The organism is Flavobacterium hiemivividum, from assembly GCF_004349145.1.
GTDB classification, from domain to species: domain Bacteria; phylum Bacteroidota; class Bacteroidia; order Flavobacteriales; family Flavobacteriaceae; genus Flavobacterium; species Flavobacterium hiemivividum.
In genome coordinates, this window is record NZ_SMFO01000017.1 from 1 (window position 1) to 57,671 (window position 57,671).

The 57,671-nt window shown below is 33.5% G+C and carries 39 protein-coding genes and 2 pseudogenes (1 of these 41 running past the window's edge); 25 read left to right on the top strand and 16 right to left on the bottom strand.

The features are described 5' to 3' along the window. Window positions 1-234, top strand: a pseudogene (locus E0F98_RS15050) (group II intron reverse transcriptase/maturase); the annotation flags it as partial. Window positions 235-313: 79 nt separating this feature from the next. Here E0F98_RS15050 and E0F98_RS15055 read toward each other — a convergent pair. From E0F98_RS15055 to E0F98_RS15065, 3 genes are all read right to left on the bottom strand, one after another. Beyond that, complete coding sequence (locus E0F98_RS15055) at window positions 314-883, bottom strand: super-infection exclusion protein B (RefSeq protein ID WP_132112936.1); 570 nt, start codon at window positions 881-883, stop codon at window positions 314-316. A gap of 571 nt (window positions 884-1,454) precedes the next feature. Beyond that, on the bottom strand, window positions 1,455-2,843 hold the full coding sequence (lpdA, locus tag E0F98_RS15060) for a dihydrolipoyl dehydrogenase (RefSeq protein WP_132112938.1): 1,389 nt from the start codon (window positions 2,841-2,843) through the stop codon (window positions 1,455-1,457). A 311-nt stretch (window positions 2,844-3,154) separates the two neighbouring features. After that, the gene (locus E0F98_RS15065; RefSeq protein WP_132112940.1) at window positions 3,155-3,724 is read right to left on the bottom strand and encodes a pentapeptide repeat-containing protein; all 570 of its coding nucleotides are present in this window, start codon (window positions 3,722-3,724) and stop codon (window positions 3,155-3,157) included. A 366-nt stretch (window positions 3,725-4,090) separates the two neighbouring features. Here E0F98_RS15065 and E0F98_RS15070 point away from each other — a divergent pair, with 366 nt between their 5' ends. Together E0F98_RS15070 and E0F98_RS15075 are read left to right on the top strand one after the other, a co-directional pair. Further along, entirely contained in the window at window positions 4,091-5,314 is a 1,224-nt protein-coding gene (locus E0F98_RS15070; protein WP_132112942.1) for a metallophosphoesterase family protein, read from the top strand. An 11-nt stretch (window positions 5,315-5,325) separates the two neighbouring features. Beyond that, the gene (locus tag E0F98_RS15075) at window positions 5,326-8,370 is read left to right on the top strand and encodes an AAA family ATPase (RefSeq protein WP_132112944.1); all 3,045 of its coding nucleotides are present in this window, start codon (window positions 5,326-5,328) and stop codon (window positions 8,368-8,370) included. A 15-nt stretch (window positions 8,371-8,385) separates the two neighbouring features. On the opposite strand, the gene E0F98_RS15080 is transcribed toward E0F98_RS15075, so the two are convergent. From E0F98_RS15080 to E0F98_RS15105, 5 genes are all read right to left on the bottom strand, one after another. Next, entirely contained in the window at window positions 8,386-8,709 is a 324-nt protein-coding gene (locus tag E0F98_RS15080) for a phospholipase D-like domain-containing protein (RefSeq protein WP_243699261.1), read from the bottom strand. Between the two features lie 276 nt (window positions 8,710-8,985). After that, a complete protein-coding gene (locus E0F98_RS15085; RefSeq protein ID WP_132112946.1) occupies window positions 8,986-9,432 on the bottom strand; it encodes an META domain-containing protein in 447 nt (148 codons plus the stop codon). A 228-nt stretch (window positions 9,433-9,660) separates the two neighbouring features. Continuing rightward, complete coding sequence (locus tag E0F98_RS15090; protein ID WP_132112948.1) at window positions 9,661-10,236, bottom strand: hypothetical protein; 576 nt, start codon at window positions 10,234-10,236, stop codon at window positions 9,661-9,663. A 354-nt stretch (window positions 10,237-10,590) separates the two neighbouring features. Further along, on the bottom strand, window positions 10,591-11,094 hold the full coding sequence (locus E0F98_RS15100) for a YqiA/YcfP family alpha/beta fold hydrolase (protein WP_132112950.1): 504 nt from the start codon (window positions 11,092-11,094) through the stop codon (window positions 10,591-10,593). Between the two features lie 19 nt (window positions 11,095-11,113). Then, window positions 11,114-11,398, bottom strand: a complete 285-nt coding sequence (locus E0F98_RS15105; RefSeq protein WP_132112952.1) for a hypothetical protein — start codon at window positions 11,396-11,398, stop codon at window positions 11,114-11,116. Window positions 11,399-12,145: 747 nt separating this feature from the next. Here E0F98_RS15105 and E0F98_RS16345 point away from each other — a divergent pair. The 6 genes and pseudogenes from E0F98_RS16345 to E0F98_RS15130 all read left to right on the top strand — a co-directional run. Next, window positions 12,146-12,856: pseudogene (locus tag E0F98_RS16345) on the top strand (PAS domain-containing protein); the annotation flags it as partial. 249 nt (window positions 12,857-13,105) lie between these two features. Further along, window positions 13,106-13,573, top strand: a complete 468-nt coding sequence (locus E0F98_RS16350) for an ATP-binding protein (protein ID WP_394345854.1) — start codon at window positions 13,106-13,108, stop codon at window positions 13,571-13,573. Next, window positions 13,560-13,952, top strand: a complete 393-nt coding sequence (locus E0F98_RS15115; protein ID WP_132112956.1) for a response regulator — start codon at window positions 13,560-13,562, stop codon at window positions 13,950-13,952. The genes E0F98_RS16350 and E0F98_RS15115 overlap by 14 nt, the downstream gene beginning before the upstream one ends. A 731-nt stretch (window positions 13,953-14,683) precedes the next feature. Next, on the top strand, window positions 14,684-21,028 hold the full coding sequence (locus E0F98_RS15120; protein WP_132112958.1) for a PAS domain S-box protein: 6,345 nt from the start codon (window positions 14,684-14,686) through the stop codon (window positions 21,026-21,028). A 2-nt stretch (window positions 21,029-21,030) separates the two neighbouring features. Continuing rightward, complete coding sequence (locus E0F98_RS15125) at window positions 21,031-21,471, top strand: response regulator (protein WP_132112959.1); 441 nt, start codon at window positions 21,031-21,033, stop codon at window positions 21,469-21,471. Between the two features lie 4 nt (window positions 21,472-21,475). Then, window positions 21,476-22,486: a response regulator gene (locus E0F98_RS15130; RefSeq protein WP_132112961.1), complete on the top strand. Its 1,011-nt coding sequence runs from the start codon at window positions 21,476-21,478 to the stop codon at window positions 22,484-22,486. Between the two features lie 284 nt (window positions 22,487-22,770). Here the strand turns inward: E0F98_RS15130 and E0F98_RS15135 are convergent, their stop codons facing one another. The 7 genes from E0F98_RS15135 to E0F98_RS15165 form a co-directional block, all read right to left on the bottom strand. Then, a complete protein-coding gene (locus tag E0F98_RS15135) occupies window positions 22,771-23,847 on the bottom strand; it encodes a calcium:proton antiporter (protein ID WP_132112963.1) in 1,077 nt (358 codons plus the stop codon). 195 nt (window positions 23,848-24,042) lie between these two features. Next, window positions 24,043-25,011 (bottom strand): FAD:protein FMN transferase, encoded by a 969-nt coding sequence (locus E0F98_RS15140; RefSeq protein ID WP_132112965.1) that lies wholly within the window; start codon window positions 25,009-25,011, stop codon window positions 24,043-24,045. 9 nt (window positions 25,012-25,020) lie between these two features. Beyond that, window positions 25,021-27,219, bottom strand: coding sequence for a PepSY domain-containing protein (locus tag E0F98_RS15145; protein ID WP_132112967.1), 2,199 nt, complete (start codon window positions 27,217-27,219; stop codon window positions 25,021-25,023). Window positions 27,220-27,231: 12 nt separating this feature from the next. Continuing rightward, window positions 27,232-27,714: a DUF2271 domain-containing protein gene (locus E0F98_RS15150; protein WP_165929333.1), complete on the bottom strand. Its 483-nt coding sequence runs from the start codon at window positions 27,712-27,714 to the stop codon at window positions 27,232-27,234. 6 nt (window positions 27,715-27,720) lie between these two features. Further along, the gene (locus E0F98_RS15155) at window positions 27,721-29,184 is read right to left on the bottom strand and encodes an ankyrin repeat domain-containing protein (protein ID WP_132112969.1); all 1,464 of its coding nucleotides are present in this window, start codon (window positions 29,182-29,184) and stop codon (window positions 27,721-27,723) included. A gap of 90 nt (window positions 29,185-29,274) precedes the next feature. Beyond that, on the bottom strand, window positions 29,275-30,633 hold the full coding sequence (locus E0F98_RS15160; RefSeq protein WP_132112970.1) for a hypothetical protein: 1,359 nt from the start codon (window positions 30,631-30,633) through the stop codon (window positions 29,275-29,277). A 13-nt stretch (window positions 30,634-30,646) separates the two neighbouring features. Then, window positions 30,647-33,055: a TonB-dependent receptor gene (locus E0F98_RS15165; protein WP_132112972.1), complete on the bottom strand. Its 2,409-nt coding sequence runs from the start codon at window positions 33,053-33,055 to the stop codon at window positions 30,647-30,649. Window positions 33,056-33,576: 521 nt separating this feature from the next. Between E0F98_RS15165 and E0F98_RS15170 the strand changes: the two genes are divergently transcribed. The 16 genes from E0F98_RS15170 to E0F98_RS15245 all read left to right on the top strand — a co-directional run bounded on the left by E0F98_RS15170 (window position 33,577) and on the right by E0F98_RS15245 (window position 57,072). Then, window positions 33,577-36,324: a helix-turn-helix and ligand-binding sensor domain-containing protein gene (locus tag E0F98_RS15170; RefSeq protein WP_132112974.1), complete on the top strand. Its 2,748-nt coding sequence runs from the start codon at window positions 33,577-33,579 to the stop codon at window positions 36,322-36,324. Window positions 36,325-36,565: 241 nt separating this feature from the next. Further along, entirely contained in the window at window positions 36,566-39,565 is a 3,000-nt protein-coding gene (locus E0F98_RS15175) for a SusC/RagA family TonB-linked outer membrane protein (protein ID WP_132112976.1), read from the top strand. Between the two features lie 4 nt (window positions 39,566-39,569). After that, complete coding sequence (locus tag E0F98_RS15180) at window positions 39,570-41,024, top strand: RagB/SusD family nutrient uptake outer membrane protein (RefSeq protein WP_132112978.1); 1,455 nt, start codon at window positions 39,570-39,572, stop codon at window positions 41,022-41,024. A gap of 17 nt (window positions 41,025-41,041) precedes the next feature. Continuing rightward, window positions 41,042-41,944 (top strand): LamG-like jellyroll fold domain-containing protein, encoded by a 903-nt coding sequence (locus E0F98_RS15185; RefSeq protein WP_132112980.1) that lies wholly within the window; start codon window positions 41,042-41,044, stop codon window positions 41,942-41,944. 56 nt (window positions 41,945-42,000) lie between these two features. Beyond that, window positions 42,001-43,395 (top strand): glucoamylase family protein, encoded by a 1,395-nt coding sequence (locus tag E0F98_RS15190; protein WP_243699262.1) that lies wholly within the window; start codon window positions 42,001-42,003, stop codon window positions 43,393-43,395. 3 nt (window positions 43,396-43,398) lie between these two features. After that, complete coding sequence (locus E0F98_RS15195; RefSeq protein ID WP_132112984.1) at window positions 43,399-44,100, top strand: carboxylesterase family protein; 702 nt, start codon at window positions 43,399-43,401, stop codon at window positions 44,098-44,100. Window positions 44,101-44,106: 6 nt separating this feature from the next. Further along, the gene (bglX, locus tag E0F98_RS15200) at window positions 44,107-46,407 is read left to right on the top strand and encodes a beta-glucosidase BglX (protein WP_132112986.1); all 2,301 of its coding nucleotides are present in this window, start codon (window positions 44,107-44,109) and stop codon (window positions 46,405-46,407) included. 612 nt (window positions 46,408-47,019) lie between these two features. Beyond that, complete coding sequence (locus E0F98_RS15205) at window positions 47,020-48,465, top strand: MFS transporter (RefSeq protein WP_132112988.1); 1,446 nt, start codon at window positions 47,020-47,022, stop codon at window positions 48,463-48,465. Between the two features lie 85 nt (window positions 48,466-48,550). Continuing rightward, the gene (kduI, locus tag E0F98_RS15210) at window positions 48,551-49,387 is read left to right on the top strand and encodes a 5-dehydro-4-deoxy-D-glucuronate isomerase (RefSeq protein WP_132112990.1); all 837 of its coding nucleotides are present in this window, start codon (window positions 48,551-48,553) and stop codon (window positions 49,385-49,387) included. A 5-nt stretch (window positions 49,388-49,392) separates the two neighbouring features. Continuing rightward, window positions 49,393-50,181, top strand: a complete 789-nt coding sequence (locus E0F98_RS15215; protein ID WP_132112992.1) for a gluconate 5-dehydrogenase — start codon at window positions 49,393-49,395, stop codon at window positions 50,179-50,181. Between the two features lie 21 nt (window positions 50,182-50,202). Beyond that, window positions 50,203-51,603: a glucuronate isomerase gene (gene uxaC, locus E0F98_RS15220; protein ID WP_132112994.1), complete on the top strand. Its 1,401-nt coding sequence runs from the start codon at window positions 50,203-50,205 to the stop codon at window positions 51,601-51,603. Between the two features lie 28 nt (window positions 51,604-51,631). Beyond that, on the top strand, window positions 51,632-51,976 hold the full coding sequence (locus E0F98_RS15225) for a cupin domain-containing protein (protein WP_132112996.1): 345 nt from the start codon (window positions 51,632-51,634) through the stop codon (window positions 51,974-51,976). Between the two features lie 21 nt (window positions 51,977-51,997). After that, window positions 51,998-53,020 carry a sugar kinase gene (locus tag E0F98_RS15230; protein ID WP_132112998.1) on the top strand — a complete coding sequence of 341 codons (1,023 nt, stop codon included), beginning with the start codon at window positions 51,998-52,000 and terminating at the stop codon, window positions 53,018-53,020. A gap of 97 nt (window positions 53,021-53,117) precedes the next feature. Then, on the top strand, window positions 53,118-53,789 hold the full coding sequence (locus E0F98_RS15235; protein ID WP_132113000.1) for a bifunctional 4-hydroxy-2-oxoglutarate aldolase/2-dehydro-3-deoxy-phosphogluconate aldolase: 672 nt from the start codon (window positions 53,118-53,120) through the stop codon (window positions 53,787-53,789). A 200-nt stretch (window positions 53,790-53,989) separates the two neighbouring features. Then, entirely contained in the window at window positions 53,990-55,438 is a 1,449-nt protein-coding gene (locus tag E0F98_RS15240) for a tagaturonate reductase (RefSeq protein ID WP_132113002.1), read from the top strand. 20 nt (window positions 55,439-55,458) lie between these two features. Then, window positions 55,459-57,072: a UxaA family hydrolase gene (locus E0F98_RS15245; protein WP_132113004.1), complete on the top strand. Its 1,614-nt coding sequence runs from the start codon at window positions 55,459-55,461 to the stop codon at window positions 57,070-57,072. 351 nt (window positions 57,073-57,423) lie between these two features. Here the strand turns inward: E0F98_RS15245 and E0F98_RS15250 are convergent, their stop codons facing one another. Then, a protein-coding gene (locus tag E0F98_RS15250) for a LacI family DNA-binding transcriptional regulator (RefSeq protein WP_132113006.1) crosses the window boundary here: on the bottom strand, window positions 57,424-57,671 show its end. It continues 775 nt past the right edge of the window; the window shows 248 of its 1,023 coding nt (coding positions 776-1,023); its start codon lies off the right edge, out of view — the gene reads right to left on this strand; it ends in the stop codon at window positions 57,424-57,426.

A 57,671-nucleotide genomic window follows, 5' to 3' on the forward strand; every position in this document is an offset into this window, starting at 1 on the left:
TGGCACGACTGGAAAAAACCTGAACGGAAAAGGAAAAACCTCATACGACTAGGAATTGACCAAGACCACGCCTATGCATGGAGTCGAACTCGAAAAGGGGGGTGGGCGATTGCTCAGAGTCCAATTTTGGGGACAACCATAACTTTGAAACGCTTAAAACAAAAAGGGTATCAATCATTGACTGATGTTTATATCGAACTTAACCCATCTCTTTGCGAACCGCCGAGTACGTGACCCGTACGCTCGGTGGTGTGAGAGGCGCACTCCGTTCCATTAGGAGCGGAGCCGTCTACTCGATTAGCTGCTGGGCGAATTAGTAATTCCAAATTCCATTTTTCAAGAAATGAGGTCGAGTTTGTTCAATTTCTTCTCTTGTTAGTTTTTCAAGCCCAAAATATTCATTTGGATTTATCACTGAACGCATATATTTATTCATTGTAAAAGTTGTATTTCCACCATTAACAACAAAGCTATTTGAGCCAAGTGAGGAAGTTATAAAAAGGACATCTTTACTAATTAATCCTGTAATTACAGAATGGTCATATGGAAAATCTAAAGCATGACGATTTTGAATAAAGAATTCTCTTATTACAGAAACTTCGTGCGCATCTAAATTTTGAAGAGTTTCTCTATATCCTTTTTTCAGTTTAATTGTGAAAAAGAACATTCTAATTTGTGTCATTATGTATTTAATAATATTAGTGATAAGCAAGCCACAACTCAACAACCAAATTATGTAGGCGTAAAATCCAATCGTTGTTTTTGGGTCAGCTTTAATCAAAACATACTTACCACCATAGAATATGAAAATTCCAACAACTGCTATTACTAGAAAAAACACCGAAGGAAGTTTCTTTATTTCAAAAATATCTTTTATACTCATAATTTCTCGTTTTTGCGATTTTTCGGCGCCTTGCAGCTAACTTGTACATACTCGCTACATAATAGCGACTATGCACCTAATTTGAGGTAGATGGTCGCTATTGAGTAACTTATCAATTAGCTAATATATAATATTTTATTTACAAATTATCAAAGAGATTTTTTATTTGTTTAGTCCTTTTGGTATGAACAGGAGAGTAGATTTCTGTTGTTTTGCAACTACGGTGTTCTGGTAATTCTTAGTAAAATTATAAATACGTTCCGCTTGGAAGTAAATGGGTGGTGCAATTGAATTCTTGTGGAGAATTCTTTAAGATATCAAAAGGTGTATTTTGTGGATTATTGTTTTCGCGGTCGAAGAATGGTCTCGCGTGAAGGATGGTAGTGGAAATCCTTTTATGTAGCGTAGCGAAATAAAAGATTGCAACGTACAGCCTGACGCTACTGCAACGGAGTGGAAGTAGGGGCACGCCCAAAAAAAACAGGATATAAAAAAATCCGATTGGCGTACACCAATCGGATTTCTATGTTTAAAACGGCTACTTCTTAACTCCGTAGCTGTTTAATTTAGTCTATAAATGGATTACTTCGCCGTAAGCGTCAGCAACTGCTTCCATGACAGCCTCACTCATTGTAGGGTGTGGGTGGATTGATTTTAGGATTTCGTGTCCTGTAGTTTCCAGTTTACGTGCTACAACTGCCTCAGCAATCATATCTGTAACTCCGGCACCTATCATGTGACATCCTAACCATTCGCCATATTTGGCATCAAAGATTACTTTTACAAACCCGTCTGGAGTTCCAGCCGCTTTTGCTTTTCCTGATGCTGAGAATGGGAATTTACCAATTTTTAATTCGTATCCTTTTTCTTTAGCTTGTTTTTCAGTCAATCCTACAGATGCAATTTCGGGAGTTGCATAAGTACAACCCGGTACGTTTCCATAATCGATAGCATCTACATGCAGTCCTGCAATTTTCTCCACACAATTAATTCCTTCAGCAGAAGCTACGTGAGCTAGTGCTTGACCTGGAGTAACATCACCAATGGCGTAGTATCCTGGAATATTAGTTGCATTGTAAGCGTTTACAAGGATTTTATCTCTGTCAGTAGCGATTCCTACTTCTTCTAGTCCGATGTTTTCAATGTTAGTTTTAATTCCAACAGCCGAAAGTAAAACGTCTGCTTCTAGGACTACTTCTCCTTTGGCTGTTTTTACAAATGCTTTTACACCTGCTCCAGTTGTATCAATTGTCTCAACAGAAGAGTTGGTCATGATTTTTACACCTGCTTTTTTCATGGAACGTTCCATTTGTTTCGAAATGTCTTCGTCTTCAACAGGAACAATATTTGGCATGAATTCTACAATAGTAACTTCCGTTCCCATTGAGTTGTAAAAATGTGCAAATTCTACTCCTATCGCTCCAGAACCTACGATGATAATCGATTTTGGTTGTGTAGGCAAAGTCATTGCTTGACGGTAGCCAATTACTTTTACACCATCTTGCGGCAAGTTTGGCAATTCGCGAGAGCGAGCTCCTGTAGCAACGATAATATGGTCTGCGCTATATTCTGTAACTTTATTGTCTTTGTCAGTAACATCAACTTTTTTACCTGGTTTCAGTTTTCCAAAACCATTAATAACGTCGATTTTATTTTTTTTCATCAAGAATTGTACTCCTTTGCTCATGTCTGATGCAACGGTTCTACTGCGTTGTACAACTGCAGGAAAATCTTTGTCAAATGATGAAACAGTCAATCCATAATCAGAAGCGTGTTTTAGATAATCGAAAACCTGAGCTGATTTTAATAATGCTTTGGTAGGGATACATCCCCAGTTTAAACATACACCACCTAAGTTTTCTTTTTCAATTACGGCAACTTTAAAGCCTAATTGTGATGCTCTAATGGCAGTAACATATCCGCCTGGTCCACTTCCTAAAACAATGATATCGTATTTCATTTTTACAAGATTTTCTAAATTAATTGATTTGGCGAATTTAAGGATTTATTCTGTTTTTGGAAAGATTAGAGGAAACAAAGTTTTAAAGATTGAAATACGATAGGGACGATCAAAAAGGGAATGGGATAAAATACACTAAACTAAGGCGGTATGATTCTGATAAATAACTAGTTATAAAACTGTTAGGTTCAGGAATATGGATCGTTTGTACTATGGGAATTCGATTTATTTTCGACTCTTTTTTTTTAGATGGGACGATTCCAAATTTCGAAATTAAACTAGATTTTTACAGCTTAGGAAGCTATTTCCGCTTATTGAACCACGATATCATATTTGCTTAGCAAGCCTTTTAATCCATCAAGTGAAAATTGTGCTTTTTTGAGTTTTGTCCTGCTGGGGTCTATGGAGTAATTATAACTTGATCGAAAATCGGCTTTATCAGCGATTGCCTTATCAAATTCAGAACGGTATAAATCACAGTTGTTAAAGGACGCCGCCGCTATATTAGTACTCATAAAGTCAACGGCTACAAGGCTGCTATTCGTGAATGTCGTTCCTTTCATTTTCAGGGTGTAAAATTTGGAGAAATCCAAAATACAATCTTTAAAATGCACTTCAAAAATAAGTTTGTCGCACATGGCAAAGTTCACATCGGTCATTTTACAATTAGTAAAAAAGACAGTTCTAAAGGCCACATGATTGATTTTTGCGCTATTAAAATTACAATTATTAAAATTGCAATCGATAAATGTTACAGCAATAAAATTACATTGGGTAAAATCACAATTGGTAAAGGTACAAGATTCAAATTCCTTGAAATTAACTTCCTCTTCACCATAAATGATGTCATTGTATTGTAAATCAAGGTAGTATTCTGGCATTTGTTTTTAAATATGATTGTGATAAAGAGCAAAAGTACAATTATTAAAATTATAGTTATTTGAGTTTTACTATTTCGAGTAGATTTATACGTAGAACTGTTTAGAATAAAATGTTTTTTTTACAAAGACCAAATAATGTTCTGAATATTAATATAAAAAATATTTTTCCAAAGTATTCTCAAAAGTGGTATTCAGCTTAATAATTAGACGGTTATATCCATTGTTTATTTTTAATACCAATTGTTGAAAAATAAGCAATCATATTTGGAGAATAAGGACTATTTACAGATTATTTTTAGGATATTGCTATTGGAAAAATTGTGATTTTACAAAGGGCAATACAAGTTAAAATAGATAAGGTAAATAATGAGAATACTACATACTGCCGACTGGCATTTAGGGAAAAAACTGGATCATTTTTCTCGTTTGGAAGAACAAAGATTCGTGATGAATGAAATTTGTACTATTGCAGATAGTCAGCATGCTGATGTAGTGATCGTAGCCGGTGATTTATTTGACACCTTCAATCCGCCAGTGGAAGCCATTGATTTACTTTATAAAACCTTGAAAAGGCTTACCAATAATGGGAAACGGCCTGTAATTACAATTGCGGGAAATCACGACAGTCCAGACCGAATTGACTCTCCAAACCCTTTGGCACGTGAATGCGGAATTCTATTTGTGGGAAATCCAGATGTTACGATTCCGAGGCTTACTATCGAAAATGGATTTGAAATTATAAATTCTGAAAATGGATTTATCGAAATAAAATTACCGCAGTATGAATTTCCTATTCGTGTAATTACCACGCCTTATGCTAATGAAATGCGATTGAAAACGTATTTAGGTGCCGAAAATAAAGAGGAACAATTAAACCAATTATTACAGAATTCTTGGGCCACAATCGCCGATAAATATTGCGATACAAATGGAGTTAATATTTTGACGACTCATTTATACATGCTAAAACGCGGCGGTGAAATCTTAGAAGAACCAGATGGTGAGAAACCATTACGCATAGGAAATGCCGATATCGTTTACACCGATTGCATTCCGCCTCAAATACAATATACTGCTTTGGGACATTTGCATCGTTTTCAAAACATTGGCGGTCATCCCAGTCCAGTTGTTTATTCCAGCAGTCCTTTATCCTATAGTTTTTCGGAGGCGGGACAAGAAAAAAAAGTAGTTCTAATTGAAGCTGAACCAAATGGAGCGGTTAAATACACCGCAATTCCAATAGAATCAGGACGGGTTTTACATAGAAAACGTTTTGAATCTATTGATAATGCAGTCGAATGGTTGCTTGCATACCCTTATTGTTTAGTCGAATTGACCTTAGTAAGTGATACTTTTTTTACTACTCAGGATTTAAAGCGAATCCATGAAAGTCATGACGGTATTATCTTTATTATTCCAATTGTTAACAAGGACGCAAATAGGAACCAGCAAACGGCCAAAGTTAATTTAGACCAGGACATTCAAGGATTATTTAAGGATTATTTTGTTTCCAAATACAAACAAGAACCTAACGAGGAACTGTTTGGATTGTTCAACGAAATTATTGGAAGCCAAGTTAAAAACGAATAAAGAAAGCCCTTATGTTACCATTAAAATTAAGTATTAGCGGTTTGTATTCCTATCAGAAAAAACAAACTATTGATTTTGAAGAATTAACGAATGCCGGTTTATTCGGGATTTTTGGAGCTGTGGGTTCTGGAAAATCTTCCGTTTTAGAAGCTATTGGTTTTGTTTTATATGGCGAAACGGAACGTTTGAACAATAGAGACAAACGTTCGTATAATATGCTAAATCTAAAATCAGATAAAGCCAATATCGAATTTGAATTCTTGAATTTTGAAGAACGAAAATTCAAATTTGTAGCTGATTGGAAAAGAAATAAAAAGCGTTTTGAAGAAACCACTTCTATAGAACGGTTGGCTTATGAATGGAAAGCGGAGGAATGGATTCCAATGACTTCAGCCGATGCGACCGACATTATTGGACTTACCTACGAAAACTTTAGACGTACTATTATTATTCCGCAAGGAAAGTTTAAGGAGTTTTTAGAGTTGAAAGGCAAGGACCGTTCAGACATGATGAAAGAAATTTTTCATTTGCAACGCTTTGATTTGGCTTCAAAAGTAGGAATCGCACAAAGTGCTACCAGAACACAATTAGACCAATTAAAAGGTGCTTTGTCTGGATTTGAAGCTATTTCTACAGACGCAATTGTAGCTTTAGAAAATGAAGTTGTAGCTGCTAATACGGAGTTGCAAAAGGATAAATTAGAATTGGAATTAGTGGAAAATGAATTCCAAAAAATGACAACTTTAAAGTCGAATTTTGAAGATTTAGAAAAAAAGAAAAATCATCTTTCTAAATTGAATGTTGAAAAAGTTGCGATTGATGCGTTACAGCTGGAAATTGATTTATTCGAAAAAACGGAACGGAATTTTAAATCCAATTTAGTCACATTAAAAACAGAGAAAACGGCTTTAGAAAAATCGAAAGGAAATCTGATTTCGACTGAGAATCAGAAGAAATTAATAGCCGAAAGCAATTTGAAAAGGCAAGCCGCTTTAGAAATCTTGCAGCCTGATTTTGACACTCTCGAGAATTCTAAAAACAAAGTTTCCGATTTAGAATCGATAGAAAAAATCATAACTGCAAAGGCGGAAGTAGCAATTATTGATGAAAAAATAAAGGTTGAAGAAGCCTTATTTTTGGAAAGTGAGAAAAAAGAAAAGGATTTAGTAGTTAAATTGGGCGCAATTCAGACTCAATTAGTCGATGCCAAAAAAAATCGATTGGATACTTCTTTCTTAATTGAGTTAGGAACTTGGTATCATCAACAACTAGTTTTAAAGAATAATTTACAAGAGAATAACAAAAAACAGGATGCTTCCCAAAAGCAATTAAAATCAAAAACCGATGCTTTTCTGCTTTTGGAATTGCCTTTTGAAAGTTGGAAAACCGTTTTAAAAACAAAGTCAGAAACACTTACTTTAGAAAAGGAAAAAGCAATTGAAAAAAGAACTAAACTTTTAGTTTCAAAACAGTTGGTACAGTATGCTGTGAATTTGCACGATGGTGAAAATTGTCCGCTTTGTGGTTCGCAAGAACATCCGAATGTGATGCAAGGCGAAGATGTTTCGAATCAATTAGAAATTATTTCTAATACAATTACTGATTTAGTTAATGAAGAAACAAAATTCAGTTTGAAAAAGGCCGAATGTGAAAAATTAGCATTCGAAATAAATCATTTTCAAGAGCAATTAAAAGTAATTAATGCGGAAAGAAAAAGTGTTGAAAATGAGCAAGAAATACACTTGTCAAAATTCATTTGGAAAGATTTCGATCCAAAAGATTCACAACTTTTTGAATCCAAAAAAACGAAACAACAACATTTAGAAAAGGCGATAATTACGTTAGAAGAAAACGAAAAAGAACTTCGCAAGGAGCAAGAAGCTATTGCTTGGTCACTAAAAAAACACAATACTACTAAAGGCGAATTAGAAACGAAGAAGGCTGCTAAAAGCGGTAGCATCGAAAATGAATTATCACAATTGAAAGTGCTTCCATTTATGGATTACGAATCAATTTCAGTAGCATCAATTCAAGCCGAAAAAATAGCTTTAGACACTAAAAATTTAAAAATAGCAGAAGATTATCAGATTATAAAAGAGATTATTGCTAAGGAAAATCAAGAATTAGCAACGCTAACCGGAAGTTTAGCAGCTATTGAATTGCAAGTTGTTGAGAATGAAAAGGCAGTAGCGCAGACAGCAAAAATTATTGCAGAATTGCTTCAGGAACATTATTTTTCATCTGTTGAAGAAGTGAGAACGATACTTATTAAAAATTGGGACTTAGAGGCTGAAAAAGAGAAAGTAAAACTTTTTTCCGTCAACTTTCTGAGTGCAATTAATTCGGTTTCAGAAGCAGAGAAATTGATACTAGGAAAAACTTTCGATAGTAAACTTCTAGAGGAAAAAACAGCACAGTTTGCTGCATTGCAATTAAAATATGAAACCCAGTTAGGTAAAGTCTCGACTTTGCAAGCGAACTTAAAAAGAATTCAGGCTGCTTTTGCTGAAAAAGCCGAATTATTAGCACAGAATGAAGTTTTAGAAAATCGAGCTACTAACCTGGGAACCCTAGCAAATATGTTCAGCGCGAGTGGTTTTGTGAACTATGTTTCGAGTATTTACTTGCAAAACTTATCTGATGTTGCCAATGTGCGTTTTCATCGAATGACTAAAAATCAGTTGAGTTTAACAATTAATAGTTCCAATGAATTTGAGGTGATTGATTATCTAAATGATGGCGCTTCTAGAAGTGTAAAAACGCTTTCTGGAGGTCAAGGTTTTCAGGCTTCTTTATGCTTGGCTTTGGCATTAGCCGAAAGTGTTCAATCCTTAAATAAGAATGATAAGAATTTCTTTTTTATCGATGAAGGTTTTGGAACTCAAGATCCAGAGAGTATCGCAATTGTCTTCGAAACCTTGCAATCGCTGTACAAAGAGAATCGAATTGTTGGAATTATTTCACATGTGGGCGAACTGCAAGAACGAATTCCGCGTTCTATAAATGTGGTAAAAGACGTAGATAATGGAAGTGTGGTAAGCGAAAGTTGGAATTAAAATGGTTCCTAAAAACTACAAAAAAGGCGACAACAAGCGAACCAATTTTTCCCATAAATGGATGTGTTTTGGACGGTTCAACCAAGCTTCTTTATCTATTTGTTGGGATTCTTTTAGACCCTTTTCAAAGGCTAGAGTCAATTGGTTAGCAATATTTTCGCTATAAACCATGGCGTTGAGATCAAAGCTGCGATAATCCATATTAGCCGATGCTATTATGGCCAAATCATTGTCGATTACTATGGTTTTTGCGTGTACAAATCCTTTGTTGTATTTGTAAATTTTGGCACCTATTTGAAGTAATTCCGTGTAATAAGCACTTGCGGCTGCATTCACCATTTTCGAATCGGAAATCAAAGGAAAAATAGAACAGTATTCCTGCTACGGGAACAAAAACGATGAAGAATGTACGCCAAAGCTTTAGTGCTACTTCGAGTATAATAAAGCACTCTAAGAATCACAAATAAGACTAAAAGTGAATAAGTAATTTGGACAATTAGTATCCAGTAGATATTTTATTTTATGTAGTTACTATTTTTTGATTTGTCTCGAATCAAATAAATACCAATCAATATTAAAATTCCGCCGAAAATTCCGCAAATTATAAATTCTAAATTAATTCATATACACTGCTTCAAAAACAGCTAAAGGCGCTCTTTTTCCCACATTCAAGGATAGAATATCGTCTTTTACAGTGTAATTGTCTGCTAAATTAAAAACCGCCAGAAACTCACTATCATTAATGGAAAGATCTGGACAAACTTTCATCGTTACAGCCATATTTTTAAAACGGATTCTGTTAACTTCTTCTAGAATAAATTCGCCGGATAAGGCATTACAACCTGCAAATCCAGTGACTCTATTATCATTTGTTCTTAAGATAAAATAGATTTCACGTTCTTGGCTTTCTTTCATTTTAATATCTTTCCCTTGCAGTGTTTTAAGTTTCCAATATTTTTCGGTAATTGTTTCGCCGTTCGATTCTGGATTTGTTTTTTTAGTAGGATTACAGCTCATCACGATCAGCGCTAATAATGCAATAAGTGGACTTTTTACGTTCATATTTATGAGTTTTATATAAAGATATTAATAGTTGGTAAAATGTCGAGTGAAAATGAAATGATATTCAAAAGTTAAAGATTTTTTTCGGGCTTTTTCGGGCTAATTTAATTACGATCAGGTGCAAGATTTAAAGTAATTGGTTGGTACAAAAAAGTGCTAAAAGACTGTTCAAAAAGACTGTGAATTTATTAGCGTTTAAACTGAGTTAGGCATTTCGACAATAACAGCTTATTCTATCTCAAAACCTGTTTGGTAAGTAGTAAGTGCATCGCTTTTTACAAAGTTCAAATTTTGGTTTTGATATTTAATATTGGTTAGAAATTGCTCGTTTTCGAATTGGGATGTTGTAAAAGTAAAATCATCAATGTTTAGGCTATCTTTAGCAATTTTTAATTCCATCGAAGCTATTAATCCAATCTCCTTTTTGATTATATAGATACCACTTTCTAATTGATTTGAATCGAAAATAGGGTTTTTCTCGATTTGGTATAAGGGAAATAAAACCATTTCATTGAATAGCTCGTTTGGTTTTACTTTTAAGACTTTGCGGCGTTTGAACCAAAATTCGATGTGGCTCTTTGGTTTATCTAAAACTCCTGATGTTACAGCGGCCTCTAAGTCTAAAATAGAAGCAAGCTTGCTGTCTCTTAATTGATGATAGAAAAACGGATCCAAGAGTAAGTCGGTTAATGAGCAGTTCTTTCTCTTCGCGATTTCATTCCATTGTTGATATCTATCAGCGTCCAAATGTATTTGCCTGATTTCTATTCCTTCTCCTAATAAGTTGATTTTTATTTTGGACATTAATTTAATTTATTCGTTACGAAGATAAGGAGTTTTGACTTGTTTTTCTTATCTTATTTCCCAATCTAGGTCGCCCAAATCTAGGTCGCCATTCATATCAATCGTTAACCAAGTTGCTCCAGGGAAGGCGTGATTTAAGGTAATCGAAAATCCTGAAAGTGTGCTGTGTTCTAGATTTTTTCCCGCTTCGTTATGTAATTTAGCGGTTAGTTTTTCGTGCTGTTCAACTGTTCATTTAATTCGCAATTCCTTTATAATAGGTTGTTATTTGGTTGGTGTTTTTTTGTGTCATTTGTTTTTTCGAAAAATAGAATTTGATTGCGCCAAATTGTGAAGCTGCACTCAATTGTAGTTTTATTTCAGAAGCTCCATTTGACGAAAGAATTCAGTTACTTCTATCTCGAAAATGCCTAGTGGGATATGATGTTCCATTTGCTTGTGAATGGAGATTTTGAAATCGGTATATGGGAGTCGGTTTTCAGCCAGCCATTTTAGATTATCATTGGCTTTGATAACTTCATCTTGAGCACCTAAGGCAAAGTGCAAAAGTGATGCGCTTTTCGAAGGATTTATTGCGGGAATGCTTTGGGGAACGGGTCTATGTGGCAATGCTGGATTAAAAAGTAGGGCAGGACAGAGTATTGTGTTAGCGATATAATAGCCCATAAAACCGCCCATGCTGCTTCCAATCGCTACATCAAATTGATACTCCTCGTTCATTTTCAAAAGTAAATCATAAACATTTGGATTGCTGTAGTAATCTAGGTCAGGTGCGATGACGGCGCCGAAACGTTCTAAAACGGTTCTTTTTTCTGGACTTAGTTTGCTTTCGAGTCCGTGTAAATATAAAATAGTCATTGGTTTTTTATTTTAGGGTTTAAAATTCGTCGTATAAGTTGTTTTTGAAATACAATTTAATTTTGGCTACTAATTCATCTTTAGAAGTTACTTGTTCTGGCCAAAAGATGTTAGAGTAGAAAAATCGTAAATCTAAAACATGCTCTTTTTCTGTACATAAGAGGTCAATGCATCGCTCATATCGTTCCCATGTAAAGTAGTCTTCATTTACTTCAGCATATTTATCGTCGTCTATGGAATGTCCAGTGGAGTCCGAAGACGGATGAGTTTCCAGTATTTTTTGCTTTATTTCCTCGACAGTCATAGGCTGATATTTATCATGCAAAAATAGTGGGTTCTAGCGCCATGACGTGACCTTGTTAATTTGTTTTTTTAAAATTACTCGTTTTTCTAACGGTTATTTTTAAAAGTAGCTGTAAATTGTTAGTAAATTTCGAAATATCATAATTTAATCTAATAAAAGGGCCGTCTCAAATGAAAATTGAGGCCGCTTTTTTTTGCAATGCTGTAAAAAAAAATAGGGATAGTAGCGGTTATTTTTTCCAAAACGAATTAACGTTTTAGTTCTCCTGATAGTTATTTAGATGATTCTGCTGTATTTTGAAGATATCTTATTTTACAAAATTCGATTGCTGGTTTACAAAATTTGAGTATTCTAACTAAAGAATTTAGTCATCAGAATTTAGTTTTTCGAATGAACTTATGATTTTTTTCTGTACAGAAATAAATTAAACTTAATGGTTGTGCGCTTAAAATTGGACGTTGATATTGATCTAAGTCCTTGTTAGAATTCGTTTTTATTTTGTAAGTAAAAAAGTATTAATAAATTATAAATTCGTATTTTGTCGAATTAAAATGCATTTTACCGTATTTTTTTATAAATTTGATTATCTTGTTTTAGATCTAACCCGACCATAAAAACATTCAAATTTAAATCTAATTAATTCATGTTTTAAATACTATGGCTACCGAAAGACATTCGAATTCACTCGTTGTTAAGACTGATTTTTATAAAAAATTATTATCTGAATCAACTGATTTAATTTTTCATATGACAATATCGAAAGATGGAACATTTTTTTTTCCTTTTTTGAGTAAGTCTGTGATAACTCATTTCAATTTAACATCCGAAGAAATTAGTAGCGATGCTTTTGCAGTTTTGAAAAGTAAGATTGTAGCGGAGGATTTAAGGGGTTTTTTACAATCCATAGATGAATCTAAAAAAGATTTAAAAACGTGGGCTCATGAGTTTCGGGCGACGGTTTCTAATAAAGGAATTTTATGGTTTAAAGGCATTGCAAATGTGGAGTATACAGAAGACAATACAATTAATTTCTATGGAAAAGTCACGGAGGTAACCGAATATAAAAGACAGGAATTAAAGTTAAAGCTCTCAGAAGAGCGTTTTCAATTTGCACTCGAAGCTTCATCTGAAGGAATTTGGGACTATAATATAAAAGAGGATAAAATCTTTTTCTGTTCTCAATCTATGAAAATACTTGGATTTAAAGAAGAAGATACTTTCCATGCTATAGATATATGGGAAAATAGAATTCATCCATTAGATAAAGAAAAATACCTTAGTGATGTTCAATTGCATATTGACAATGTTACTACAAACTATGAAAATTCAAAACGGATTTTGACAAAATCGGGGGATTATAAATGGATTTTAACTCGCGGAAAAATAATTGAGCGGGATTCAAATAATAACCCTATTCGAGTTATGGGGACTCATACTGATATTTCTTCACAAAAAGAAAAGGAAGACGAAATTATAAAGTCACTTGAAGTTATTGGCGAGCAAAATAACAGGTTATTAAATTTTGCCTATATCGTTTCGCATAATTTGCGTTCTCATGCTGGAAATATCGAAATGTTATTGAATATAATGGAAGATGAAAAAGATGAAGCTAGTTTAAAGGAAACTAATTTGCATTTACGGTCCTCATCTCTTGCTTTAACTGAGACAATCGAGCATTTAAAAGAGTTGGTAGAAATTCAAACGGAGTTGAATCACAAAAGTGAAAAACTAAATTTAAATGCTTATATCACAAAAACCTTAGCCGTTTTAGGTACCGAAATAAGTAAAAACAAGGTTGTAATTCAGAATTCTATTTCAAATGAAGAAACGATAACCTTTAACGCTGTTTTTTTAGAAAGTATATTATTTAACCTTACTTCTAATGCAATAAAGTATTCTCGGGAAGGCGTAATTCCAGTCATTAGTTATACGATATTAACAGAAGAATCACGTAAAACATTAGTAATAAAAGACAACGGATTAGGAGTAAATTTAAAGTCAAATGGAGACAAACAAATTGGAATCTATAAAACTTTACACAATAATCATGACTGCAGGGACATTGCATTATTTATTACACAAAACAAGATAAAAGCGATGGGTGGAAGCATAGAAGTAGAAAGCATAGTGGGAGAGGGAACGGTTTTTAAAATACATTTTAATGACGAAGTATAAAGATGTATATATCATTGACGACGATAAAATTGTGCATTTTGTCATTAAAAAATTATTGGCAAGTCTAAAAATGGATCTTAATTTATCCTTTTTTTTTAATGGATTTGAAGCCATTGAAAAGATAGGTAATGATCTAAGTTCAGGTGTAGATTTACCAGATCTAATTTTACTAGATATAAATATGCCTATTATAGATGGATGGCAGTTTTTGGATGAGTTTAGAAAATATAACAATGCTAGCGGTAACAAGACCCATGTTTACATAATTAGTTCATCAAATAGTATTTCAGATATTAACAAAGCCAAAGAATATCAAGATCAAATAAAAGAATATATTCTAAAACCAATAACAAAAGAGGATTTGAAAAAGATCTTTTAACTAGAAAAGAAGAGCTTGATTAATTAAATTTAGCTACTATTTTAGTTCAGAAAAATTAGTTGATTTTAGGCCATTTTTGACTGCAAAACATAAAAAAAACCAACAACTGTTGGGGTTTTGTGATCATGAATGAACACTTTACAAACCATTTTATGTAAGATTTGAAGAAATTAGCTATGTGGAATCCTTTATAGGAAGCACAAATCTGTTTCTAGTTTTAAGTTAAGTTATGCCAATGTTTTTTAGAAAACCCACATCCTAATTTTGCTAGGAAAGAGGTCTTTTTTTAACTTGGAATAAGAGGCAAAATATTTATAATAATAATTGAGCTATATATTTCAGGTATTTAAATAAAATAACAGTAAAATCCAGGTCGTTTTTTCTTATTTATGTCGATATTTTATTAGCACATCTACTAATTAATTGGATGTTTTGACGACAATATTAATTAAGTAATAAATTTTAAGCGTTTTAAGAATATTCTATTTAAATTAATAATACATAATTTTGTGCTATTTTTATTATGTTAAAACAATAAAAATCCAAAAATAAAGCCACAAAACTTTAAATCTCAAATTGATACGAATTACACCTTGTGGTTCTTATTGATTTAAAGTACTTTTGCACCCGAAAAAACCTAGGAATCATTCTCCAACTTTTAATTCATCAAATTTTAAGCATAAGAATAGTAGATGAGTTTAAATAGTACCCCAAAAGTTTAATTTTTGAATATGAAAAATGAAATTGCAGGTTATCGAAGCCTCTTTTATCAAAATCCTTCAGCGTCCTTTGTTTACGAAATAGATACTTTTAAAATTATTGACGTAAATAAAGCTGCACAACATCTTTATGGATATAAGACAGAGGAGTTTTTGTCTTTCACTGTAAAAGATCTTATTATAAAGGAGGAGATTCCTCAATTATTGGATATGCATCAAAATATTCAAAATCGAGACGAAAATTTCTATTTAGGTAGATTTACTCATAAATTAAATTCTGGTGAATTGCTGAATATGGAAATCAGTGGCTATAACACTAGTTTTCAAGATCGCCGCTGTATTTTGGCTGTTTGTCAAAACATTCGACATATAGAAAAACAAAATACTGACGCAACTCACTTGATGGATGCTTCTTTAGATGTTTTTTGTACAGTTAATGAAGAAGGAAACTTTACGTATGTTAGTGCTGCAGTACAGCAACTTTGGGGATACTCGCCCGAAGAGTTAGTAGGTAAAGCTTATCTCGATCTGATTGTTGAAGAAGATGTAATCCAAACCAAAGAAGTAGCTATTAATGTTAGAAGAGGTCAAGAGACTAAATCTTTTGTTAATCGTTACATTAAAAAAAATGGAGAAATCGCATATAATTTATGGTCTGCGAAGTGGGATGACAATGCAAAACTTATGTATTGCGTGGCTAGAGATGCTAGTGAGAATATTAAACAAGAAGAGATAATTAGGCAGAGTGAGCAGCATTTTAAGTCATTGGTGCAGGAAGGCTCTGACCTGATAGGAATACTTGATCAAGAAGGAAATTATACGTATGTTAGTCCTACATCTTTTTCTGTTCTTGGTATGAAACCAGAAGAATTTATAGGTAGAAATGTATTTGAATTCATTCATCCAGAGGATGTAGAAGAAACCTTGGTCAGCTTACAAAAAATATTTATCGAAAATAAGATTGCGGTAAAACCTTTTCGTTTCAAAAACGACAAAGGGGAATGGAGATGGTTAGAAACGGTAGTAACCAATATGTTGGATAACCCTACAGTTCATGGAATTGTTGCTAACTCTAGAGATATTACCGAATCGGTTAATGCTCAAAAACAAATTGAAGCTAGTGAACTTTTTAACCGTACTGTTTTAGAAAGTAGTCCAGACTGTTTCAAAGTTTTAGACGCCAACGGAAGAATTCAGTATATGAATTACAACGGACTTTGTCAGATGGGAATCGATGATTTTTCAACGGTAAAGGGCATGAGTTGGTTTACACTTTGGGGCAGCGAAAATGAAACCTTGGTAAAAGACGCACTGAATAAAGCCCTGAAAGGAGAAAGAGCACAATTTACTGCTTTTTGTACAGCAGTTAAAGGTACGCCTAAATGGTGGGACGTTTTAGTATCTCCCGTAGGTAAACCAGGTGAACCGATAGTGCAAATTATTTCTGTTTCAAGAGATATTACGGAGCAAAAAAAAGAAGAACATCAATTAAAATTACTCAACAGTGTAGTTACTAACACCACTGATGCCGTTTTAATTACAGAAGCGGAGCCTTTTGATGAACCTGGTCCAAGAATTATCTACGTAAACGATGCGTTCACGAAAATGACTGGCTATACTGCTGATGAAGTAATTGGCAAATCTCCTCGTTTCCTTCAAGGGCCCTATTCTAACAAAAAGGAACTTGCAAAACTGGGTACCGCACTTCGAAATAGGGAGACCTACGAAATAACCACGATTAACTATAAGAAAAACGGAGAAGAATTCTGGATTAATTTTATCGTAACACCAGTTGCTGATGAAAAAGGATGTTATACACACTCAATTGCGATAGAACGAGATGTTACTGAACAAAAGAACAAAGAACTAGAACAAGAATTATTGGCAAAAATTAGTATAAATTTTAATGCCGAGAATGATTTTGTATCTGCTTCAAATAAGTTATGCAAATCCATCAGTAAATTTGGAAGTTTTGATTTTGTCGAATTATGGATCCCAAATCTTGAGAAAAGCGAAATGCAACTTTGTAGCCATTATCTAGCTGATTATGGGGATGAAAAATTTTATGACTGCAGTCAAGGCATAAAAAAAATTAAATTATCCGAAGGTTTAATTGGAAAAGTATGGTCAGATCGAACACAGCATCTATGGAATGATACTGAAATATCCAAAGATTTTGTAAGAAAAGAGGCGGCCGAAAAAATAGGATTAAAATCGATATTAGGAATTCCATTGTTCTTTAATGATGAAGTGATAGGTGTACTTCAGATTGGTACGAAGAATGAGACTAGCTATTTAAAAAACTATGCTAGAATATTTAAAAAACTGGAGGGATTTATAGGATCTGAACTCAACCGAAAAAAGCTTGAAAACGATCTGAATCATTTATTCGATTCGATACCAGACATTCTTTGCTTAATAGACTTTAAAGGACGATTTTTAAAGATGAATAATGCTGGTTGCGAATTAATGGGCTATGCAGAAGAAGATATACTTTATCATCAATTAGAAGATTTTGTTTGCCCAGAAGATCAAGGAGTTTTCTCAGCAAAACTTATAAATTTAGAAAAAGAAGAAAACGAATATAAACTTGAAAATCGCTTTATTAGTAAAACTGGTAAAATTGTTTGGCTTAGCTGGACTTGTAAGTCTATTTTAAATGAAGGAATTATCTATGCCTCTGCAAAGAACATTACTGAAAAAAAGAAGCTTAGGGAATTATACCGTCAAAGCAATAGTTTGGCCAAAATTGGAAGTTGGGAGATTGACTTACTTAACCAAACGGTATATTGGTCGGATGAGATTTATCAGATGTATGAAAAAGATCGAATTTCATTTACTCCAACTTTGGATGGTACGATCAATTTTTATCGAGAAGATTTTAAAGAACTGGCCCAAACAAGTATTCAGAAATGCATAGATGCAGCAGAGCCTTTTGACTTTGAAGCGGTATTAGTGACAGCCAAAAAGAAAGAGGTTTGGATACGTGTCATAGGAAATTGTGAATTGGTTAATGGTCAAAGTACTCGAATTTATGGTAGCTGTCAAGATATTAATGACCGTAAAGAAGCCGAGTTGAGACTGCAATCTTTAGCAGATAATTTGCCTGGGGTTGTTTATCAATATCTTATTTATCCGGATGGTACAGATACTCTAAAATATGTCACTAAAGGAGCAGAACAAATATGGGGCTATACAGCTGATCAAGTAATTCAAGATAATCAATTGGTGTGGGGCCGTATTAAAACTTCTGGAGAAATTGAAAAACTTAAAGAAAGTATAAATGAGTCTATTGTGTCCAAATCAAAATGGAAGGCTCGATGGAAATACATACTTCCAAGTGGTGAAATAAAAACTCATTTGGGTTATGGAACGCCTACTTTTTTAGCTGATGGAACCGTATTATTCAATTCTGTGATTTTGGATATAACAGATGAAGCTAAGAACGAGGAACTTGTAGAACAGGTTACAAATCAAGCAAAGATTGGTAGTTGGGAAGTAGAGTTGGGTGAAAACAAAGCTACAATATCGGATATCATGTATGATATACTAGAAATAGAGCGTAAAGATTATATAGTTGATTTAGAAAGTTGGATTAATTTTTATAGAGAAGATTTTCGCTCTTTGGCACAATCAAAGATAGCAGATTGTTTTGAAAAAGGTATCTCAGTTGATTATGAAGCGGTTATTATCACTCCCAACAAAAATGAAAAATGGGTTCGAATAATAGGTAGTGTTGAAAAAATAAAGGGTAAGGCTAATAGAATCTATGGTAGTTTTCAGGATATTACTACTCTTAAAGATACGGAGAATAGATTAAGCTCAATTACGGGAAATTTACCCGGAGTTGTATATCAGTATGTTATTAGCCCAGATGGATCAGATTGCGTGAGGTATGTTTCGGCAGGATGCGAAGAATTGTGGGGTTTTACTGCGGAGGAAGTCAGGGAAGATATCAATGTGATATGGGATCAAATTAAAGCAGGTGGAGAATTTGAGGAGGTGCAACAAACTATTCTTAAATCGATAGAAACCAAAACGAAATGGGTAAGTCGTATAAAATATGTTATGCCTACAGGGGAGCTTCGAACACATTTAGGTTATGGAGCGCCCATTTTTATGGCAGACGGGACGGTTTTGTTCAACTCAATTATTCTCGATATCACGCAGGAGGTTAGAAACGAGGAATTATTAGCTCAAGCTAGCCATATGGCTAGAATTGGCAGTTGGGAATTGGATTTGTTAAACCAAAACGGAGCGCATTTGTACTGGTCTCCTATGATAAAGAAAACTTTAGAATTAGAGGAGAATTATAATCTAACGCTCCAAGAATCCTTTGCTTTTTATGTAGGTGAAAGTAAAGAACGTATTGAGACTGCTATTGATCTATTAATTAGGGAAAATGTAGAGTTTGATGAAGAAGTATTAATGAAAACAGGCCTAGATAAAGAACGATGGGTGCGCTTCATTGGTAAAAGTGAAACCGTCAACAATACCTGCACTAAAATTTATGGTAGTTTTCAGGATATTCATTTTTATAAATCTCTAGAAAACAATGTTGTAGAGATATTAGAGAGTATTTCTGATGCTTTTTATGCTCTTGACAACGACTGGAATTTCACTTATTTTAACAAAGAGGCAGAACGATTATTAGAACATCGTGAAAAAGAGGTGATCGGTAAGTGTATATGGGAGGTTTTCCCTGCTGTAGTTAATACTTATCTTCATGAAATGTATACTAAGGTGTCTCAAACGCTTGAGCCAGAAACGTTTGAATATTTTTATCCTGCTGATGAAAAATGGTATGAAGTAACTGCCAACCCTTCAGATGGCGGTGTATCTGTATATTTCAAAAATATAGATGATCGGAAAATAGCAGCTGAAAAACTCCAAAAAGCATTTGAAGAAAAGGACAAGATTTTGGAAAGTATTGGAGATGCTTTTTTTGCCGTTGACAATAACTGGGTAGTTACCTATTGGAACAAAGAAGCGGAACTAATTTTAGATCGAAAAAAAGAAGCAATAATTGGTAGGTATCTTTGGGATGAATATGAAGATGCCATTGATTCTGACTTTTTCTATGAATACCACAAAGCAGTAGCGACTAAAGAAGCGTCCTATTTTGAAACTTATTATCCAACTCTTAATAAATGGTTTGAAGTATCGGCTTATCCATCTGAAGAAGGCTTGTCGGTGTATTTCAAAGATGTAACATTGAGAAAACAAAGCGATATACGACTGGAAGAAGCAAACGAACGCTTTGAGAAAGTAACCGAAGCGACCAATGACGCCATCTGGGATTGGGATTTAGTTAACGAAACCTATTATCGTTCTAAGGCCATTGAAAAGTTTTTTGGAAAACAAGTTTCACAATCTCTTACGGAAAGTGTTTTTTGGAAAGATAGATTTCATCCTGAAGATCTTGAAAATATTCAAAAAAGTATGTCAGAAGCGATAGCTGATCCATTAACGAACCGTTTGGAATTAGAATATAGAATATTTAATGAAAATGGAAATATAGTTTATGTGAATGACCGAGGAATAATTGTCAGAAACCATGAGAATAAAGCAATTCGTATGGTAGGGGCAATGACTGACATTTCTATACAAAAACAGATGACAGCCCAACTTAATGAACTTAATGAGTCTCTACAGCAATATGCGTCAGAACTAGAACGATCTAACGAAGAACTAGAGCAATTTGCTTTTGTGGCTTCTCATGATTTACAGGAGCCACTGCGAATGATTTCTAGCTTTATGGATTTGTTAAAGCGAAAGTATGGCCATCTTCTTGACGAAAAGGGACATCAATATATTTTCTTTGCGACTGATGGCGCCAAAAGGATGAAACAAATCATTCTTGATTTATTAGATTATTCTAGATCGACTAAACCTACTGAAGGAAAAGATGAAGTGGATATCAATCTGGTTGTTAATGAATTTAATCAATCAAGAAGAAAACTAATTCTGGAAAAAGCTGCTACAATTACGTCTAATGAATTACCGATATTACTGACTTACAAAGCAGCGGTAACACAAATATTACATTGTTTACTTGACAATGCATTGAAGTATTCTAATCCCAACATTCCGCCAATAGTGGAAATTAATGCTTTGGAGACGGAAGAGGAGTGGCAAATTTCTATCAAGGACAATGGCATAGGAATTGATGCTCAATTTTTTGATAAAATATTTTTAATCTTTCAAAGACTTCACAACGCTAACCAATATAGTGGAACCGGAATAGGACTTTCTATTGCTAAAAGGCACGTAGAATACCTAGGAGGACGTATTTGGTTAGAGTCTGAGCCAGAAAAAGGTTCTGTATTTCATTTCACAATCCCAAAAATAAAATAATCATGAATAATCTACCATTAAAATTGACTCAGATACTTTTAGTAGAAGACAACGAAGGAGATATCTTACTTACTAGGGAAGCATTTGAAGAATGCAAAGTAAAAACAGAGATTATCATTGCAAGAAATGGTAAAGAAGCTCTTGATTTTCTATTTAATAAAGGAGCGTATATTGATGCAAAAAAGCCAGACCTTATACTTTTGGATATCAATATCCCGATTTATAATGGGCATGAGGTTTTAAAGCAAATTAAAGCGGACTCGGAATTGAAAAAAATTCCAGTGATCATGCTAACCACATCGTCTAACCAAAAAGATATAGATCGTGCGTATGGAAATCATTGCAATAGCTATGTAAAAAAACCACTTGACATCGATGAGTTTTTAAGTGCTATACTAAAAATAGAGGAATTTTGGCTACAATTAACAACATTTCCTAAATAAGACGATGCAGCAAATAGATCAATATTCTGAGAATTTATCTGTCCTTATCATAGAGGATAATGAAGGTGATTTTGTTTTAATTGAAGATTATTTAATTGAAAAATTTAAACTTGCAACTATTAATCGTTGTTCTGACTTTGCAAGTTCGATTAATTTTATTCAAGATTCTAAAGAAAAAATCTCTGTAATCTTATTAGATTTAAACTTACCTGATTTAAAAGGTCTAGAATTAATAAACAGCGTTTTAGCTTATGATTTTCAAATTCCAATCGTTATTCTAACGGGATATTCTGATTTATCGATGGCTAGAAGCAGTCTTCGAATGGGGATTTATGATTATCTGGTAAAAGATGAAATGAACCCTGCAATACTTCACAAAACAATTATTTTTGCTTTAAACAGGAGTAGTTATATTAATCAAATTGCAGACGAAAAACGCAATTACGAAAACCTTTTCAATTTTAGCCCGCAACCTACTTGGCTTTTAGATCCTACCTCTTTAAGAATTCTTTATGCAAATTTAGCAGCACAAAGCAAATATGGATATGCTCTGGATGACTTTTTAAAGATGACTTTTCTGGAATTACATCCTGCAGAGGAAGAACAAACCATTAAGCATAAATTAATTGCACAGGAAGATGAAGACATTAGAAACCACTTTACACATTTTTTAAGCAATGGTAAGGAAATTAAAGTAGATGTCTATTTTAAAGAAATTAGTAGTCTGTCAAATATTGGTTTAATTGTACAAAGTAATGATGTATCAGAAATTTTAAAACATATAAGCACTATCGAAATTCAAAATACAAAGTTGAGGGATATTGCTTGGACACAATCGCATGTGGTTCGCGCACCTCTTGCGCGAATATTAGGAATAATAAATTTGATTGAAGATGAAAAAGAAAATTTCGATGAGATTTTGTTTTGGATCAAGCAATTAAGAATTTCAAGTAATGAAATGGATGATATAGTAAAAAAAATCGTGGAGCAATCAAATCATATTGACCAAGAATAATTTTAGTATTATGGAAAAGGAACTACTTTATGTCAATAATGAGCTATTTCAATGGCCATTTGACGGGCTATGTCAAATAAAAAACAATTAGGTTGCAAATTCAGAGTTTAGAGTAGTACATTATTATTGTTTATATTTTGATTAAAATCAAATCACAATTACATAACTAACAGAATTACTCCAGTTGAAGACTATAATATTTTTAACCGGAAACAATTAGATCTAGAGCAATGGATTATTAATCCGCATTCGATGCAGAGCGGTAATTATAGTTTACTCAATTATTAAGGATAAATCATAAGGAATACAAAAGCAAATAGGTTAACTAGTAGTACCACACCATAAATAATATTCGATTTACCACTGCTTAAGGACAACATCACCGTAAAAACTGATAATCCTAAAAGCACTATAGATGTAATATCGAGACCTAAAATAATAGGCATTTCCATCATAATACAAACGATTGCCACAGCAGGAATCGTTAGTCCAATACTTGCTAAAGCAGAGCCTAAGGCTAAATTGATACTTGTTTGTAATCTGTTTTTTCTGGCAGCTATGATGGCGGCAATAGCTTCGGGTAATAAAATAATGACAGCAATGAAAACACCTACCAACGATTTAGGCAAATTGTTACCAACTATTATACTCTCGATTGTAGGTGAAAGCGTTTTAGCTAATAGCACTACAATACCTAAGCTTAGAATAAGGAAGATCAGACTCGTATAAAAAACTCTGTTTGTTATATGAATCGGTTCAGCTACTTCTTCATTTTCGTCAGTGTCAACAGTCAGGAAATATTGTCGGTATCTTCTAGTTTGCGCAAATAAAAACGATCCATAAATAACGACACAGGCAATTGAAGCAAAAACAAGTTGAGGTGTTGAATAGTAAGAACCTTCCACACTTTTAGTGAAAGTAGGAAATACCAAGGTAAATACAATAATGGATACTAATGATACTAAAGCAATAGTTACAGATGAGGCAGAAAAATTTTGTTCGTAATGTTTCAAACCACCAATCAGTAAACACAGACCAATGATTCCATTCAAGATAAGCATAGTCGCAGCATAGACTGTATCTCTGGCTAAGGATGCAGCTTCTGTACCTTCGGTCATCATCAAAGAAACGATTATAGAGACTTCAATAACAGTTATTGATATGGCTAAAATAATGGTTCCATAAGGTTCTCCAACGCGCTCTGCAATGATTTCAGAATGATGTACCGCCGACATCACACTAAGAATAAGTAATATGCTAGCAATAATTTGGAAGAAACTGTTGTCGGCAATAAGGCCAGTAAATAAAAGCGTCCAGGCAAGTATAGGGATGATAGTAGTCCACTGAAGTAATAATTTCATTTTTTAATTTCAATAAGTAAATAAATAATTCTGACAACCTATTATTTTAATTGCCGAGCCATTTTAGCAATTTAAGTTTATTATTTAAAACTCGCAAATTAAGCTAATTTAATGGCGCAATATAAAGTGATTTAATCTTTTATTTTAAAGCCCAATTGTTTCATAATAAACTTTTTTTTATTCTCTCTTAATGGACTATTTTTTAATAATGTCCTCTTTGTTAGTTAAGATTATGTATTGATAATCAGGGAATTTATTAATTAATTTTATTCCTTTTTTTAAACCTAAAACCATGATTGAGGTACTAAAACCATTACACATTTCTGCATTTGGTCCAATTATAGTAACACTTATTAATTCTGTTGAAGGATAGCCAGTTTTTGGATTAATTATATGGGAATATCTTTTGTTATTAATCTCGACATACTTTTCATAATTTCCCGAAGTAGTAACCGCATTATTGTCTGAAAATTCTAAAATTTCAATAGTTTCACCCGTTTCTAAAGGATTGTTTACACCAATTCGCCAAGGATTGCCATTAATCTGTGTTCCCCAAGTAGCGATATCACCGGCAGCATTTATAATACCAGCTTTTATACCTGATTCTTGCAATAGTTTGCGTGCTTTATCTGCAGCATAGCCTTTCCCGATGGAACCAAAACCTATTTTCATTCCTTTTTTTGAAAGAAAAATTGTGGAGTTAATGCTGTCTAAAACTATATTTTTATAATTTACATTTACAATAGAGTTCCTAATTGCTTTTTTTGATGGTAACTTTGCCATAGTTCCGTCAAATTTCCAAATTTTGTCCATCGCAACAATGCTGATGTCAAAAGCACCATTTGAAATTTCAGAAAACCAAATCGCCTTTTTTGTAAGTTCAAAAACTTCTTTGTCCACCTGAACCGGTTTTATGCCCGCATTTTGATTTACTTGCGAAATTTGTGTTTCCGGCCGCCATTCTGATATTAGATTTTCGATACGTTCAATTTCGGAAATGGTTTTTTGAATGTTTTCTTGAGCCGAAATACTATCCGAATCAACCAAAGTGATTTGAAAAACGCTTCCCATTAAATTGGCTGTTTTCGTTTCTTGCACTTGAGCAAATGTGCAGAAAGTAAAGAAAAGTAGACTTGTAGTGATAGTGAATTGAGAAATTTTCATGATATAAATTTAATAACAATCGGCTAAAATTTGACCATTTGACTTGAATGTTTGAAAATCGCATCCGTCTTTTTCGCAAATGCAAGTTAATACCGACTCAACATCTCTTTGCATTTTTAAAGCACCACAAATCATAATAACACCATTAGTTTTCAATAATGTAAGGAAAAATTCTTGGTCACGAAGTATCAAATCCATGACATATTGAGGCGAATCTTGTCGGGATAAAGCGAGATGAAAAGATTTCAATTTCGCGTCTTCTAGATGTTTTTTAGTGATTTCAGTATAGCGTTTGGTAAGTTCATTTTCTTTGCGAAAACCACAGTACAAATGCGTTTCTATCTTCTTTTTATTTTCGTCAATCATACCCAAAAAAGGTGCAATTCCGGTTCCGTTTGAAATCAAAGCTACTTTCGTCGCTTTTTTCGGAAAATGAAAATGGGAATTTTTAATTAATCGTGCTTTGATTTCGGCGCCATTTTCCAAATCATATAAAAATTGAGAACCCAAACCATTTGGATGCAAACGAACAATTAATTGTACCGAATCATTGACTTTCCCAACGGAATAAAACCGCTCAATAGCATTGTTTTTTGGATAAATAGCCAATAAATCACCTGATTTAAATTTTGTGAAAGCATTAGGTTTCAAATTTAGCTTGAAAGTAATGACCTCATCCGAATTTATTTCTGCACGATCGACAACTTTTAAAACTTTTAATTTTGGTGCTTTTTGACTGTATAAAGAAGGAGCTGTTGCTATGGCTAAGCTATTCAAATTGGCCCAAACCGAAAGCCATTGTGTAAATTCTTCTGCAGATTTGTCGTTTACAGTATGAAGTTTTACTGATTTCTCTGCCCAACTTTGTTCGGACAATAACACATCAACTTCTTTGGCATAGGCACAGAAATCAGGATAAGATTTAGATCCAAATCCTACAACCGAATACTGAATATTTTGTTTTTGTGGAAATTCACAAACTAGTTTTTCGAACTTTTTGGCATTAATTGGTGCTTCGCCTAAACCATAAGTAGAAGTAAAAATAAGGAATTGCTTCGCACTTAGAAAATCGGTATAATTATTCATATCCGTTAAATAGGATTTCTTCCCATTTGCCTGCAACTGTTTATGAATCTGATTCGCAAATCCTAAGGTAGAACCATTTTCTGAACCTACTAAAAGTATAAATTCGCACTCATTTGCTTTATATTTATTCTTAATTCTTGTTTTAGTGCGCTTTAATGTAATCGCAAATCCAGAATAGATAAAAAGTAAAATATTGATAGAAGCGAAAGCCAAAATTATAGCCCAAATCCAATTTATTTGTCCTGTATGCAAGTCAAAGCTAAACTTTTCTAATACTTGTGTGAAAGGATATTTAACTTCTTTTACGATTTGACCCGTTATTTGATTTACTGTTATTTCACTATCTTTCAACTTCAAAATGTAAAATTCTTCCGGTTCATCTTCCATAAACGGAAATTCAATCTTTATAACATCAGACAATTTCGTTTGTTTAAATACAGAAAAATCAGTCAATGGAACTTCTTTCAGTTTTGCATCTTCGGTATAATTAATCGCATTTGCTTTTTGGACAGGAATAATTTCGAATCGAAGTAAAAATAAATACGTTCCTGTTAAAGCAATAATCAAAACAGGTAGTAACATGATTCTTCCGGTTACCACATGAAAATACTGGGCAAGCGAATCATTATTTACTTTTGAAAAGAATTTCTTAATACCATTTTGACGTTTAATCAAAAGAATCGTACCTGAAATAGCAATTAAAAAAAATAAAAACGAAGCCAATCCTACAGTAAATCTTCCAGTTTCATGAAGAAATAGCGAACGATGTAAAGCCAAATTCCATTGGATAAACTCATTCTTTTGCTTTGGAATTCCCAATTGTTTTCCAGTAGTTGGATCTATATAAGCTTTAATTTCATTACCTTCTTCATCAAAACCTTCTAAAGTTACAAATTGGTTGTGATCTACTGAAATATTAGAGATTTCAGGATACACTTTACGTAATTCTGGTAAGACTTGATGAAGTGTCAGTTCATTGAAATTGTCTATTTGATACGGATTTGTTTTCTCATTAGCCACATCAATAGCAAGAACAATTCCTGTTAAAGATGCAATAATAAGCACAAATGAGGCCAAAAGAGCTAAAACCAAATGGGCATACCGCCAAATAGACAATGTCATATTAGATTATTTTTAAAGTTTGTTAAGCTTTACATAACGGATAAACCCTTTTCCTTCTTTTTTCTTCGTAATATCAGCTGTTGTTAATGCAATTTCTACATCTCCAACATAATATTTATTGTCTTCCACAGCCGATTCAAATCGAAGTTTGTAACCTTTATTTAATTTAGATTCATCAATTGAAAAAGTTGTAATACTTCTGTCACCTGCCGCTATAGAGGCACCCGTAATACCATTCAGATTTTCTTTCTTCTTGGCCAAGGTTTTGTTCCATTCTTTGAAACCATTATACCACTGTTTATCTGGTCCCATCACGTATAATGTCTTTTCATATTTTCCTTTAGGATCAATTAAAGAAACAACAACGTAAGCTTCCAAACCTTCATAATTTGTCATTTGCAACATGCATTTATACTTGGCTTGTTGGGCATTTGCTTGGGGTATAAATAGTAGACCAAACAGGCCTACCAATACAAGTTTTATTATTTTATTCATAGTGTATTATTTTAAAAAATCTACTGATATATTAGCTTTTGTTAGTGACTCATTTTCTTTTGCTAAATCATAAGCAGTTTCATCAAATTCTGTTAGGATGTCTTTTTTAGCACCTGAAGCAACTAAAAATTTTAAGATTGAGTCCTCTTTTGCTGTTAATGCCGCTTTGTGTAAAGCTGTCATTCCTTCTTGATTTTTAACATTGATATCTATATCCAATGCACTTATTTTTTTAAATAGATTTAACTCATTTTTTGCAACTGCCAAATGGTATAATGTATTGCCATCCTTTTGTGGAATTGTAATGTCAAATCCAGAATTTTTCAACAAACTTAATTTATCGTCAAATCCATCTTTTCCGTCTTTTCGTACCGATTGCATCAAATAATAAGCTAAATTATTTCCTTTTGCATCAATAACGTTAGTTTTTGCTCCGTTTGCTAGTAGAAATCCCACCATATCTGAAGAACCATTTTCAACTGCAAAGCTCAATGCTGAAAGACCTTTTGAATTTATAGCATTCACATCTTTTACTTTCGAAATAAATGTTTTTACCAATTCAATATTTCCACGAGTTGCGTTCATTAAAACAGAATTTCCAGCTTTATCTTGGTGGTTTACATCAACACCTTTAGCTAAGAAATAAGCAATAATATCTTCTTGTTTTTGTTTTCTAACTAAATTGTGTAAAACATTTTCACCTTCATCACCTAACGAATTTGGATTGATCTTTATATCTTCAACCAAATATTTATAAGCTTCTAAAGTTGCAGATGAAGATCTAGTTCCTTGAGAAGCAATAATTAAAGCTCTTCCATCGTATTTAATTCCTTTTTTTAGGATAGTTTGCAACAGTTTTACATCACCACTTCTGGCAGCATAATTAAATGCAGTATTCCCTAAATCATCCGTATCCTTTAGCGACAAACCTTTTGTAGCAAGATAATCGGCTAATTTTAGTTCTTTGTCGTTTGGAATAGATAAGAGTAATATATTGGCTCCGTTTTTAAATTTTTGTTTTGGATTGTTTCCCGCTTTAAAGAACAATTCATATATTTTTGCATTAGCTTGTCCGTTAGACGCAGCAAAAGCAATTGGAATAGCTCCTTTATCATCAGAAAGATTAATATCTGCTCCTTTTTCTAGTAAAAATTTCACTAAATCAACATTTACTTTACTAGCCGCCCAATGCAAATAAGTACGACCATCATGGGTTAATTTTTTTACACTATTTCCATCTTGTTGAATAAGAAATAGGATACTTTCTAATGACGCATCGTTATTGATGGCCATAGTAACGGCATCAAAATTACCGCCATTTGCTTCAGAGGGACTATTCCCTTTTGCTATCGTTTCTTTAATAGTAGTTAAATCTGGATTTTTTTTCCAAAAATCTCCATTTAAAAGTGTATTCTGTCCATTTGAAACACTTGCAATTAGCAGTAGTGTACTTAACAATATTTTTTTCATTGCTGTTTTGTTTTTTAAATAAATGAAACTTTTAATTACAATTTAAAAATTCCGTGCTGCAAAAATACAACACGGAATTTATATTCTAACTTAGAAGGCTCCAATAAAATGGTTTCCAGGTTTATTTGTTAATTTAGCTCCAGTAGTTACGACTCCAGTCGCACTGTTAATGATATAAATACGACCATCTTGTCCAACCGGTGCGGCAGTTACATAAACATCAAAACCATCAACAACATAACCTTGATATTGGAAGAAATACATATCTGCGCTGTAAGGTAAATCTAATGTTTTTGCTGTTTTTGCAGTAAGATCTACAAGTGCTAAAAAACTTTGAGATTGACCAGAAAGATTAGAAACTGCTGAGCCATTATGGGTATAAGCTACCACAGCTTTTCCATTTCCAGCATATTTCCAGTTTTCAATATATGTACCTGATAATCCTAATGCTGTATCTAAATTGAACACATAAGAATTATCGTATTGATTACTTGAATTAATTCTTAAGATGTGCGAACCAGAAGCATCTCTTTGGGTGGCTTGATAAATATTTCCATCATCACCAACAAAACTATTAAAGCTACGGTAACCACTAGTATCACCAAATCCTACAGTAGAAGTAATTACTACCGGATTTTCTAATGATGGATAATCAACAACAACTGATTTAGCTCCTAAATGAGTATAAGTACTTTCATTGGTTCCCGTTGCTGGGTTTGTTTTACGCATCCAAGTACCAATTATTAATTTGTTAGCTGCTTTATTTAAAACTGGCGCATCCAATCTAAAAATGTGATGTCCTTGCGCTTCTTCCGCTGCGCTCAAAGCGATTTCATAAGATTTAGTTTGAGCAATTAATGAATTTACTAAATCTAAAGATAAAACTGTAGCAGTTCCTCTAGTGTGCTTATAGCTTCCATCAGCATTAGTAACAACCGTTGGAGAAGTAACATTTACAGCAGCTCCAGTTTTATCACCATCATATAATTTAACCCATCTTGGACTCGTTCCTGCATATTGCGAAATATTTACAACTCCACCTGTAGGCGTAAAATTTTGTCCACCATTTACTTTGTATTTTGAAAATTCACCACCATTTGTACCTGTATAAGCGATATTGAAAAGCGTAGAACCATCTTGTGAAGATTGCAAACGCGCTGTTCTGTTTGATGGAACTGCAAATCCGTTTTCAAAAACGTCAAAAGTCTTAGAAGGATCTTTCGCATTTTCTTTGCTTATAGCATATACAATTGTTCCACCATTTCCATCACCAGGCGTAGGATCTGTAGTTCCCATAACTGCTCCGGCTACAGTGATGTATCTGCCTTCTGTAATGGGTGGTTCTGTAGTTCCGCCGCTAGTATTGTCATCATCACTGCAACTTGTTGTTAGAGCGAAAACTCCAATAAGTGCCGTAAAAGCCCATAAATTTAAAAATCTGTTTTTCATTATATTTATATATTTAAAAGTTATTGATTATGTAATTAAGTTTTAAGTAAAATGCTCTTCCCGGTTTTTGTACGCCCATATTATCGTAACTCTGTTTGTTAAACATGTTTTTCGCATCAAAACTCGCTATGAAATTTTTCTTAGGAAAAACATAACTTACGCCAGCGTCTTGTATAAATTGTTCTGGGACATTAAAAAAATCAGTTCCGGCTGTATTGCTATATAATTTTCGATTGTAATTAAAAGTGTCTACAAACATGAAATTATAAAATAAGTTCAATTGTGATTTTTTAGCTAATACATCATTAAAGGAATATTGAGCACTTACGTTAGCATTTAAAAAAGGCTCATTTGGCAAGTCATATTTTAGACCTCCTGTAACGGTTGTCAGTTCAAATTTTGAGACTCCCATTGCAATATTCAGATTGTTATTATAAGTGTAATTTAATTCGAAATCAACGCCCTTTGATTTTACATTACCTTGATTTACAAAGGGAAGTGTTTGAATATTTGTATTAATAGCTGTTTGCACCGGTGTACCAATTCTGTCCGTTATACTTCTGATAAAACCATTTGTAGAGAGCACTATTTCATGTTTTTGAATTTTGAATTTTCCAAATCTAAAACCGAGATTATAGTTCTTACTGGTTTCTGGTTTAATGTTTGGATTTTCAGATATGTTATCGCCTGAATCTCCAAAAACTTCATTTTCAGTAGGTAATCTAACTGCTTTTTCGGCAGATGTTAAAAGGGTAACCATTGGTAGAACAGCATAAGAAAATGCTCCGCCGTAGCCTATGGCATTTTTATTACTACTAACGATATCTTCAACCCTAGTTGCAACACCATTAATATTCTGCACTATCGGGTTCATTCGTTCAATCTTTTGTTGATAATACTTGCTAAAAACACTAGCTTTTAATCTACTCTCATGAGCAGTCAATTCATAGGTAAAAGCGCCGATGTTTTTACTTAAATCTCTAGTTCCAATAAATTTACGTTCTAAAACCGATTTCATTTCATCATCATCTTCCCTGTTAACATTTGATAATGTATAGTTTAATAAAAATTTATGATTTTCATTAATCTCATAAGAAATTCCAGTTCTTATAGCACCAACTTCTCTTTTAATATTGGCTAAAGTTGGAGCTCCTTGTTGTGCTCCGGAAGGACGTGGAATTGGTTGTCCATTTAAATCCAAACTCAGGTTTCCATTCCAATCATAATTCCATTTAACGGTGTCGTTAATAGTTCGATTTCTTTCACCATACAATCCGTGAAAATTAAACTCTAAACCTTTTACAAATAGATCTTTCTTATTATAGGTTAAGCTCATCAATCCGGCATCTGATCGTAAAAATCTACCTTTATAAGGAGTTGACATAAATGTTCCGTGCTGTACTTCTTTATATGAATCTGAACTGGTGTAACCAATAAAGAAATTGTCTGCCCATTTTACATCTGTAAAACCAACTTCTACAACACTTCCTGTTGATTTAAATGCATCTTGTAAGCGCTTAGCTTTAATGTAATCGTAGCGGCCATTTGGTAAGATATTATAAACTGTTTTTCCCCAAACTTCATAATCATTATCAGAATAATTGTTGAAAAAAGAGGTTTTAAGAGTAAAACCAGATGCTGCAAAACGATACAAACCATTAAAATTTACCTGAGAAGTGTTAAACGAACCATAAGAAGCGGACGCATTAAAATTATTTCGAGCGCCTTTTTTCAACACAACATTAATCGCACCTCCTAAAGCATCGTCAGATAAATGACCAGGAACAACACCTTTATAAACTTCAATACGTTTGATGATTGAAGGTGGAATACTATTTAAATCAAAAGAAGAACCATAAGTTGAAATAGGAATACCATCGATAAAAATTCGGACAGAATTACCAGATATTCCATTAATGTTATAATTAACATCTGAACCTAAACCACCATTTTGACGAATTCTTACGCCAACAGTTCTACTTAACAATTCATTAGTTTGCATATTTCTTGATGCAGCAGTTTTAGTCTCAATAACATTTACTGCAAAACCTTTTGTTTCAATTTTCGTTTTTTCAGTTTTAACATTCACCACAACTTCACTTAGCTCAACGCTTGTAGCTCTCTCTATTAGTATATTTATATTTTTAGTAGTACCATTTAATTTTATAGCTACAGTCTTTTTATTTGCTTCTATAGAACTAGTTTCAAGAATATAATTTCCATAAGGAACATTTTCGATTACATAATTTCCGCTTTCATTTGAAACGGCGGATTTAGTGTTTCCTTGAAGAAAAACTAAAACACCAGGTACAGGTTCATTATCTGTGAAATTTATTCTACCGTTAATTTTAGTAGTCTGTGCAATAGCAGAGGAGCTAAAGTAGAGGCATGTTAAAAAGACGAAATAGTGAGAGAGTGACATATTTTCTGTTCTAAAGTTTTTGCAAATCTATGCTTATTTAGACTTAATACAAATAAAAACATTGAAAATATTAATAATCCAATTCGCAATGCACTGTAAGAATTTGAATATTAGAAGCATAGATTGTAAATTAATTTTAATAGCGGTCAAGAATAAAACTTGGGAATAATTCTTGCAAAAAATTAGATATTTGTAGAATTAACAATTAAAGATGACTTCTATAGACCTTTTGAAATCCATGCGGCCTGATTTTTTAACGGAACACTTTGATGTGGTTTTTTCTAATAACACAGAGGAGATATTACCTTTATATTTTTCAAAAAAAATTAAGTTTCAACTTTAAAAGCTCAAGCCTACTCGATAAAGTATTCACAAACTAAAAACATAATGGGCTGCTCTGTAAAGTATATCGAAAATAATTTTAAAACAAAAAACATACTATATTCAATTCTCAGTTAAGAGTTTTTTTACATCTTAAATCTAATAAATGTGAGTATATTTGGTATAAAAACCTTCCTGATTTGAAAACTAAAACTTTAAAAATATTTTTATTCTTTTTAATAATCACCCCATTTTATGCACAGGAATTACTTCCTTTTGTAGAGAATTATAATAAATCAAATTACCAAGGTGATAATCAAACTTGGAATGTTACCCAAGGTAATGATGATGCTATGTATTTTGCAAATCATCACTATTTACTGCGTTATGACGGAGTAAAATGGGAGAAAAACATGTTACCAAATAAAACCATTATACGATCGATCTATGCTGTAGATGACAAGATTTATTCAGGTTCCTACAAAGAATTTGGATATTGGATGCGCAAAAACGGAAAGATGAATTATGTGTCAATATCGGAGGGAAAATCTGTTTTTGACGATCAGGAGAACGAAGAAATTTGGAAGATTTTTGAATTTAATAACGCTATTTATTTTCAATCTTTTAATTCTATCTACAAGTACGATGGAGAGCGTGTCACAAAGATAAAAATACCATTTCTCATTTCTTATTGCTATGTAATCGGCAACCAAATTTTAATTGCTTCCGTTAGCAATGGCTTGTATAAAATGGTAAATTCTCGTTTCGAAAAAGTAAAAGGCTGGGATGTTTTAGAAAATAATGTTATCCATGGTATCGAGAAGTTCCAAAACAAAATCTATTTTTTTACTAAAAAAAATGGAATTTTTGTCGAAGAAAATGGAGTTTTAACTCCCTGGAAAAACCCGCTAAATGAGACTTTAAAAACCGCAAATATAAATGTTGCTCATTTTCTAAAAGGCAACAAATTAGCGGTAGGAACAAGTAGTAAGGGTATTTATATTTTCAATTTTGAAAGTGATTCCTATATAAATATTGACCGTGAAAATGTACTGATGAATAATTCTATTTTAAGCATTGGCTTAGACAAAGAGAATGATTTATGGCTTGGCTTAGATAATGGAATTGCACATATAGAGATTAATTCACCAACTGCTATTTTTTATGATAGTAGTGGCACTTTAGGTTCTGTTTATTCAGTTGTTAAAAGTAACGATGGTTACTTGATGGCATCTAATCATGGTGTTTTTAAATATGAAAATAGAGGGTTTTCTCTAATTCCAAATTCAGAGGGGCAAGCTTGGAATATCAAAAAGATAAATAACAAGTTCATTATCGGCCATAATGAAGGAACCTTTGTTTATGAAAACAGTCTTTTTTCGAAATTAAATAGTATAAATGGAGGTTGGAGTTTAGTTAAAAGTAATGTTAACGACTCCTATCTACAGACAAGTTACAGTGGTATTTCTATATACAATAACTTAGATGACCTTTCTCAGAAAATTGATGTTAAAGGGATTCTAAAGCCTATAAAATATGCTGCTCAAAATAAAAAAAACGAAATATGGGCTGCTGATAATTATAGAGGGCTGTATAGAATAACTTACAATGATGTCTATGAAACGATGGAGGTGGAGAATATTACACAAAAAAGTAAAAAGAAGGCGAATGACTTTGGAGTGAAAATATTTGAATTTAGAAATGAAATTCTTTTCTTGATTCACAAAACGTGGTATACTTATAATTCAATTTCAAATCAGCTAGTGGAAAACGAATTATTTAATTCAAATTTTGCAAATACTTCTGATATTGTAAAAATAGACGAAGATCATTTTATAATACTAAAGGAGGGATTATTATATCAGGTCTATGTTAAAGGGAATAATTTTGTTCGAAATTTAATTCAAGAAAAATACTATAAAGGTAAAATCATCAATGATTATCTAAAAGTATTTAAAAGTGGTGATAGCTATTTGCTGAATTTAGATGATGGTTTTATTTCACTTCAATTGAAGAATGATTTGATTATAAATCCCAAAATTAAAATTGAAGTTTATAATAATGATGCATTAGTTGGTAATAATAGCACCATCAAATATAATTCAGAATTAAAGATACATGTAACTTCAGGAATTTATGGGTCAAGTAAACCAAGCCTATTTTATAAGATAAATAAGTCCGAGGACTATTCTCTAGTGAATGGAGGAGTAGTCGTTTTGAATAATTTAGAGAGTGGAAATTACGTGTTGACGATATACAGTCATGATGGAATGAATTATAACGAAGTCTCAAGTTTTGAGTTTTATATCGCGAATCCATGGTATATCTCTTTTTGGATGATTGTACTATATATGGTCGTAATAGGAACCATTTTATTTGTGTATTATAGATGGAATAAAATGCGTTACATTCAAAAGCTAAAATTACAGGAAGAGGAATTGAAACACCAAAAGGAAATTCTGGAAATGGAATTGAAAGCGGAGAATGAATTGAATAGTCAAGAATATGAAAAGCACATTTTAGAATTAGAACTGCAAACAAAATCATCAGAGGTAACTGGGAAATCACTTTCAATTGCGAAGCAAAGTGAAATGATTGAAAGCATCCAAGGTATCTTAGATTCAGCAACAGATTTAAACAAACTGAAGAGTGAGATTAGTAAGACTATTAAAATAAATGCGGTCAATAAACACGAATGGGAAACATTTGAAACGAATTTGAATCAAATTCACAATGAATTTGTAATTGCGTTATCTAAAAGATTTCCAAACCTTACTCAGAAGGATATTAAGTTATGTATTTATTTAAAAATGAATCTTTCTTCGAAAGAAATCGCTCCAATGATGAATATTTCTTTTAGGGGAGTTGAATTACATCGTTATCGATTGCGAAAGAAATTACAGCTCGTACAAGATGACAACCTATCTAAGTTTTTATTATCAATATAAAAACCCATTATTTTTTACATTTTATATTTTTTTTAAGGTATTTCGTAACAGAATTGTAACACATCATTACTACATCATTGAGATGTAAAGTAATCACTCAACACGCTTGAAACCCCCTAAAATCATTGAATTACAGTATTTTTTTGTTAGCTTGATGTAGTTATGTAGTAATTCAAATAGGATTGCTATAACGTTGTAGTTATCTAACTTAGCTCTACTAACATTAACAAATTATTAATAGATGAGAAATTTTATTTTTAGCTTTTTAGCACTCCTTCTACTTCCGGCTTATATGTCAGGTCAAGTAATCAAGGGTAAAGTATTGGATAAAAACGGAATTGGGATACCAGGTGCAATTTTGGTTTCTCCCACTTCAAATGCTGATACTGATTTTGACGGAAATTTTAATATCAATGCGAAAGCAGGTGATTTATTAAAAGTTACCATGTTGGGTTTTGAGGCGGTTTCTATTAAGGCGACTGCTGGACCCATGAGTATAATGATGCTAGAATCGGAAGATACTGCATTAAAGGAAGTTGTTATCATTGGTTATGGTACTAGAAAGACCATTGATAATACAGCGGCAATCACTTCTTTAAAGGCAGAAGAGATTTCTAAAACTAAAGTGTTGAATGCTTCTCAAGCGATTCAAGGTAAAGCGGCTGGTGTTCAAGTTGTTTCATCTGATTTACCTGGAAGTACGCCTTCAGTTATTATTAGAGGTTTAGGAACTGCATTAGGAGGACGTACTCCCTTATATATTGTTGATGGAATGCCTACAGAAAACATCAATAATATTAATACAAATGATATTACTTCTTATGAAATTTTGAAAGATGCATCAGCATTAGCTATTTATGGTACTAGAGCTGCAAATGGTGTAATCATCATTACAACTAAAAAAGGTAAAGGAGACGGTGTCACAGTTGAACTGGAAAGCTTTGCTGGATTTAGAGATCCTTTAAAGAGAGTAAAAATGTCGGGAAGTAATAAATATGCCTATTACTCTAATTCAGCTTTGCAAACTACAACTTTTTCTCAAGATCAACCGGTAAACACTGACTGGTTTGACGAGATCACTAGAATTGGCTCGTATACTCAAAATAATATTTCTGTTTTTGGTTCTACAGAAAATATAAAATATTTTTTTAGTTTAGGGAACTATGAGGAAAAAGCGGTTTTGAATGGATTAGATTATAATCGAACTACTTTTAGAAATAATAATGAATATAAAATTTCTAATAAACTGACCTTAAATCAAAATTTTAGTTTCGGAATTACTAATTCAAACCCGAAGCCTCTAAGTGCTTTTACTAGTGCTTACAAGCAATCTCCAATAGTCCCTGTTCGTTTTCCGAATGGACAATACGGAGTTTCATTTGTAGGGAATGATGGTTTTGCAGGGACAACAGGATCAAGTTTTAATAATGTTGGAAATCCAGTTGCGCAATTAGATTTCTTTAATGAAGAGCAAAAGAGCGTCATCTTACAAGGTGGATTAAAGTTAGATTATGAAATTGTAGAATCATTAAAATTCATTTCGCAATTTAATGGAGAATATTATACTTGGAAAAATTATAATTTTGAAGATACTAGAAATATTTGGTTAGCTGCTGATCCTAGCCGAATTGAATCTCAATACAATGCTACTGCAAATGTCAATTTATTGACAAAAGGAAGAAGTCAATATTTCAATTGGAATCTAACAAACTACGTTACTTACAATGAGGTTTTTGGAGATATTCATGATGTTGAATTAACAGCAGGTATCGAGACTTCTATCAAAGGAGCACGCGAACAATTGACAATCTCTAGAAAGAATGTAAACCCTAATTCAAATTACTGGTCGTTAAGTGGTGTAAATGAAGTAGGGAATGTTACAAGTTATAGAGATGAAGTTTTTAATAAAACAAAGCTTGCGTCTTATTTTGGTCGTTTTCAATATAAATTGATGGACAGATACTTGCTTACTGGGACAATAAGACGCGATGGTTCATCTAATTTTGGTAAAGATTATCGTTGGGGAACTTTTCCAGCCTTCGGAATTGGATGGGTTGTTACTAAGGAAGAATTCATGGCAGATGTTAAAGGAATCGATTTACTTAAATTAAGAGGAGGTTGGGGTAAACTAGGAAACCAAAATGTACCTCTTAATAATCAGGCCTATTCTTCAGGCTTAAGCAGTTATTTAGGTGGTTCGATTTTGTACCAAGGAACTACAATCAACTCGCAAGTTGATCCAAGTTTATCATGGGAGATTACAGAAGAAACTTCGGCAGGTATTGATTTCGAATTGTTAAACAATAGATTAAAAGGAGCCTTTGATGTTTATGATAAAACAACAACAAACGTAATTTTAAACACTAGACCATATATCACCTCTGGAATTAGTAATTCTTCTCCAGCACATGTGGGACAAGTATCTAATAAAGGATACGAAGTTAGTTTACGTTGGGATGATAAAATCAATGATCATGTGAGCTATTGGGTTGGAGGAAATTTCTCTAATAACACCAATAAGTTAAAAGGCTTAAAAGACGCCACTCTTGCTCCAATAAATGGAGGAGATTTATCAAACGGACAGTTTACAAAATTACTTGATAATACATCTATTGGAAAACCATTAGGTAGTTTTTACATGTATGAGTACGCTGGTATTGATCCAGCAAACGGTAAGATGTTATATTATACTGCAGCGGGTACGACAGTAGCTCAAGATGCATTGGACGCGAATAAAGACAAAAAGTATGCGGGTTCTATTTTGCCGTCTTCGACCTTCGGAATTACTTTAGGTGTAAACTATAAAAACTTTGATTTATCTCTTGATGGATATGGAACTTCAGGTGCAAAAGTGTACAATGGTAAAAAAGCACAACGTTTTTCAGGAGAAAACATAGAAGAATCTGTTGCTACTAATTTCTGGACTGTAAATAACACTGCAGCTTCAAATCCAGCGCCTTTTAACCAAGTTCCAGTTGCCTCAACGTATTATTTAGAATCAGGTGATTTCTTCAGAGTAAATAATATTAGTTTAGGATATAAACTGCCATTAGCTGACAATGGATTTTTGAGTTATTGTCGCGTGTATGTAAATGCAATAAACCCATTTATTACTCAAAAGTTCTCTGGTTTTTCTCCAGAATTAAATGGTAATGGAGACCCATATGGTAGTCAAGGTATCGAACTAGATGCCTACCCAACGCTAAGATCACTAGTTATTGGTGCTAATTTAAAATTTTAATACGATGAAAAAGATATATATATCACTATTTGTACTATCCGCCTACTTTTTTTCTGGATGTTCAAACGACTATTTAGATGTAGACCAAACAGAATCTATCTCTACAAAGGATATTGCTTTATTTAACAATGACGAAGGTGCAACCACATTTGTTACTGCAATCTATAACAAGTTTTTAGATTTCAATATGAGCTCGTTTTCTTGGATTGGACTAACTAGTATTGCTTCTGATGATGCTGATAAAGGTTCTTCTCCTGGAGATACAGGTTCAGATAAAGACCTGCTGGATGCCTTAAGCTATAATGCATCAAGCGCTTCTATTAGAGAGGTTTTTGAGGCTAATTATGAAGGAATAAACAGATGCAATCAGGCATTAAGTATTGTGCCACAATTAGACCAAGCAAATCCTGCTTTACGCTCGAGACTAATAGGCGAAGCGAAGTTTTTGAGAGCCTTCATGTATTTTACTTTATTAAAAACTTACGGTGGAGTACCTATTATAGATCATTTACCAAATCCCTCTTCTGACGAGGATAGAATCATGCAATTGACACGTAAATCGGCTGCTGAAGTTTATAGTTTTATCGAAAAAGATTTAAGTGATGCGATTGCTGCACTACCTAATAGATCTGAATATGCTTCTGCAGAAAAGGGTAGAGCGTCAAAAGGAGCTGCCTATGCATTATTAGCAAAAGTAAATTTGTACCAAAAGAATTGGCAAAAAGTAGTGGATAACGCTGATCTAGTTACAGGTTATTCAATCGTTCCTAACTATGCCTCTATGTTTAGATTAGTTGGAGAGAATGATGCTGAATCAATTTTTGAGATTCATGGTACAGGTTCAGTCCCAGCTAAAGGAATTGCAGGATATTCAAACACTCAAGGTGCTCGTGGTGCCGGCGGATGGGGTTGGGGTTTTAATACTCCTTCTGAGAGTTTAGTTAATGCTTATGAGCCAGGTGATGTTAGAAAAAACGCAACTATTATTTTTGCGGGAACAACTTTATATGATGGTAGAGTAGTGCCAACAACCGTTGAAAACTCTCGTTACAATTATAAAGCATATTCTTCTGCATTTACCGATGCGTGGGAAACGGATGCTAATATCAAATACTTGAGATACGCCGAAGTTTTGCTAATGAAGGCTGAAGCATTAAATGAATTAGATCAAACTCCAGCGGCTATTCTTTTGTTAAATGAAATTAGAAATAGAGCGGCATTAGGAAACACCGCTGCAGTTACTAAAGCAGATGTACGTATTGCTATCTGGAAAGAGAGAAGAGTAGAAATGGCCTTTGAGCACGATCGCTTTTTTGACTTGGTAAGAACTGGACAAGCTGTTGTAGCTTTTGCAATTCACGGAAAAACATTTGTCGCTGGAAAACATGAATTATTTCCATTACCACAGGCTTTCATTAATCAGTCAAATGGATTGTCAACACAAAATCCAGGTTATTAATTTTAAAAACAGTAAAAATGAAAAAAAATAAATATATATACCTTTTTACTTCTGTTCTTGTTTCACAGTTTTTTATTAGCTGTAACGAGGACAGTATAGACAGAGTAAACAGCGCGATTCCTTATGAATCAATTGGTGGATATGATAACTCAGATGAGATCGCAGCTTCAAATTTAATTACTAAGGTAAGTTTTGAAAATAATATCACAGATTCGAAAAACGGAATAACTGATGGAACAGGAACGGCTGTGAGCTATGCACCCGGTATTAAAGGACAAGCTTATAAAGGATCTTCTAGTTCGTTTATTGCTTACAGTACTGTAGCAAGTTCTTTGGTAAGTCTAAAAAACATTACCGTTTCTATGTGGATTAACACAACTCCACATACTGGTGGCGCACAGTCGTTATTTATGTTACCAAAGACGACTGATTTTTGGGGTAACATTTTTACAATGGTTGAAGGAACGGGGCCAGCAAATACTATGTTGATGAAAAATCATATTCAAAAAGATGTAACACCTAGTATTCCATGGTCAGGCCAATTTATAGAGCATGGCGGGTCAAACCTTTTGCCAAATATGTTTGGATCTTGGAAACATGTTGTTTGGATGTATAATGGTGCTAATTCGACTTATAGCATGTTCATCGATGGAAAAAAACTTGATTTACCAGCTTCAATAGCGAAGCGCTATGCTAGCGATCCTCAAACTGGAGGTGTTGGTTATGGCGACTTGGCAAATTCAAATGTTTCAAAATTTATAATTGGAGGCTTTCAACAACATTTGGGTGCTCCATGGAGTGCTCCTGATGGATGGATGCTTAACTATACCGGATTAATGGACGAGTTTAGAATTTATAATGCTGCACTTACTGATAATGAAGTAGTGGCCTTGTATAAGTTGGAAAGGGACAATAGATAAAAGTTGTAAGAGCTAGTTTAAGAAAACTAGCTCTTAAATAATAATTATAAAAGTATTTGAAAATGAAAGTTTATATATGTTTAGTTTTAATAAGCCTTTTTAACTCCTGTTCTAACTCATCTCCAGATGTTAAAGAACCAAGTGGAGGTACACCCTTACCTACTACGCCAGGTACAACAGCCCCTCCATTAACTGACATTGAAGCATTAGACCAGGTACAAAAAGATGTGCTAAAGTATTTCTGGGAGTATGCTGAAACCAACTCAAAGTTAGCAAGAGAACGCTATTACACTAACGATCCTGGTTTTGAAGCTAATATTGTTACAACAGGTGGATCTGGTTTTGGATTAATGACCATTATTGCAGGTGTTGATAGAGGTTTTGTTCCCAGAGCAGAAGCCGTTTCTCGCTTGACAACAGCTATGAATTTCCTAGAGAAAGCAGAGCGTTTTCATGGTGCGTGGCCACATTGGATCAACGGAAATGACGGTAAAGTAATCCCTTTTGGTACAAAAGATAATGGTGGAGATCTCGTAGAAACAGCATTTCTTTGTCAGGGATTGTTGACGGTTAGAGAATATTTTAAAGATGGAAATACCGCTGAAAAAGCATTAGCCGCTAAGGCAGACGAACTTTGGAAAGGTGTTGAATGGGATTGGTATACTAAAGGAGAAGATGCTTTATATTGGCACTGGAGTCCAAATTACGGTTGGGAAATGAATTTCAAAATTCAAGGATATGATGAATGTCTAATTACCTATGTGATGGCAGTGTCATCTCCTACTCATCCTATACCAGTAGCGGCTTACCACAAAGCGTGGGCAAGAAGTGGAGCAATTAAAAGTGGAGCCTCCCAATATGGTATTCCCGTTGTAGTAAACCATAATGGAGCTAATGGAACGGTAGGACCAATGTTTTGGTCTCAATATTCCTATTTAGGTTTAGATCCTTCTAATTTAAAAGATCAATATGCTGATTATTGGGCATTAACCCAAAATCATGCTAAAATCATGAATCAATATTCGATTGCTAATCCAAAGCAATGGAAAGGGTATTCTGATAAGGTATGGGGTTTAACGGCTAGTTATACTAGAAATAATGATGGAACTACAGGTTACTCAGCACATCAACCTAATAATGACGTGGGAGTCATTACGCCAACGGCTGCTTTATCATCATTTCCATATACACCCGTTGAATCTATGAAATTTCTACATTATTTATATGATGAAAAAAAATCGGAATATGTAGGAATAGCAGGACCCTATGATGCTTTCTCACCCCATTACAATTGGGTAACTCAGAGGTATTTAGCTATTGATCAAGGTACGATTGTCCCAATGATTGAAAATTATAGAACCGGTTTACTATGGAAACTATTTATGAATGCACCAGAGGTAAAGCCAGGTTTAGTGAAAATGGGCTTTCAGTCTGCGAAATATAATTTTTAAGAGATGACTAAATACATTTTGCTAGCTATAACGTTATTAACTACCTTAATATCCTTTGCTCAAGGTGAAGTTACTGGAAAAATTAAAATTGAAAGCGTTTCAAAGCGTGAATTGAATTATGTTTTACACATTCCGGCAGATACGAAGGATAAAAAACCGTTAATTATCTTTCTTCATGGTTCTGGTGAAAAAGGGACTGATATTGAAAAAATAAAAACTCATGGGCCGTTTAAATATTTAAAGAAAAACGAACTAGATACTTATGTTTTGGCTCCACAATGTCCAGATAATGAATATTGGGACACTGAAGTATTGTATCAGTTGATATTAAAAATCCAAAAGGAGAATAGGATTGATGCCAGAAGAATTTATTTAACAGGATTGAGTATGGGAGGCTGGGGCGCATGGAACTTAGCTTTTGCTCATCCTGAGATGTTTGCGGCCTTAGTACCAATCGCTGGATTTGTGGATCGTGTACCCATGATTGAAAACTGTAAAATTGAGACTATTCCTATTAGGATTTTTCATGGGCTAGTAGATGATGTTGTAGATGTAAATTACTCGATTGCGATCTATAAAAAATTAAGATCGTGTAATAAAAATATTGAACTGACCATCTTTGACGATGCTGGACATGACAGCTGGACGCGAGTATATGACAATAAAGAAATTTACGATTGGATGTTCCAACAAATTAAAAAATAAAAAGAAATGAAGAACAAATTAATTATAGTACTCTTATGCTTTTCACTATTTGGCTACAGCCAAAAAAAGAGAACAAAAAAAGAGATAATAATCAAACCGAAAGAGATGTTTGTTGCTGATTTAATGGCAAGAATGACTGTAGATGAAAAAATAGGACAGTTGAACCTACCTACTTCGGGAGATATTACAACAGGGGCTGCCAATAGTTCGAATATAGCTAAAAATATTGAAGAAGGAAAAGTGGGTGGTCTTTTTAATATCAAGTCGGTACAAAAAATTAAGGAAGTACAGAGGATTGCTGTTGAAAAAAGCCGCTTGAAAATTCCATTACTTTTCGGAATGGATGTAATTCATGGATACGAAACAACTTTCCCAATACCACTTGGGTTATCTTCTACTTGGGATATGAAATTGATTGAGCGTAGTGCCCAAATCGCTGCGCAAGAAGCTAGTGCTGACGGAATAAACTGGACTTTTTCGCCAATGGTGGATGTTTCTCGTGACCCGCGCTGGGGAAGAGTTTCTGAAGGTTCTGGTGAAGACACTTATTTAGGTAGTGAAATAGCCAAAGCGATGGTGCACGGCTATCAACAAGATGATTTGTCAAAAAACAATTCGATATTATCCTGTGTAAAACATTTTGCTTTGTATGGAGCACCAGAGGCGGGACGTGATTACAATACCGTGGATATGAGTAGAATTAGAATGTACAATGAGTATTTTCCGCCTTATAAAGCTGCCATTGATGCTGGAGTAGGTTCAGTTATGGCTTCTTTTAATGAAGTTGATGGAATTCCGGCAACGGGAAACAAGTGGTTAATGACTGATGTCCTGAGAAAGCAATGGGGTTTTGATGGATTTGTGGTTACTGATTATACCGGAATCAATGAAATGGTTGATCACGGTATGGGAGATTTGCAAACTGTGTCAGCTCTAGCGTTGCACGCAGGAATTGAAATGGATATGGTAGGTGAAGGTTTTTTGACTACTTTGAAGAAATCCTTGGACGAAAATAAAGTGAGTATGGCACAATTAGACAATGCTGTCCGTCTTATTTTGAATGCCAAATATGATTTGGGGTTATTTCATGATCCTTACAGGTATTGTGATGTGACTAGAGCTAAGAATGAAATATTCACCGCTGCAAATCGATTAGAAGCAAGAAATACGGCCGCTCAATCTTTGGTTTTGCTTAAAAATGAAAAGCAACTTTTACCATTAAAAAAATCAGGAACGATCGCTGTTATTGGACCGTTGGCTGATGCCAAAGAAAATATGGCAGGAACTTGGAGTGTTGCTACAAATATGGATAAATCCATTTCACTGATTGCAGGCATGAAAGAGGTTGCTGGAAAAGATACTAAGTTGCTTTACGCCAAAGGAAGTAACCTTGATTACGATGCTGCTTTTGAAGAAAAAGCAACAATGTTCGGGAAAACACTACACCGTGATGATAGAACTTCACAAGAATTATTGGCCGAAGCTTTGAAAATTGCAAATCAATCAGATATCATTGTCGCAGCGCTGGGAGAATCAGCAGAATTGAGTGGAGAAAGCAGCAGCAGAACAAATCTAGAAATACCGCAAGCCCAAAAGGATTTGCTAAAAGAATTATTAAAAACGGGGAAACCGGTAGTTTTAGTTTTATTCACAGGTCGACCTTTGGTTTTGGTTCAGGAAAACGAAACGGTTCCTGCTATTTTGAATACTTGGTTTGCAGGAAGTGAAGCAGGATTTGCCATTGCCGATGTATTATTTGGGAATGTAAATCCTTCTGGGAAATTAACGGCTACTTTCCCTAGAAGTGTAGGGCAAGTACCTATTTATTACAACCAGAAAAATACTGGAAGACCATTAATGAACAAAGAAGGTAAGTTCGAAAAATTCAGATCTAATTTCATCGATGAAAGAAACGAACCATTATTTGCTTTTGGATACGGTTTGAGTTATACTACTTTCGATTATTCGAACTTGATAATTTCATCTGATAAAATGAGAATTAATGAGACCTTGCAAGTATCGGTTGAACTTTCAAATACAGGAAATTATGATGGAAAAGAGGTAGTCCAATTGTATATAAGAGATCTTGTGGGTTCTGTTACAAGACCGGTGAGAGAATTGAAAGGCTTCCAAAAAATATTCCTTAAAAAAGGAGAAACAAAGAAAGTAACTTTTGAAATCTCTGTCGAAGATTTAAAATTTTACAATTCTGATCTAGAATTTGTGGCAGAGCCAGGCGCTTTCCAAATTTTCATAGGAACAGATTCTAACACAGTTAATAATGTTGGTTTTGAATTGATGAAATAAATTTTGGTTTGTTTATTTTTAGATTCGCCCTTCGGTAATAAAATACCGAAGGGTTTTTTTATGGTTTCTGAAATAGTATTTATATTTCAGTTTCGAATACCAAAAACTGTAAATATTTTTGTTTTGTAGGAAGTACAAATCTGTTTCTAGTTATAAGTAAATTAAGTCAATTTTTTTAGAAAATCCACATCATAATTTAGCTAGGGAAGAGGTGTTTTTACTTTGAGAAAGAGGCTCTATATTTATAAGAATAATTGAACTAAAAATTTAAGGTTTAGAACTTAAATAAGAATAAAAACTAAGTAGTTTTTTTCTTAACTATACCTCCATATTTTATAAGCATATCCACTTTATCATATATTTTGGGGACTTCTTCCATAGGCTAAAATAATATTATTTCTTAATTTTCTGCTATGGCTAAGTTAGCGTGTCCAAATATCATAACTTATAAAAATACACATAATAACTTTTATATTATGTATATTTTTACTGTAAATACTTTTTTACTCATAAAAATAAAATTATCTCTAAAAAAATTGGAAATTAGAATTTATAAAGTATATTTGTGTAATCGATTACATTAATTATTTACAGAAACCAAATATTTTACAAATGAACCAAAAAAACAAATCTATTGGAAAATATCGCTGGACGATTTGTTCAATGCTTTTTTTTGCTACGACAATTAACTATTTAGACAGGCAAGTACTTTCGCTAACTTGGAGTGATTTTATTGCTCCCGAATTTCATTGGACAAACAATGACTACGGAAATATAACTGCTTTATTTTCTATATTTTATGCTGTTTCTTTATTGTTTGCAGGGAAATTTGTAGATTTTATGGATACTAAAAAAGGATTTCTTTGGGCAATTGGCATTTGGTCAATTGGAGCTTGTTTGCATGCATTTTGTGGTATTGCAACAGCTGGAATAATTACGGGAAATTGGTTTGTAGGTTTTGAAGGTGCTAAAGAAGCAATTTCTACTATCAATGATACTGGATTAGTAATTTCAGTGAGTGTTACCTTATTTATTTTTGCGCGTTTTGTATTAGCAGTTGGTGAGGCGGGAAACTTTCCTGCAGCAATTAAAGCGACTGCCGAATATTTCCCTAAAAAAGACCGTGCTTTCTCAACAAGTATTTTTAATGCTGGTGCTACTGTTGGTGCTTTAGCGGCTCCGATATCTATTCCTTTTATCGCTAAATCTTTTGGATGGGAAATGGCCTTCATTATTATTGGTGCTTTAGGTTTTGTATGGATGGGCTTTTGGGTTTTTATTTATGAAAAACCAGAAAAGCACAGACGTGTTAACGCTTTTGAACTAGAATACATCCAACAAGATGTTGTTGCAGATAGTAAAATCGAAGGTTATGTTCCTGAAACTACAACTAAAGTAACATTTGCAGATTGTTTTAGATACAAACAAACTTGGGCATTTGCTTTTGGTAAATTTATGACTGATGGTGTTTGGTGGTTCTTTTTATTCTGGACACCAGCTTATTTAAGTTCAGTTTACGGCATGGATTCTACACAAGCAGCTTTTCCATTATTCGTATTATACATGATTACATTATTATCCATTATAGGAGGTTGGTTACCTACTTATTTTGTAGAGAAAAAAGGAATGAATCCTTACGAAGGTAGAATGAAAGCCATGTTAATTTTTGCATTCTTTCCTTTACTAGCCTTAATTGCACAACCTTTAGGCCATATCTCCTATTGGTTACCTGTTATTATTATAGGTATTGCAGGAGCCGCACATCAAGCTTGGTCTGCTAACATTTTCACAACTGTTGGAGACATGTTTCCTAAAAAAGCAATTGCAACTATTACTGGTATTGGCGGTTTAGCCGGAGGAGTCGGCTCTACTCTTATTAATAAGGGTTCGGGTGTTTTATTTGACTACACCAATGAAACCCAAATGACTTTTATGGGATTCAAAGGAATTGAATCAGGATATTTTATTATTTTCTCGATCTGTGCGGTTTGTTATTTAATCGGATGGACCGTTATGAAATCATTAGTTCCTAAATATGCTCCAATAACTGATTTATAATAATCATCGGATTTTAAAGTAAATTTTATAATTCAAAATATTAAACATATCTTTGTGTAATCGATTACATTAAAAAATTAAAGTTATGACAACATACGATTCAAGATACGCGTCAAGTCCAGAAGCAGTAAAAAATTACGACACTAAGCAATTAAGAGATGAATTCTTAATCGATAATTTAATGCAAGAAAATGAGATAGTTCTCACCTATTCGCATTACGACCGCTACATCGCTGGTTCTGCAGTTCCTGTAAAGGATTTAACTCTCGAAACTATTGATCCATTAAAAGCTGGTTATTTCTTAGAAAGAAGAGAAATGGGAATCATAAACGTTGGCGGAAACGGTTCTGTTGTTGTTGAAGGAATTACCTATGAATTAGGGTTTAAAGATGCCTTATATATTGGAAGCGGCAATAAAGAAGTGATATTCAAAAGTACTGATTCAAAAAATCCTGCTAAATTCTATATCAATTCAGCTCCTGCTCACACTAGTTATCCAACTAAAAAAGTAAGTTTAGCAGAAGCTAAAAAACTTGAGTTAGGAACTATGGAAACTGCCAATCACCGTACCGTAAATCAAATGATTATAGGAGGTGTTGTTACGACTTGTCAATTACAAATGGGAATGACAGAACTAAGACCTGGAAGCGTTTGGAATACCATGCCAGCTCACGTTCATGATCGTAGAATGGAAGTGTATTTCTATTTGGATATTCCAGAAAACCAAGCAGTTTGTCACTTTATGGGACAACCTCAAGAAACAAGACATATTTGGATGAACAATCACCAAGCGGTTATTTCTCCACCATGGTCTATTCACTCTGGTTCAGGTACAAGTAATTATACTTTTATCTGGGGAATGGCAGGTGAAAACTTAGACTATGGAGATATGGATGTCTGCAAAATAACTGATTTAAGGTAAGACCAATGACAAATTTATTTGATATAAAGGCGAAAGTAGCGCTGATTACAGGAAGTACACACGGACTAGGAATGGCAATGGCAAAAGGATTAGGTCAAGCCGGAGCAACAATTATTGTAAACGGAAATTCTTCACAAGAAAAAATTGACATTGCTGTTGCGGAACTTCAAAGTGAAGGAATTAATGCTGTTGGCTATAAATTTAATGTGACTGATGAGCAAGCGGTTATGACTGCTATCCAAAAAATAGAAAGCGAAGTTGGACCAATTGACATCTTGATTAATAACGCAGGAATCATCAAAAGAATTCCATTAATCGAAATGGAAGTTGCTGATTTTAAAGAAGTAATTGATATTGATCTAGTAAGTCCTTTTATTGTTTCTAAGCATGTTGCCAAAGGAATGATTGAAAGAAAACAAGGGAAAATAATTAACATTTGCTCTATGATGAGCGAATTAGGTCGTAGTACTGTGGGAGCTTATGCTGCTGCAAAAGGTGGTCTGAAAATGTTGACTAAAAACATGGCCACAGAATGGGCAAAACACAATGTTCAGATCAATGGAATTGGTCCAGGTTATTTTGCTACTGAACAAACAAAGCCAATCCGAATTGATGGACATCCATTTAATGATTTTATCATCGGCCGTACGCCAGCTGCAAAATGGGGAGATCCAAGTGATTTAGCAGGAGCAGCAATATTCTTATCATCAAAAGCTAGTGATTTTGTAAACGGTCACATCCTTTATGTAGATGGTGGAATTTTAGCAACAATTGGAAAACCTTCAAACGAATAATAATATCTTAAGAAGTATATAATGAGCACCAATTTCATACACGATAATTTTTTATTAGAAAATAAATTTGCAGAAGAATTGTATCACAATTATTCTAAAAACCACCCCATTATTGATTATCACAATCACTTAAATCCTCAGTTTATTGCCGAAGATAAAATTTTTGATAACATCACTAATGTTTGGATAAACGGAGATCACTATAAGTGGCGCGCGATGCGTACCTTAGGAATCAACGAACAATTCATCACCGGAAATGGTTCTGATAAAGATAAATTTTTGAATTGGGCTAAAACCGTTCCATACACAATGCGTAATCCTTTGTATCATTGGACTCATTTAGAATTAGCTCGTTATTTTGATATTACTGAATTATTAAACGAGAAATCTGCAGAGAGAATTTACGAGCAAGCTTCTGCTAAAATAAATTCTCAAGAATATAGCACAAGAAACTTACTTAGCAAAGTCAATGCTGAATTGGTTTGTACTACTGAAGATCCTGTCGATACTTTAGAGTGGCATCAAAAACTGGCAGGAAGTGATTGTAAAACTAAAGTAAGTACCGCTTTTAGACCTGATAAAGCAATCTTAATTTTGAATGATGGATACAACGAATACATTGACACTTTGGGTCAAGTTGCTGGGATTTCTATCGAAACGTATTCTGATTTATGTTCAGCTTTGAGAAATAGAATAGAATATTTTACTAAAAATGGTTCCAAACTTTCAGATCACGGTTTAGATCAAATTTATTTTGAAAGCTATACAGAAAGCGAAATAAATGCAATTTTCAAAAAGAAAAGAGAAAAAACTGTATTAAGTAACGAAGAAGCATTGAAATTCCAAAGCGCAATTTTAGTGTATTTATGTGAAACCTACCATGAATTTGGATGGGTGCAACAATTTCACTTAGGAGCTTTGAGAAACAATAATGCTCGTATGCATAGCATCTTAGGACCTGATACAGGATGGGATTCTATTGGAGATTATCCACAAGCACAAAAACTATCTGGTTTTTTAAACTCATTGGATAGCAAAGATAGATTGACAAAAACAATTATTTATAACTTAAACCCTGCTGACAACGAAGTGATGGCTACCATGATTGGTAACTTCAACGACGGAAGTGTTAGAGGAAAAGTACAATTTGGTTCTGGATGGTGGTTCTTAGATCAAAAAGACGGAATGACGAAACAGTTAAATGCTCTTTCTAATATGAGTTTAATTAGCTGTTTTATCGGAATGTTGACGGATTCAAGAAGTTTCTTATCTTTCCCTAGACATGAATATTTTAGACGTATTCTTTGTAATCTTTTAGGAGATGAAATCAAAAGAGGTGAACTTCCTAATGATATGGAATGGATCGGTAAAATGGTTTCGGATATTAGTTATAACAATGCTAAGGAATATTTCAAGTTTTAATAAATAAACAAATTTCAATTATAACAATATGTCATTTCCAAAAAGCAATCTATTTTTTGAAGAAGAAAAGTCTCCATGGGAAGTTGTAGGCGAAGGTATCCAGCGTCAAATTGTTGGTTATGATGATACGGTTATGATGGTCAATGTAAAATTTGAGAAAGGTGGAATTGGTTCTTTACATCATCATCGTCATACACAGGTTACTCATATTGCCGAAGGCACATTTGCAGTAACCATTGAAGAGGAGACAAAAATTTTGAAAAAAGGAGATTCTTTTTATATTCCTTCTAATAAAATACACGGCGTTGTGTGCTTAGAAGCGGGAATTCTTATTGACGTTTTTAGTCCAATAAGAGAAGATTTTATGAAATAGAAAATATTAAATTCTACAATAATGAATAGAGTAGTTGCATTTGGAGAAATAATGGTACGTCTTTCGACAGAAAGGCATTTGCGTTTTGAACAGGCAAAAACATTTACTGTATCCTATGGTGGAGGTGAGTTTAATGTATGTGCTTCTTTAGCAAACTATGGTGTTCAAGCCGAGTTTGTATCCCGATTGCCGGATAATGAAATTGGAATGTGTGCCATTAAAGAAATGCGTAGAATGAACGTAGATTCTAAAAATGTGATTTTTGGAGGAGAACGTTTAGGCATTTATTATCTAGAAACTGGTGCTGGTCCACGTGGCAGTAACGTAGTCTATGATAGAGCCCACAGTGCAATGGCAACCATTGAAAAAGGTGCCGTAGATTGGAAAACAGTTTTAAAAGACGCTACATGGTTTCATTGGAGCGGAATTACGGCTGCTATTTCTCAAAGTGCTGCTGAGGCTTGCCTAGAAGCAGTAAAAATTGCTCACGAAATGGGTTTAACTGTTTCATGCGATTTAAATTATAGAAGTAAATTATGGCAATATGGCAAAACCCCTAGTGAAGTCATGCCAGAAATATTACAGTACAGTCATGTTATTTTAGGAGACATTGACACTGCTTATTTTATGTTAGGATTAGATAAAGTAAACCCAAATTATCAGGACGAAAAATCACTTCCTTCATTATATACCAAACTTTTTGATTTGTGTCCTAATTTAAAAACAGTTGCTACAACATTACGCTATTCGGTAAGTGCTTCGCACCAAAGAATTGGGGGAATATTATTTGACGGAAAAAAGATTTATCAAGCCGCTCTAAAAGAAGTTACCCCAGTAATTGATCGTGTTGGCAGTGGAGATGCCTTCATGGGGGGATTAATTTATGGTTTATTAGAATATAAAAATAATAACCAAAGAGCATTAGAATTTGCAGTTGCTGCTTGCTGTTTAAAGCATACAATCGCAGGAGATTATAATTTGGTTACCCTAAAAGAAGTTGAAAATACAGTAGATGGTGATTCTGCCGGATTAGTGTCTAGATAAAAAATATTTAGAAGTTACTAAGATACTGAGTTGACAAGATTTAGTTCCGTTAAAAAAACTCAGAAAATTAGCAACTCAGAAACTTAAAAAAACAAATATGGCAAAATATACAAGACTTGAGGTAGCAGTAGTGATGAAAGAAACAGGATTAGTTCCTTTATTTTATCATGCTGATGTTACATTGGCAAAAAAAGTACTAAAAGCATGTTATGATGGTGGTGCAAGATTAATGGAATTTACAAGCAGAGGAGATTTTGCTTTTGAAATTTTTGGAGAACTTAATAAATATGCTTTAGCAGAATTACCAGGAATGATTCTAGGAGTTGGTTCTATTACTGATGCGGCGGCAGCTTCACTTTATATGCAATTGGGTGCTAATTTTATTGTTACTCCAGTTTTTAGAGAAGATATCGCTATCGCTTGTAATCGCAGAAAAGTATTATGGTCACCTGGTTGTGCTTCTCTTACGGAAATTGCAAGAGCAGAAGAATTAGGATGCGAGATTGTAAAATTATTCCCTGGTGAAATCTACGGACCTCAATTCATAAAAGGTGTAAAAGGACCGTGCCCTTGGACAAGTATTATGCCAACAGGTGGCGTTACAACTGAAAAAGCCAACTTAACAAGCTGGTTTGATGCTGGTGCAGTATGTGTTGGTATGGGTTCACAATTAATAACTAACGAAATATTGAAAAACCAAGATTTAGCATTATTGGAAATTCAAGTTAGAAATACGTTAGCTACCATTAAAGAAATTAGACAAAAATAATATTGCTTTCAAAAGATTTTAAAGTCTAGAATAAAAGCTAAATAAGCGACTTGAATACTGGAAGGAATGATTTAATCCCCAATCCTCATTAAAGGATTAAAACTGATATTCAGGAACATCGGTCGCTTATTTATTCAAACAAATATCATAAGTCTTAGTGAATAAAATAATAAGCTGATAATAAATAGTAAAAGGAAAAAATGAAAAATTTAAATAGAAAAAATTTAGGATTAGAGAAATTGCAACCTATTAAAGTAGTTCAATTTGGAGAAGGGAATTTCCTACGAGCTTTTGTTGATTACGCGTTTCACACAATAAATAAAGAAGTTGATTTTAATGCTGGTATTGCAATCGTTCAGCCATTGAAAGAGGGTATGGTAAATATGATAAACGACCAAGATGGTCTTTATACTTTGTTTATGAATGGAATCAAAAAAGGGGATAAAATTCAAGATATTGAGCTAATTACTAATATTGTAAAAGCTATAAATCCATATACTGATTTTGCAGCTTATTTGGCTTTAGCCAAAGAAGAGGAACTTCAATTTATTGTTTCAAATACTACTGAAGCTGGAATTGAATTTGTTGATAGTGACACTCCAAATATGCAACCACCAAACGCATTCCCAGCAAAGTTGACTGTTTTATTACACGAAAGATTCAAACATTTTAATGGAGATGCTTCTAAAGGATTAACGATCATTCCTTGTGAATTGATTGATTACAACTCGGAGACTTTAAAAAAATGCATCTTACAATATTGTGATTTATGGAAGTTAGAGGATGCATTTAAAACATGGGTTTCAGATGCTTGTTCCTATCACAGTACTTTGGTAGATAGAATTGTCCCTGGATATCCAAGAGCTGAAATTGAAGAATACAATAACAAATTAGAGTATCAAGATAATTTAATTGTTGCTGCTGAACCATTCTTCCTTTGGGCTATTGAAGGCGGTGAGGCGCTAAAAGGAAAATTACCTTTTCACAAAACAGATTTGAATGTTAAGATTGTTGACGATATTCGTCCTTTCAAAATGATTAAAGTTCGTATTTTGAACGGGGCACATACAGCAATGGTTCCTATTTCACTTTTATACGGTAACAAATTAGTAATGGAAACAGTTGATGGAGATTTTACTGGGGAATTTGTAAACAGTGTTATTAGCGAAATTAGAGATACACTAGATATGGATAAAGATGAAATTCAAGCGTATTCTGAGGAGGTAATGGATCGTTTTAAAAATCCATTCATCAAACATTCTCTTGCTGATATTGCTTTAAATTCTATCTCAAAATTCAAAGTAAGAGTTTTACCAAGTTTATTAGGATATTATAATGATAATGCAAAACTTCCAACTAATTTGACTTTTTCATTAGCTTGTTTAATTCAATTCTACAAAGGAACTTGGAACAATGAGGCATTACCTGTAAAAGACACACCAGAATTAGTTGAAGCTTTCAAAAATGCTTGGCAATTAGGAACTTTAGATTTAGTTGTAGCTAGTGTTTTATCTAATACCGAATTTTGGGGAGAAGATTTAACAAAAATCAACGGATTATCAGAAGCTATAGTCTTGGCTTTAACTGAAATCGAAGCGAATGGAATTGAAAAAGGCTTTGATAATTTCACAAAAACAGTTTTAGTTTAGAACTTCAAAAAATTAGGATCATGCAAAATAAATTAATAAAAGTAAATCCAGCAGATAACGTAATTGTCGCTTTACAAGATTTAGTACAAAACGAACAAATTACATTTGAGGGAACTACCGTTTCACCAACAACTGATGTTAAAGCCAAACATAAAATCGCAGAGAAAGATTTTGAAATTGGCGATGCTATTATAATGTATGGCGTTTTGGTTGGAAAAGCTGCAAAACGGGTGAAAAAAGGAGAAGTAGTTACCACCGAAAATGTAAAACACCAAAGTGAAAAAGTTTACGGTAAAAACGGAAATTTAGGTTGGACTCCACCAAATATAGATCGTTGGAAAGATAAAACTTTCAACGGGTATCACCGTACTGATGGACAAGTGGGAACCAAAAACGTTTGGTTGTTTTTTCCATTGGTTTTTTGTGAAAACAAAAATATCGAGAAACTGAAAGATATTTTCGAAAATGAATTACTACCCAAAAAAGAAGTTTCTTATAAAAATTTATTACGCTCTTTAATTGAAGAAAAAAGCGTTGAAGAAGTTACAGATAACTCTCCAAAGGAAAATCTTTTAGATAATATCGAAGTAAAATTTATCAATCATCAAGGGGGGTGTGGTGGAATTCGACAAGATTCAGAATTGTTAGCAAAACTACTTGCAGGCTATGTGAACAACCCGAATGTTGCAGGTGCAACAGTTTTAAGTTTGGGATGCCAAAATTTGCAAATTGATATTTTTCAAAAGGCCTTGAAAGAAATGAGTCCGAATAGTGATAAAGAAATTTTGATCTATGAGCAACAACAAATTGGAACTACCGACCAAATGTTTCAAATGGTAATTAAAGATTCTTATGAAGCTATAAAAAGAGCTAATAAAATTGAACGTAAACCTGCTCCACTTTCAAAACTAAGTATTGGTTTGGAATGTGGTGGATCTGACGGATTTTCAGGAATATCGGCAAATCCTGCATTGGGAATTGTTTCAGATATTTTTGCAGCTTTGGGCGGGAAAACCATTTTGGCAGAGTTTCCAGAATTATGTGGTGTTGAGCAAGAATTGATGAATCGATGTGTAGATGAAGAAAAAGCAGATAAGTTTTTAACTCTGATGAAAGCTTTTGAAAAATCAGTTGTAGATGCAGGTTCAGGATTTGACATGAATCCATCGCCAGGGAATATTAAAGACGGATTAATTACCGATGCCATGAAATCTGCTGGTGCATCCAAGAAAGGCGGAACTTCACCTATTGTAGATGTTTTAGATTATGGCGAATATATTTCAAAACCAGGTTTAAATCTTTTGAATACACCTGGAAATGATGCTGAATGTACTACAGGTTTAGTAGGTGCAGGAGCAACTGTGGTTTTATTTACCACAGGTTTAGGAAATCCGATGGGAAATCCAATTGCACCCGTTGTGAAAATTTCTTCGAACACGGCATTAATTAATAGAATGTCGGATATTATCGATGTAAATGCTGGAACTGTAATTACTGGTGAAAAAACCATTACCGAAGTTGGAGCAGAAATCGTAGATTATATTATAGAATTGGCTAGCGGAAACGTTGAAACAAAAGCAGACCAGCTCAAACAAGATGTATTTATTCCTTGGAAAAGAGGAGTATCCTTATAATGTTGAACATTATTTTTAGTTTAGTTAATAAAAAGGCTGTTAGATTAATTTCTAACCGCTTTTTTAATTTAGTCTAAGTATTAAAAATTGTTTTTAGAATGCACAAAAAATTGATTAAGAAAAGAGCATGCATGATGAAACTCTCTACTTAATTGTTTCTAAAGCAACAAAGCATTTAGAAACGATGAGGATTTCATCTTGTGCTGAAGAAAAAGATATCAATACATTTGATAAATTAGTTCCTAACTTAAAACAGAAATAACAAAAGATCAAAACATAAAAAAATGCACTTCTAAGCTAATTTTTTTAGGGAGAAAATCAGAAATAATTCTGTTAATACAATTTAGGGAATCAAATTCTTGTAGATGATTTTCTGATTTGTAATTCGGGATTTAAAACTACTTTCTTCTCTATTTTTACTTTACTGGTATTATTAATTTGTTCTAAAAATACTTTAGCAGCCATTCTTCCCATCTCTAATGGTGATTGATCTACTGATGAAATGGATAGCTCCATAAATCTTGTAAACGGCTCATTACCAAAGCCAAAAACACAAACATCTTTGGGAATTTTTATTCCCCTTTCTCTAAGTTCCTGAA

What these genes read in the sequence shown, in the direction of transcription:
- E0F98_RS15055 (WP_132112936.1), bottom strand. Translation starts at nt 883, where the DNA reads ATGAGTATAAAAGATATTTTTGAAATAAAGAAACTTCCTTCGGTGTTT.
- lpdA (WP_132112938.1), bottom strand. Translation starts at nt 2,843, where the DNA reads ATGAAATACGATATCATTGTTTTAGGAAGTGGACCAGGCGGATATGTT.
- E0F98_RS15065 (WP_132112940.1), bottom strand. Translation starts at nt 3,724, where the DNA reads ATGCCAGAATACTACCTTGATTTACAATACAATGACATCATTTATGGT.
- E0F98_RS15070 (WP_132112942.1), top strand. Translation starts at nt 4,091, where the DNA reads ATGAGAATACTACATACTGCCGACTGGCATTTAGGGAAAAAACTGGAT.
- E0F98_RS15075 (WP_132112944.1), top strand. Translation starts at nt 5,326, where the DNA reads ATGTTACCATTAAAATTAAGTATTAGCGGTTTGTATTCCTATCAGAAA.
- E0F98_RS15080 (WP_243699261.1), bottom strand. Translation starts at nt 8,709, where the DNA reads ATGGTGAATGCAGCCGCAAGTGCTTATTACACGGAATTACTTCAAATA.
- E0F98_RS15085 (WP_132112946.1), bottom strand. Translation starts at nt 9,432, where the DNA reads ATGAACGTAAAAAGTCCACTTATTGCATTATTAGCGCTGATCGTGATG.
- E0F98_RS15090 (WP_132112948.1), bottom strand. Translation starts at nt 10,236, where the DNA reads ATGTCCAAAATAAAAATCAACTTATTAGGAGAAGGAATAGAAATCAGG.
- E0F98_RS15100 (WP_132112950.1), bottom strand. Translation starts at nt 11,094, where the DNA reads ATGACTATTTTATATTTACACGGACTCGAAAGCAAACTAAGTCCAGAA.
- E0F98_RS15105 (WP_132112952.1), bottom strand. Translation starts at nt 11,398, where the DNA reads ATGACTGTCGAGGAAATAAAGCAAAAAATACTGGAAACTCATCCGTCT.
- E0F98_RS15115 (WP_132112956.1), top strand. Translation starts at nt 13,560, where the DNA reads ATGACGAAGTATAAAGATGTATATATCATTGACGACGATAAAATTGTG.
- E0F98_RS15120 (WP_132112958.1), top strand. Translation starts at nt 14,684, where the DNA reads ATGAAAAATGAAATTGCAGGTTATCGAAGCCTCTTTTATCAAAATCCT.
- E0F98_RS15125 (WP_132112959.1), top strand. Translation starts at nt 21,031, where the DNA reads ATGAATAATCTACCATTAAAATTGACTCAGATACTTTTAGTAGAAGAC.
- E0F98_RS15130 (WP_132112961.1), top strand. Translation starts at nt 21,476, where the DNA reads ATGCAGCAAATAGATCAATATTCTGAGAATTTATCTGTCCTTATCATA.
- E0F98_RS15135 (WP_132112963.1), bottom strand. Translation starts at nt 23,847, where the DNA reads ATGAAATTATTACTTCAGTGGACTACTATCATCCCTATACTTGCCTGG.
- E0F98_RS15140 (WP_132112965.1), bottom strand. Translation starts at nt 25,011, where the DNA reads ATGAAAATTTCTCAATTCACTATCACTACAAGTCTACTTTTCTTTACT.
- E0F98_RS15145 (WP_132112967.1), bottom strand. Translation starts at nt 27,219, where the DNA reads ATGACATTGTCTATTTGGCGGTATGCCCATTTGGTTTTAGCTCTTTTG.
- E0F98_RS15150 (WP_165929333.1), bottom strand. Translation starts at nt 27,714, where the DNA reads ATGAATAAAATAATAAAACTTGTATTGGTAGGCCTGTTTGGTCTACTA.
- E0F98_RS15155 (WP_132112969.1), bottom strand. Translation starts at nt 29,184, where the DNA reads ATGAAAAAAATATTGTTAAGTACACTACTGCTAATTGCAAGTGTTTCA.
- E0F98_RS15160 (WP_132112970.1), bottom strand. Translation starts at nt 30,633, where the DNA reads ATGAAAAACAGATTTTTAAATTTATGGGCTTTTACGGCACTTATTGGA.
- E0F98_RS15165 (WP_132112972.1), bottom strand. Translation starts at nt 33,055, where the DNA reads ATGTCACTCTCTCACTATTTCGTCTTTTTAACATGCCTCTACTTTAGC.
- E0F98_RS15175 (WP_132112976.1), top strand. Translation starts at nt 36,566, where the DNA reads ATGAGAAATTTTATTTTTAGCTTTTTAGCACTCCTTCTACTTCCGGCT.
- E0F98_RS15180 (WP_132112978.1), top strand. Translation starts at nt 39,570, where the DNA reads ATGAAAAAGATATATATATCACTATTTGTACTATCCGCCTACTTTTTT.
- E0F98_RS15185 (WP_132112980.1), top strand. Translation starts at nt 41,042, where the DNA reads ATGAAAAAAAATAAATATATATACCTTTTTACTTCTGTTCTTGTTTCA.
- E0F98_RS15195 (WP_132112984.1), top strand. Translation starts at nt 43,399, where the DNA reads ATGACTAAATACATTTTGCTAGCTATAACGTTATTAACTACCTTAATA.
- bglX (WP_132112986.1), top strand. Translation starts at nt 44,107, where the DNA reads ATGAAGAACAAATTAATTATAGTACTCTTATGCTTTTCACTATTTGGC.
- E0F98_RS15205 (WP_132112988.1), top strand. Translation starts at nt 47,020, where the DNA reads ATGAACCAAAAAAACAAATCTATTGGAAAATATCGCTGGACGATTTGT.
- kduI (WP_132112990.1), top strand. Translation starts at nt 48,551, where the DNA reads ATGACAACATACGATTCAAGATACGCGTCAAGTCCAGAAGCAGTAAAA.
- E0F98_RS15215 (WP_132112992.1), top strand. Translation starts at nt 49,393, where the DNA reads ATGACAAATTTATTTGATATAAAGGCGAAAGTAGCGCTGATTACAGGA.
- uxaC (WP_132112994.1), top strand. Translation starts at nt 50,203, where the DNA reads ATGAGCACCAATTTCATACACGATAATTTTTTATTAGAAAATAAATTT.
- E0F98_RS15225 (WP_132112996.1), top strand. Translation starts at nt 51,632, where the DNA reads ATGTCATTTCCAAAAAGCAATCTATTTTTTGAAGAAGAAAAGTCTCCA.
- E0F98_RS15230 (WP_132112998.1), top strand. Translation starts at nt 51,998, where the DNA reads ATGAATAGAGTAGTTGCATTTGGAGAAATAATGGTACGTCTTTCGACA.
- E0F98_RS15235 (WP_132113000.1), top strand. Translation starts at nt 53,118, where the DNA reads ATGGCAAAATATACAAGACTTGAGGTAGCAGTAGTGATGAAAGAAACA.
- E0F98_RS15240 (WP_132113002.1), top strand. Translation starts at nt 53,990, where the DNA reads ATGAAAAATTTAAATAGAAAAAATTTAGGATTAGAGAAATTGCAACCT.
- E0F98_RS15245 (WP_132113004.1), top strand. Translation starts at nt 55,459, where the DNA reads ATGCAAAATAAATTAATAAAAGTAAATCCAGCAGATAACGTAATTGTC.